Here is a 57671-nt window from a genome sequence, read left to right on the forward strand (position 1 = left end):
CGCCATGATCTGTACAGTCGATATAACAGTTACATCTGGCGTCATTAAAATGCGAAGCCACGATTTTTTAATTTCGGAAGGGGATGATCCTAGCGTTCGAAACAAGAGATGGAGATTTCGAAGAGTAGATCGAGAACGACATCGCGGGGCGCCTCCAAGAGCCGGGGGCGCCACGGTCCGGATCCCCCCGGACGCCACACCAGGGCTCAAACCCGTCCACGCGGCGGTCAGACAGAACAAAAGCGACAGGGAGCAGGTGCAAGGATGGTCGGTGCGGTGGCGGAAATGGATGGCGTCCTTCAGTCGAAGCTCTACGAGGCGATCGACGGCTTCGAGGCGACGGGCGCCGTCGGCGGGGTGAATCTGACGAATGCCCATGCCGGCGAATCCGCCGGCCTGTCGGCGGCGGCGCCGACCGGCGGCTTCGGGGCGGTCGAGCTCGGCGCGTCGGCCTTGCCGGGCCTGGGGATGGCGGGAAGCACCGCCTCCGAACCGGGCGAGATGTCCGGCGCCGGCGCGGCGGTGGGCGAGGCGCTGGATGGCGTGGCGGCGGGCGAGGGCGCGCTGGCTCTCGCGGCCGGCGCCCCGCGCGGCGCTCCGATCGAGGCGATCGCCGTCGAGGCGCCGAATGCCGGCACGGCCGCGACGCTTCATGTGCCGCAGGCGGTGGGCCAGAACGCGGCCGAAGCCGTCCGCGTCGCCAGCGCCGCGGCGCCGGACGGGGAGGGGACGGCCGCGGCCGGCACCCCGGTTCTCGCCGCCGGGCCGGACGCGGCAGGCCCTGGCCCCGCGCCGGCCCCCACCACGATCGAGACCGCGCCGCCCGCCGGCCTGCCCGCCGGTCTGCCCACCGGCCCGAGCACGAATTCCGGCCCCGACGCCGGCCCCGGCCTGCCGGTTCCCGCCAATGATCCCGGCCAGCCCGGCGGCCCGGCGCTGCCCGGCGGCCCCGCGCCCGTCGGCGAGCCGAGCGGTCCCGCCCCGCAGTCCGGCGAGCCCGCCGGCCAGCCGCAGCCGCAGCCGGGCCTTCCCGGCGGCGAGGGTCATCCGGGCACGCCCGCCGGCGGCGACACCGATCTCACGATCGATCTCGGCCTGCCGCATCCGGTCCTCGGCGTCGACGTCAATCTCGATCCGATCGAGGCGATCCTCGGCGATATCGACATCGACATCGATGCCGGGCTCGGCCTGCCGGGTCTCGGCCCGGTGCTCGGCGACACGCTGCACGACATCGTCACCGGCATCATCGATCCCGTCGGCAGCCCGCCCCATGGCGGCACCCCGCCGGCCGGTGGCGACACCGATCTCGTCCTCGACCTCGGCGCGATCCTGCCGGCGCTGGGTCCGCTCGTCGGCCATGTCGAGGTCAATCTCGATCCGATCGAGGCGATCGTCGGCGACATCGATATCGATATCGGCGCCGGGCTCGACCTCGCCCAGCCGGTCGCGGGCCTTATCGAGACGGTCGGAACCGTGGTCTCCGGCATCACCGATCCGCTCGGCGGCCTCATCGGCCCCGGCGCGGCGCCGGCCGGTGGCGACACCGACCTCGTCGTCGATCTCGGCGCCACGCTGCCGGTGCTGGGTCCGCTCGCCGGTCACGTCGAGGTCAATCTCGACCCGATCGAGGCGCTCCTCGGCGATATCGACATCGATCTCGGCGTCCATGCCGACCTGGCCCATGCCGCGACCGGCCTCCTCGACACCGTCCACGACACCGCCTCGACCGTCGCGACGCCGCTGACCGACCTCGCCGGCTCGCTCCTCGGCGCGGGCACACCCCCGTCGCAGAGCGGCGATACGGATCTCGTCGTCGATCTCGGGGCGGCCCTGCCGATCCTCGGCCCGCTCGTCGGCCATGTCGAAGTCAATCTCGATCCGGTCGAAGCCATCACCGGCGACATCGACATCAATCTCGGCGCGAGTGCCGATCTGGCTCAGGCGACTGCCGGCATCCTCGACGCCGCCTCGACCGTCACGGCGCCGCTCGCCGATCTCGGCGGCGCGCTGCTCGGCGCGGTCCACGACCTCGGCTTCACCGCCGCCGCGCCGCTGACGGATCTTGCCGGCTCGCTTCTCGGCTCCGGCGCCGCCCCGTCGCAGGGCGGCGACACCGATCTCGTCGTGGATCTCGGTGCCGCGCTGCCGATCCTCGGCCCGCTCGCCGGTCATGTCGAAGTCAATCTCGATCCGATCGAAGCCATCACCGGCGACATCGACATCGATCTCGGCGCGAATGCCGATCTGGCTCAGGCCACCACCGGCCTCCTCGGCACTGTTCATGAAACCGCCTCGACCGTCACGACGCCGCTCGCCGACCTTGGTGGCTCCTTGCTGAACATCAGCCACGATGCCGGCTCCACGGTCCCGCTCGCCGATCTCGGCGGCGCGCTCCTCGGTGCGGTCCACGACCTCGGCTCCACCGCCGCCGCGCCGTTGACCGATCTCGCCGGTTCGCTCCTCGGCTCCGGCCCGGCGCCGTCGCAGGGCGGCGATACGGACCTCGTGGTCGATCTCGGCTCGACGCTGCCGGGTCTCGGGCCGATCGCCGTCAATCTCGATCCCGTCGAAGCCATCACGGGCGACATCGATCTCGGCGTGAATGCCGATCTGGCTCAGGCCACAACCGGCCTCCTCGACACCCTCCACGACGTCGCCTCGACCGTCACGGCGCCGCTCGCCGATCTCGGCGGTTCGCTCCTCGGCGCGGTCCACGACCTCGGCTCCACGGCCGCCGCGCCGCTGGTGGACCTCGCCGGCTCGCTGCTCGGCTCCGCCCCGGCGCCGTCGCAGGGCGGCGATACGGACCTCGTGGTCGATCTCGGCTCGACGCTGCCGGGTCTCGGGCCGATCGCTGTCAATATCGATCCCGTCGAGGCCATCACCGGCGACATCGATCTTGGCGTGAATGCCGATCTAGCCCATGCCGCGACCGGCCTCCTCGACACCGTCCATGCCGTCGCTTCGACCGGCACGACGCCGCTCGCCGATCTCGGTGGCTCCCTGCTGAACATCGGCCACGACGCCGGCTCCACGGTCCCGCTCGCCGATCTCGGCGGCTCGCTCCTTGGCGCGGTCCACGACCTCGGGTCCACGGCCGCCGCGCCGCTGACGGACCTTGCCGGTTCGCTCCTCGGCTCGGGCACCACACCGTCGCAGGGCGGCGATACGGATCTCGTGGTCGATCTCGGCTCGACGCTGCCGGGTCTCGGGCCGATCGCCGTCAATCTCGATCCGATCGAGGCGCTGGTCGGCGACATCGATCTGAATATCGGCGCCCATGTCGATCTCGGCCCGATCGCCTCCGCCGCCACCGACGCGACGACGGCGCTCGCCTCCGCCGTCGCCAGCCCGGTGACGAGCCTCGCCGGCGCGCTCTTCGACACGACCTCCGCGCCGGCGGGGAGCGTCACCGATCTGTCGCATGTCACGAGCGGCCTCATCGACAGCCTCCATGCCGCGACCTCGACGGCGAGCGATCCGCTCGCCGGACTGGCGGACAGCCTGCTCGGCCTCGGCGGCTCCTCCTCCGCGGGCTCCAGCCCGGCCATCGCCCTGACCACCGCCCTGTCGACGAGCGTCCTGCCGACGACCGCCGTCACGGCCACGGTCGCCGATCCGGTGACGCTGTTCCACAGCCTCGACACGAGCCTCGCCACCGATCTCCATGCCGCCGCCTCGACGGCGACGAGCACCGCCTCCAGCGCGGCGACGAGCCTTCTCGCAGGCAGCGCCAGCGCGACGAGCGCGGTCCTCGGCGCCGTACTGATGAGCGACGCGACGAGCCATGCCGCGAGTTCCGTCGCGACGACCACCGCGACCCTGTCCAGCCTGGCGACATCCAGCGTCGCCGCCAGCACGGCCAGCCTTGCCGGCAGCACCGCCTCGGTCGCGCATCTGGCCTCGACCCTGTCGACGAAGTTCCTGGGAGGTCTCCATCACTAGTCTCGCGGATATGATGCCGGGGCCGCCCGCGCGGCCCTGGCGCAGCGAACTCGCCAGGCGGCCGGTCGGCACCCTTCTCGCCACGACGCTCGCCCTCAATCTCCTCGGCCTCGCCTTGCCGCTCGCCGCCTCCCAGGTCTTCGGCCGGATCGTGCCGAACCCGCAAAGCGCCACGCTGCCCTTCCTGGTGGCGGGCGTCGTCGGCCTCGGGGCGGTCGAGGCCTTTCTGCGCTATGTGCGCAATGTCGTCCTCATCCGCTCGGGCGCCAATTTCGCCGGGCCGCTGACGCATCGGCTCCTGTCGCATGTCGTCGCCAGCGAGCCGGAAGAGGGGGGTCTGTCGGGGGCCCGCAGCGTCGAGCATCTGGCCGCCATCCAGCACATGAAGGAGAAATATAACGGCCAGATCCTGGTCGGGCTGGTCGAGCTCCTGTTCCTGCCGGTCATCGTCGGCACGCTCTTCCTCATCTCCTGGACCGCCGGCGCCTTCGTCACGCTCTGCCTCGGCGTCTTCGCGGCGCTGACGCTGAAGGACGCGCTCGCCATGCGCCGCCTCGTCGACCGCATCTCGGCCGACAGCGAAGGGCGCTACGACTTTCTCTTCGCCATGCTGAGCGGCATCTCGGCGATCAAGGCGATGGGCGTCGAGGACGAGATCCTCCGGCGCTACGAGGCGCATCAGGGCCGCATCGCCGAAGGCAGCCACGAGCTCGCGCGGATCACCGGCCGCCTTCTCAACAGCGCGCCGGTGGCGAGCCAGATCCTCATCGCGGCGATGCTGGCGCTCGGCGCCGCCGCCGTCGCCGGCGGCGAGGCGACCATGGCCGGCGTCTCGGCGCTCGTCCTCCTCAGCGGCCGCGTCATGGCGCCGCTCCAGCGCGCCGTCTTCATCCTCGTCCAGATGCGCGAGATCCGCACCGCCGAGGCGCGGGTGGACAAGGTGCTGGCGCAGCCGGCGATCGCGACGCCGATCGCCGATCTCGCCGTCGAGAATACCGGCGCCGTCGCCGTCAGCCGCCTGTCCTGCTTCGAGGCCGACGGCACGCGCCTCTTCGAGAATGTCGACTTCTCGCTGGCCCCCGGCGAGATCGCCGCCGTGTCCGGCCCGTCCGAACGGGCCAATTCGATGTTCCTCCAGCTCCTCGCCGGCATCCACCGGCCGACCGGCGGCGAGGTCTGGCTGAACGGCACCCCGCCGACCTCCTATCCGACCGACCTTCTCAACCGCTGCGTCGCCTATGTGCCGGCGGAGGGCGTCCTCTTCCGCGGCACGATCCGCGACAACATCACCCGCTTCGGCGAGGTCTCGGTCGGCGAGGCGATGGAGGTCGCCGGGGTGCTGGAGATCGACCAGCTTCTCGACGAGCTGCCGAACGGTCTCGACACGGTGCTGACCGGGGCGGCGGGCGAGGCGATCCCGCCCGGCCTCTGCCAGCAGATCGCCATCCTGCGCGCCCTCGTCCTGCGCCCCCGGCTGATCCTCCTCGACAATGCCGATCGCGGCCTCGACCGCAGCGGCTATGCCAAGCTGCACCGCTTCATCGGCAAGGTGCATCGCCAGGCCTCCTTCGTCATCGTCTCGGACGACGCCAACCTCACCGGCAATGCCGAGCGCAAGCTGGTGCTCGGCGCCAACCGCCTGCGCGTCGTCGGCAGCCATCGCGCCGAGCCGCGCCAAGCCTATCGCGAGCTGACCCTATGACCGCTCTCGCCGAGATCTCCGGCCTGCCGGACCTGGCGCCCGTCGCGCCCGTGCCGCCGCCCTTCGCCGCGCGCGAGGCCGCCGTCGCCGGGGCCGAATGGCGCCTGCGCCTTTCGCGGGCCGTCGAGGACATGGCGGCGGCGCTCACCGGCCGGGGCGGCGCCGATGCCGCGCCGGGGCTGGAGCGCCTGTTCTCGGCCGCCTGCATCCTGTCCGGCACCGATCTGCCGCTCCGCCGCATCCTCGGCGCCGTGCCGGTGGCGGGGGAGGGGCTCGGCCCCGAGGGCATGATCGCTGCGCTTGCCCGCCTCGGCATCCGGGCCGAAAAGGTTCCGGCGGGCGCGCCCTTCGCGGCCGGGGAGCCGCCGCGCCTCGTCCTGCCGGCCAAAGGCGAGCCGCGTCTCCAGTTCCGCCATCCGGTCGGGCAGGGGATCGTGACGCTGCGGCCGGACGGCGCCCTCGCCGATTTGGCGGCGGAAGGGGAGGGCGGGCGGGCCCGCGCCTTCCGCCTCGTGCCGGAGGCCGAGGCCCATCCGCTGTCGAAGGCGCAGCGCGCCCATACCGGCCAGAGCTGGTTCCGGGCGCTGCTCGGCCTCTTCGCGCCGGCCGGCTTCGCGCTGCTCGTCACCGTCCTCCTCGCGGCGGCGGCGGCGGTGGCGCTGCCGCTCTTCACCATCGAGATCTATGCCAATGTCATCAGCCTCGGCTCGCTCGCGCCGCTGCCCTCGCTGATCGCCGGCATGGCTCTGCTCATCGCCTTCGAGACGGCGCTTCTGTCGCAGCGGGCGAAGATCCTCGCCTGGATGGCGAACCGGGTGGAATTCCTCGTCAGCGCCGCCTCCTTCGAGCGCATCCTGCGCATCCGGCCGGCTCTCTCCGAACGCGTCGCCGTCACCGATCAGGCGGCGCGGCTGCGCAGCTTCGAGAATATCCGCGAATTCATCACCGGCCCCGCCTTCGCGACCCTGCTCGAAGCCCCGGTCGGGCTCTTCGCGCTGGTCGCGATCGGCTGTCTCGGCGGCTGGCTGGTCGTGGTGCCGCTCGTCGGCGTGTTCCTGCATCTTTGCCTCTTCGCGGCGCTGCGCCGCCGGGCGCGGGTGCTGACCAGCATCGCCGCCGACGAATCCACCGAGATGCAGCGCGTGACCATCGAGACCTTCGAGAAGCGCGACGCCATCCGGCAGGCCGGCCTCCAGGCCGCCTGGAGCAGCCGCATGACGCGCGGCATCCGCCGCCAGCAGACGTCGCAGATGGCGCTGCGCCTCGTCGGCGCGCTCGGCGAGTCGCTGTCCGCCTTCATCCTCACCACCGCCTCGATCCTGCTCCTGGCCGGCGGCGCCCATGCGATCTGGGCCGGCACGCTCGGCTCGGGCGGGCTTCTCGCCACCATCATCCTCGGCACGCGCGTCCTGATCCCAACGCATATGCTCTGCCTGTCGGTCCAGCGCTTCGAGCAGCTCGGCGGCAGCCTGGCGCAGCTGAACGCCCTGATGGAGATCGCGCCGGAGCGGGAGGAGGAGGGCGAAACCGCGCCGCTGCGGCCCCTTCAGGGGGCGGTGAGCTTCCTCAATGTCGGGCTTCGTGCCACCGACACGCGGCCGGTCTTCGTCGGACTCAATCTCGACATCCAGCCCGGCGAGGTCGTCGCCGTCACCGGCAGCAACGGCACCGGCAAGACGACGCTGCTGAAACTCGTCCAGGGCCTCGGCGACCTGTCGCTCGGCGCGATCCGCATCGACGGCGTCGATCTGCGGCAATTGCCGCTGGAGGAGCTGCGCCGGCGCATCGGCTACGTGCCGCAGCATCCGCGTCTCTTTCCCGGCAGCCTGCGCGAGAACCTCCTCTTCGCCGATCCCTTCGCCGACGAGGCGCGCCAGCGCGCGGTTCTCGCCGAGACCGGCCTCTCCGCCCTCGTCGCTCGCCTGCCGCAGGGTCTCGACCATCCCTGCGGGCCGGACGAGGACCTGGGAATTTCTTCCGAGTTCCGCTTCAAGTTCGCGCTTTCTCAAGCAATTCTGGCCGATAGTCGCATCATTCTGGTGGACGAGATTCCCAACAGCCTGATGGACGGGGATGTCGGCCGGTTCTTCCGCCAGCTCGTCGGCGACAATCGCCGGCGCCGCACCGTGCTCTTCGTGTCGCACCGCTCGGACGATCTTCGACTGGCCGACAAGGTTATCCACTTGCGCTACGGCAATGTCCCCCACGTCTCGACCCCCGACACCCTCTCCGCGAGCCTCGCATGACCCTCGCTGAAGTCCTTCCGAAGCCCCGCGCCCGCCGCCGGGCGGCGCGCGCCGCCGCCCTGTCGCAGCCCGTCCTGGTGGCGGAGACCGCGCCGCAGCGCTTCCTGCGCTCCGTCGCGCTTCTCGCCGTTCTCGGCCTCTTCGGCGGCATCGGCTGGTCGGCGCTCGCCCGCGTCCACGAAGTGTCGCAGGCGAGCGGCACCATCGTGCCGGCCGGCTTCGAGCAGGTCGTGCAGCATTTCGAGGGCGGCATCGTGGAGAAGATCCTGGTGCGGCCGGGCGACCTCGTGGCGGCCGGCGCGCCGCTCTTCGTCCTGGACGACGCGACGACGAGCGAGGACGTCACCGTCGCCCGGGACCAGCGCCAGGGCCTTCTCGCCCGGATCGAGGCGCTGAAGGCCGAGACCGAGGCGCGCGACCCCGACTTCGCCGCCTTCGGCGCCGGGCCGGAGGTCGCCGCCGCGCGGCTCGCCTTCGACGAGCGGCGCGCGGCGCAGCGCAGCCAGAAGGCGCTGCTCCAGAGCCAGATCGACCAGGCCCGGCTTCAGGTCACCGCCTTCGACGCGCAGCTGAAGGGCCTCGAGGACGACCGCCGCTTCGCCGAGGAGAACCTCGCGCGGATCGGCCAGCTGATCGAGAAGGGCTATGCCACCGCCTCGCAGCAGGCGGAGCGGCGCAAGGCGCTTCAGGATGTCGAGAACGACATCCGCGTCACCGTCGAGAAGCGCGGCGCCGCGGCCGAGAAGGTCGGCGAGACCGAAGAGAAGCTGCAAAGCGTGCTGGCGGGCGCGAAATCCGAGGTCGCCGCGCAGTTGCAGGACCTTCTCGCCTCCCGCACCCTCGTCGACGGCGATGTCGGCAAGAAGGAGCGCCGGCAGGATCGCCTGACCGTCACCTCGCCGGTGCGCGGCATCGTCAAGGCGCTGGAGATCACGACGCTCGGCGGCATCGCCCGGCCCGGCCAGCCGCTCGCCACCATCGTGCCCCTCGGCGAGACGCTGCATGCCGAGACGCGCGTGCCCGTCGCGCAGATCGGCTATCTGAAGCTCGGCATGCCGGCGCATGTGAAGGTGACGGCCTTCGACTTCACCCGCTTCGGCTGGCTGGAGGGCCGCGTCGGCGAGATCTCGCCCTCGTCCTTCGCCGAGCCGGGCGAGGCGCCCTTCTATCGCGTCCGCATCGATCTCGCCGATGCGCGCCTGCCCTTCGCGCCGGAGGCGCGGGTCATTCCCGGCATGGCGGTCGCGGCCGACATCGTCACCGGCGATAAGACGGTTCTCGCCTATTTCCTCAGCCCCGTCCTGAAGGCGCTGGGCACCTCCTTCGGAGAGCGCTGAGATGTTCGCCACCAGCCCCGCCGCCCGCGCGCCGGCCGCGGCGCCCGACCGCCCGCGCGTCCTCCTCGTCGAGGACGACCGCAGCACGCTCGCCCTCATCGAAAGCCGGCTCGAAACGCTCGGCTACGCGGTGACCACCGCCAGCCACGGCGCCGAGGCCTTCGCCATGCTGCGCGAGAATCCGGGTCTCGCCGACATCGTGATGACCGACCGCACCATGCCCTTTCTCGACGGGCTCGGCCTGACGCGGCGCCTGAAGCGCGAACGCGACACGCGCCATCTCCCGGTCATCATCCTCACCGGCGCGTCCGAGACCGAGGATGTCAGCGCCGGGATCGAGGCGGGCGCCTTCTACTATCTGACCAAGCCCCCGGCCGAGCGCCTGCTCGCCTCCGTCCTTGGCGCGGCCATGCAGGAAGTCGCCCGCCAGGGCGCGCTCGCCGCCGCGTTGAAGAGCCATCACGCCGCCTTTCCGCTGCTTCAGGTGATGCGCTTCACGCTGCGCCAGCCGGCCGAGGTGGAGCCGGTGGCGAGCATGCTCGCCTCCATGCACGACGAGCCGAGCCGGACGATCCACGGCATTTTTGAGCTGGTGCAGAACGCGGTGGAGCACGGCGTGCTGCGCTTCGGCTTCGAGGCGAAGGCGCGGCTCCTGCGCGAGGGCCGCTGGGCCGAGGCGCTCGCCCGGCGCGCCGCCGATCCGGCCTATGCGGGCGGCTCGGTCGAGGCGACGGCCATGCGGCGCGAGGACGGCATCTATGTCAGCGTCAAGGACGACGGGCCGGGCTTCAACTGGAAGGCCTTCCTCGCCTCCGACCCGACGCGGTCGGGCGCGGCCTGCGGACGCGGCATCTCGCGCGCCGCGAATTTCTCCTTCGACAAGCTCTCCTTCGATCAGACCGGCAACCAGGCGGTGGGCTTCGTCGCCCGCCAGTCGCGGGTCGCGTGGTGAAGACGGAACCGGACGCCATGAAGATCTCGACCGACGGCTGGAAGACGGGCGCCCCGTCCTCGCTTCTCGCCCTGACCCTCATCCTGATGATCGCGATGATCGGCTGGTACGGCTTCAACACCGTGCAGCGCCATCGCGAGCAGTTCAACCAGGAGACCCAGCTCTACGGCCGCGCCGTCGGCTTCCAGACCGACCGCATCATGCTGCGCATGAAGGACGCGACGGCCTTCATCGCCAGCGGCGTCGCCGAGCGCATCACCGAGAAGATCAACTCGCCCTTCTTCCGCTCGCCCTATATCCGCGCCTTCGGCTATGTCGCGTCGAGCCAGCCGCTGGAGGAGGCGCGCGTCCTCGGCTCCGGCCGCATCCTCGACGCCAGCCACGGCACGGAATTCGCCCGGCTCCTGTCGCGGCTGCGCGCCGACGAGAGCTGGATCCTCACCTTCGGCGCCGGCGACTTCCCGAACCTCTTTCCCGCCGTCGCCGACAACGAGGTGGTGATGGCCGAGGCGCTGCGCACCTCGCCGGCCGGCGACGACTTCATCGTCGTCTATGCCGTGGTGGATCTCCGGTCCATCGTCGCCGACGCGGCGGAGGCCATGCAGCACGGACGGCTCGACCGCATCGCCTTCACCGGCGATACCGGCCCGATGGAATGGCGCTTCGCGGCCCCCTCGGCCATGCTCGGCTACGTGTTCCCCACCGCCAGGCGGCCGCTGACGATCGATCTGGCGCGCAACTTCAAGCTGAGCGCCGATCTGGAGGAGAGCCTGTCGGGTCTCAGCGACCTCTTCGTAATGATGGCCGGGCTCGGCCTCGTCACCCTCCTGTCGGCGGCCGTGGTCTTCCACCATCACCGCGTCGGCACCGAGGCCCGCGCCCGCCTGAGCCGCGCCCTCACCGAGGCGCGCCAGGCCAACGAGGCGAAATCCGTCTTCCTCGCCAATATGAGCCACGAGATCCGCACGCCGATGAACGGCGTGCTCGGCATGGCCGAGCTCCTGCGCCGCACCGAGCTGACGGAGACGCAGCGCCGCTATGCCGACCAGATCCGCGCCTCGGGCTGCGTGCTGCTGGCGATCCTCAACGACATCCTGGACCTGTCGAAGATCGAGAGCGGCCAGCTCGCCATCGATCCGGTGCGCACCCGCCTGCCGGGGCTGCTCACCGAGATCGTCTCCTTCTACGCCGTCTCCGCCCATAGCAAGAACATCGACATCCTGCTCGACATCGATCCGCGCCTGCCGGCGCAGGTCGAGGCGGACCCGACGCGCCTGCGCCAGATCCTCAGCAATCTCATCTCCAACGCCCTGAAATTCACCCGCGAGGGCGAGATCGTCGTCTCCGCCCGCCGGCGCGACGACGGCACGGATGCCGGCCGCTGCACCGTCGAATTCGCGGTGCGCGACACCGGCATCGGCATCTCGGCCGAGAATCTCGACAAGCTCTTCTGCCGCTTCAGCCAGGCGGAGGCGAGCACGACGCGGCTCTATGGCGGCTCCGGCCTCGGCCTCTCCATCTGCAAGGAGATCTGCGAGCTGATGGGCGGCACGATCGGCGTCGCCAGCCAGCCCGGACGCGGCTCGACCTTTAGCTTCCAGCTTGCGCTCGACGTGCTGGAGCCGGCGCCCGCCCATCCGGGCGGCACCCTGCGCGTCGCGCTCGTTTCCTCCTCGCCCTCGCTGCGCCAGATCCTGGAGGACGGCCTGCCGGCCTGCGGCATCGACTGCGAGAGCTTCGAGCCGACCGCCGACATCGCCGAGCGTCTCATCCATTCGGCCCAGATGTTCGGCGCCTTCGGCCTCGTCGTCGTGGACGAGGGCCGGCATATCGGCCAGGCGATGAAGGTGAAGCAGCTGGTGCGCGAGCATCCCGAGCTCGGCAACCTGCCGACCACCGTTCTCGGCAAGCAGCAGGTCGATCCGCGCTACAGCGAGTTCGACCAGGTGGTGATCAAGCCCTTCGGCTGCCGGGCGCTGGCCGACACGATGCTGCGCCTCGTCGGCAGCGACGAAGGGGAGGGGGCGGGCGACGCCGTGGCCGCGCAGGAGGGGCCGCATGTCCTGCCCTCGCATCACGGCAAGCGCGCGCTCCTCGTCGACGACAACAACGTCAACCTCCTCTTCGGCAGCGAGGTGCTGACCGGGCTCGGCTTCGAGGTCGTCATGGCGGGCGACGGGCCGAAGGCGATCGAGCAGGCGCGGGCGCAGCGCTTCGACGTGGTGCTGATGGACTGCCAGATGCCGGTGATGGACGGCTACGAGGCGACGCGGCTCCTGCGCGAGATGATGGCGGGCGGCGAGATGGCGGCGACGCCGATCGTCGCCGTCACCGCCAACGCGCTGAAGGGCGATCGCGAGCGCTGCCTCGCCGCCGGCATGGACGCCTTCATCACCAAGCCGGTGAGCATCCCGGATCTGGAGGCGACGCTGGAACTGGTGATGCAGGCCCCGGCGATGCGCGCCGCGGCCAAGCCCGCGCCCGCCGCGCCGAACCGCGCCCCGCCGGCCGCCGCCGCGCCCGTCGTCGCCGCCGCGCCGCCGGTTCCGGCGCGGCCCGAGCTTCGCGGGGTCGCGAGCGCGCCGGCCGCCCTCCGGCCGAAGGTGCCGCTGGTCGACGCCGTTCTGTTCCAGCAGACGCGCGCCGCCATGACGAAGTTCGAGGCGCTGGTCTCCTTCTACAAGACCGATACGGAACTCTATCTGCGCACGATCCGCGAGGCGCTGGCGACGGGCCGGATCGAGGAGACGGTGCTGCCCGCGCACACGATCAAGAGCTCCAGCCGGATCCTCGGCGCCCTCGGCCTGGCGCTCCTGGCGGAGGAGTTCGAGAAGCGGGTGCTCGCCGAAGGCAAGGCGTCGATGGACGAGCTGAACGCGCTCGCCATGCATATGGAGCGCCTGTTCAAGCTGACGCTCGCCGCGATCGACCAATTGTCGCAAAGCCAGCCCACCGCCCTTTCGGCCTGACCGGGCGGGCCCTTCCCGGCTGCGGGCAGAACCGCAGCCAGGCAAGAAAAGATCGTGTCGCCAAGGGCTTGGCCAAAAGCTCGCGGCAACCGGCGCTCTCTAGGCTCGGGGTCGGCGACAGGCTCCCGCGCGCGCGAAAGCGTGGCGCGGGGCCTTGCCGGGGCGGGCGGCCGTGGCCGCGCCGCGCCGAGGGCAGGGGCCGAAGGGACCCCGTCGCGGACGGATCTTCCGAGGAACGGGCGCCAATCCATGCCGCTGCATTACAGGCTGTCGCTGATCTTTGCCGGCTTCGCCACGGCGCTCGTCGTGGTGCTCGGCTGGTTCGTGCAGGACGTCGGGTCGCGCGCGCTGACCTCCTCGGTCATGAGCCAGCTGTCGCAGGCCGCCCATCAGATGAGCGGGCGGCTGGACACCCATATGTTCGAGCGCCAGAGCGAGATCATGCGGGCGGCGGCGGTGCCCGAACTCTTCCACAGCGATCGCACGGCCGCGCAGCGCACCTATCTGGAAGGGCTCCAGGCCGCCAATCCGACCTATGCCTGGATCGGCTTCGCCGGCACGGACGGCCATGTGATCGCCGCGACGGGCCAGCTCCTCGAAGGCGTCGACGTCTCGGCCCGGCCCTGGTTCCAGGCGGGCCTCGCCGCCCCGTCCGGCCTCGACGTGCACGAGGCGAAGCTTCTCCAGAAATATCTCGCCCCGCCCGGCGCGCCGCCACTGCGCTTCGTCGATGTCGTGGCGCCGGTGCGGGACGCCTCCGGCCAGCTCTTCGGCGTGATCGGCGGCCATCTCAGCTGGAGCTGGGCGGACGAGGTGCGCGCCGATGTGCTGGCGACGCTGTCGGAACTGGAGAATTCCGAACTCCTCGTCACCTCCTCGGCCGGCGTCGTCCTGCTCGGCCCCCCCGCCGAGATCGGCACGACCCTCGACCTCGCCTCGCCCGACTATGTGCAGGTCGTGTCCCGCGCCGTCGGCTACCGCTCCTTTCCGGGGCTCGGCTGGTCCGTCGTCGCGCGCCAGCCGGTGGCGGACGCCTTCGCGCCGATCACGCGCCTGACGCGGGCCATCGCCACGGCGGGCGTCATGCTCCTCATCGCCTCGGCCGTCGCCGGCTGGCTGATCGCCCTGCGGATCACCGACCCCTTGCGCGAGCTCGTCCACAAGGCGATGCGCGTCCAGGACGACGAGGACATCAGCAAGCTGCCCCGCTCCAAGGGCTATCCCGAGGTCGAGACGCTGTCGGCCGCGCTCTTCGCCGCCTTCCAGCGCCAGCGCCGCACCGCCGACGCGCTGCGCGCCACCAACGCGACGCTGGAGGAGCGGGTGGTCCAGCGCACGCGTCAGGTCGAGGAGGCGCTGAACCGCGCCGAGGAGGCGGCCCGGGCCAAGGGCGAGTTCCTCGCCACGATGAGCCACGAATTGCGCAGCCCGCTGAACGGCATCATGGGCTTCGCCGAGATCCTTCTCGACGAGGAGGACATGTCGCCCGCCGCCGAGCGGCGGCTGCTCCTCATCCGCAATGCCGGCCAGGGGCTGAAGATGATCATCGACGACGTGCTCGACGTCTCGAAGATCGAGGCCGGCAAACTCGAACTCGTCCGCCGGCCGTTCCGCCTCGACGCGCTCCTCGACGGCTGCGTCGGCCTTCTGGAGGCGCAGGCGATGGAGGCCGATGTCGCGCTCTCCTTCGACCGCGCCCCGAGCCTGCCCGATCTCGTGGAGGGCGACGAGGCGCGGCTGCGCCAGGTCATCCTGAACCTTCTCAGCAATGCCGTGAAATTCTCGCGCGGCGGCCAGGTCTCGCTCGCCGCCTATCGCCGCGAGGCCGACCCGGCCTCGATGGTGACGATCGCGGTCAGCGATACGGGCATCGGCATGTCGCGGGAGCAGCTCGACCGGCTGTTCAACCGCTTCACCCAGGCCGACAGCACGATCAGCCTGCAATATGGCGGCACCGGCCTCGGCCTCTCGATCGCGCAGGATCTCGTCCGGCTGATGGGCGGCCTCATCTGCGTCGAAAGCGCGCCGGGCCGGGGCTCGACCTTCCGCTTCACGGTGGAGCTGCCGGCGGCCGAAGGCCTGTCCGACTGCCGCAGCCTCGTGCCGCTGCCGGAACGGCGGACGGGGCGCATCCTCCTCGTCGAGGACATCGCCATCAACCGCGAGGTGGCGACCGTGCTCCTGGAGCGAGCCGGCCATTCGGTCGCGACGGTCGAGGACGGCTACGAGGCGCTGGCGGCGCTGGAACGGCACGAGTTCGACCTCGTGCTGATGGACATCCAGATGCCCGGTCTCGACGGCCGCCAGACGGCGCGTCTCATCCGCGAGAACGCGGCGCTGCCGAAGGACCTGCCGATCCTGGCGCTGACGGCCAATGTCCTGCCGGAGGAGGTGGCGAGCTTCGCGCCCGCCGGCATCGACGATTTCATCGCCAAGCCCATCGACCGCGAAACGCTCTATGCCAAGATCGGGCAATGGCTGGCGCGCGGCGCCGCGTGCCCGGCCGGCGGCGAGACGGAAGGCCGCCGCTTCGACCGCGCGACGTTCGAGGAGCTGGTCGAACTCCTGGGGCCGGTCCGGACCGCGACCTGCCTCCGGACGCTCCTCGGCGGCATCGCCGAACTGCAACTGGCCTTCGACACCGGCGCGGACCTCGCCGCGACGGCCCATAAGATCGTGTCGATGGCGGGAACGCTCGGCTTCTTCGAGCTGGGGCGGCTATGCGCGGTGCTCGAAGGCGAGGCAAAGCGCGGCGCGGATCTGACCGAGACGATCCAGGCGCTGGCCGCCGCGATCGCCCGATGTCTGGCGCTGGCGGCCCGCCTGCTGCCGCGACTGGAGGCGGGGCCGTCCCGCGAGGACGAGGCGCCGGAGGCCGTCGGCGCATCCTGACGGGCAGTGGGGAACCCAACCTAGAGGCAAGGGCGGTCCAGACAGGACGACATGCGCGGAGGACGGCATCGGGATCGGGCTGTCGGAGGCTTCAGACATCATCGGCCGCACCGGACGGGAACGTTCCTTCGATCATCGAAGCAACTTTAGAGTGCATCCTCAGCCCGCTACGTTTTTAATCCTTTGCTGACTATATTTCTGTAACTCGTTCCGATGAGATGGCGTGGCCAGCGAAGGTCACGCTCTCCTTTGCGGAGCATGTCATGTCGTTCAAGAATATGAAGGTCAATGCGAAGCTCGCCGTGGCCTTCGCTCCGATCCTCGTCGCGTCGGCCCTGACCTCGGGCATCGTCGGGAGCAAGATCTCGGAGATCGAGACGGCCGCCGGATGGGATGTGCATACGACCCGGGTCCTCTCGCAGGCCGACCGGGCGACACAGGGAATCATCGGGCAGAGCGCGGCGATGCGCGGCTTCGTCATCAGCCCGAAGGACGCGTTCTATAGCGATTTCAAGACCGCCCAGAAGGTCTTCGACGACGCGGTCGAGGAAATCCGCACCCTGACCGCCGACAACCCCTCGCAACAGGAGCGCGTCGCCCGGCTGAAGGCGGCCGGCGCGGAGTTCGTCGCGAAGGTGGCGGAGCCGGAGCGGCGCCTCGCGGGCGACCCCGCGACGCATGAGCAGGCGGTCGAGATCGCCGCCGCGGGCCTCGGCTCGCGCTATGCGAACGCGGTGAAATCGATCATCGCCGAGATCGCGGAGACCGAGAGCGTCCTCTTGACGGCGCGGCGCGCGGCCACCGCCCGTTCCTTCGCGTCGGCCTATTGGACGCTCGGCCTTGGCGCCGCCTTCGCCTTCGCCGTCGCCGCCGCGATGGGCTGGCTGCTGTCGCGCGGCGTCGCGCGGCCGATCACGCTGATGACGGAGGCCATGCGGCATCTCGCCAGCGGCAACAAGTCCATCTCCATCCCCGCCATGGGGCAGCGGGACGAGCTCGGCGAGATGGCGAGCGCCGTGGAAGGCTTCAGGCAGGCCGCCATCGAGAAGGAACGGCTCGAGAATATGACGGCGGGTGAACGCGAGGCGGCCGAGAAGGCCCGGCGGGATGCCGAACAGCGCGCCGCGATCGCCGCGAAGGACGCGTTCGTCGCGGCCGTCCGCCCGAGCTTCGAGCGGCTGTCCGGCGGCGATCTCACCGCCCGGATCGACCCGAACGCCAATGCCGATTACGTCGAGGTCTGCCACCTCTTCAACGACAGCGTCGGCAAGCTCGAAAGCACGATCGGCTCGGTCGTCTCGGCGGTCGCCTCGATGCGCACCGGGCTAGGCGAGATCACGGTGGCGGCGGGCGACCTGTCGCAGCGCACCGAGCAGCAGGCGGCGAGCCTGGAAGAGACGGTCGCGGCGCTCGGCGAGGTCACGCGCGGGGTGAACGGCACGGCGGAGGCGGCGGCGCGGGCGCAGGCGACGGCCGGCACCGCCCAGCAGGATGCCGAGAAGGGCGGGGCGATCGTCACCAAGGCGGTGGCGGCGATGAACGAGATCGAGCGGTCCTCGGCCGAGATCGGCAAGATCATCGGCGTGATCGACGAGATCGCCTTCCAGACGAACCTTCTCGCCCTGAATGCCGGTGTCGAGGCGGCGCGCGCCGGCGAGGCGGGACGCGGCTTCGCGGTGGTGGCGCAGGAAGTGCGCGGTCTGGCGCAGCGCTCGGCGGAAGCGGCGAAGGAGATCAAGGATCTCATCCATACGTCCGGCGTGCAGGTCGAACAGGGGGTGGAGCTCGTGTCCGCCTCGGGCCGCTCGCTGGAGGACATCGTCGCGGGCGTCGCGCAGATGACCGAGGTGGTCGGCCAGATCGCCCGTTCCGCGCGGGAACAAGCGGTCAGCCTGCGCGAAGTCTCCACCGCCGCCGACCAGATGGACAAGGTGACGCAGCAGAACGCGGCGATGGTGGAGGAGACGACGGCCGCCGCCAAGTCGCTCTCGGTGGAAACCGAGCAGCTCGCCGCGCTCGTGGACAAGTTCCAGACGGCTTCGGCGCGCATGACGAGTGCCGGACGGGCGCCGGTCCGTCCGGCTTCGGCAGCGATCGTGCAGATGCGCACCACCGGCACCGGCGGCGCGGCACCGAAGGCGATGCGCGCCGAGGATCAGTGGGCCGAATTCTGACCGGCGCTGAGGGGAACGGCCGCTGCCTCTAACACCGACGCGCTTATGCACTGATCCTGGGCGACGCCGCTTGAGCTTCGTCATCCCGGGCCCGACCCGGGATCCATGCCTCCCGCAGAGCCGCATGGATAAGGGTGGAGAAGAGTGTCCTTCCGCATCGCTCCAGGCTGGTCGCGACCGGCTTGGAATGGATCCCGGCTCGGGGGCCGGGATGACGAAGCGGTGAGGGGAGCGGATTTCCGTGAAGGCGCGATGATATAAAGCAGGCGAGCGCTGCGGAAGGCGCGCGCCATGCCGGGGAGCCAGCCGGCGATGACGATGCGGCAATGGGGTCGGCGAGCCTTGTCGCGCCTCGCGCCGGGGCGGCCGGTCGCGTTCCGGCCGGGGTCGGACGGGCGTAGTCGGGTGACGGGCATCGCCCGCCGGGGCGAGGGGGGCGGGCTCGGCGCCCCGGCGCTCAGTGGCTGTCCGGCAGGTTCAGGATATAGCCGGCGCCGCGCACCGATTTGATGCGGTGGCTCTCGCCGGTCGGCTCCAGCTTGCGGCGCAGGCGCGTCACCAGCACGTCCATGCTCCGGTCCTCGTATTGCCAGGCGCGGTGGAACACGGCCTGCATCAGATGTTCCCGGTCCAGCACCGCGCCGGCCCGCTGCGACAGTTCCTTCAGGAGCAGATATTCGGCGGCCGTGAGATTCAAAAGCTCGTCGCTTGGGCCGCGCAGGGCGCGGTTCTGCTCATCGAGCCGCCAATGGCCGAGCTGGGCGATGACCTTCTTCGCCGGCCCGGCCTCGGCCGGCGCCAACTCCGCCAGACGGCGAAGCAGGCTGCGGATCCGCGCCAGAAGCTCGCGCGGCGGATGCGGCTTGACGAGATAATCGTCGGCGCCGACCTCCAGGCCGACGATCCGGTCGGTCGGATCGTCATTGGCCGTCAGCATGATGATGCCGCAGCGCTGCGTCTCGCGCAGGAATTTGATCAGGCTGAAGCCGTCCTCGTCGGGCAGGTTCAGGTCCACGACGGCGACATCGACCGCGCGCTGCTGGCAGATTTCACGCAATGCCGCGCCGCTATCGGCCTGGGAGATCTCGAAGCCGGCGCGCGTCAGATATTCCGCGATCGCTTCGCGTTGCATCTCAACATCTTCGACGACGACGACATGCTTTCGGTCCATTCTGAAGGCTTCCTCCTCATGATCCCGTCCGAGTTTAACTCAACCATAGCCGGTGGAAAAACCATAAGATTTAGGTCATTCACATAGACGGGCGGCGCATCCGGCGTGGTCGCATAAACCGAATATCTTCCTAATATCATGCTTTCTCAGGAGAAAATCCCGTTAGATGGCGGTCCATCCGGGGCAAGGGCCCGGATCGCCGGGCGATCGCGCGCGATCCAGGGGCGAGTGGCGAGGGAGAAGCGAAGCCGAACGGCCGGATCGTTGCGGAAACCGGCCGCAATGTAACGCACGGCAACACTCCGTTTCATTTCGCAATATCCGTGTATATTTCTTGCAGATCGAACGGATATGACAGATCATCCGATTGACGTCATAACAAATCGATACGCTTCTACTGTCGTCTCCATCAAGCTTTAATCTTTCCGGTCGGAGTCCGGTGAGGGGCCGGAACCACAATCGCAGCCAGCAAGAATGCGAACGAAAGCGACTTTCCATGGCCGGCATCCTCTCCGTCGTCAGCTCCGCCAGCACGACCGGCACCACGCCTCGAACGACCAGCACCACGACCAGCAATCCCGTGACGGTGCTGACGAATTCGCTTCAGGCGACGGGCACGTCCTTCTCCTCGACCCTGACCTCGACCGGCAATGTCGCGCTGGCGACGCAGGCCGCCATCACGACGCTCGGCACCTCGCTTTCGGGCTCCTCCGCCGCCACGACGCCGACGGGTTCGACCCCGGCCCCCGGTTCGACCGCTCCCGCGCCGACCACGACGACCGCGCCTTCGACCTCGACCGCCACCAGCCCGGCCACCCCCGCGCCGGCGAGCTCGACCGCGTCCTCCTCGACGCCTGCGTCCTCCCCGGCGACGACGAGCCCTTCGACCCCCTCCGTCTCCGCCACGACCCCGAGCTCGGTCCCGACGAGCGAGCCGGCGCCCGCCGCCAGCCCGGCGCCCACGGTGACGACGAGCGCGCCCTCGACCGCATCCTCTTCGACGCCTGCGGCTTCCTCGACGGTGGCGAGCTCCTCGACCTCACCGGCCTCCACTCCAGCTCCGAACCCGGCCCCGACGAGCACCGCCGCGCCGGCTAGCAGCCCGGTGCCGGCCGCCACGGCGCCCGCCGCGAGTCCCGCTTCGGCGCCGACGCCCACCGTCGCCGCGCCGACGCCCGCCAACCCGTCCACGACGCCGGCCGCCGCCGCCCTGTCCGCGACGGCGCAGGAGAAGACGCGGACGGTGTCGGCCGCCGTCGAGGCGCTGATGACGCAGATCACGGCGCGGACGGCTCTCGCCGAGAAGACGGTGGCGGTGGAGGAGGACCGGCTGCGCCGCATGGCCGAGGCCGTGCGCGCGGAGATGAAGACCGACAGGCTCGTCGCCCAGCTCGGCGCGCGGGCCGAGGTCGATCCCGCCGCCGATCCGAAGGCGAGCGAGAAGGAGGCGGGCATCGCGTCGGAGCCCGGCCGGTCCGACAGCCTCGTCGGCCGCTCCTCCGGCAACGGGGCGGCCTTCGTCGCCTCAGCCTATCGCCGGAACGCCGCGTGAGATGAGCGCCGAATACGAAGCCTTGCCCCGGCACTGCCTGTTCGAGGTGGTGCGGGTCTATCGCGACAGCCTGGGCGGCTGGTCCGACAAGTGCTCCGCCGCCTTCGAGGCGATGGCCTATCTGAAGTCGATCTATGGCGAGGACGCCCGCGCCGAGACCGAGGTCGCGCTGCGCTATGCGCGGGCGACAGGCGACCATGCGATGATCGACGCCTTTCTCGTGATCATCGACTGCCTCACCCGCGATCCGGCGCATATGTCGCCGGCCGCCGGACGACCGCTGCATTCCTGACGCCGATCGGCGGCGGGACGGGGAGGGGAGGCCGCGCGGCCTCTTGTCGTCCCGGCTGCCTCTGCCCTTCGGCGCGTCTCATACTTCCGCGCCTTTGCCGACACTCGCTCACCTTGCCGCCTCGTCATCCCGGGCCCGACCCGGGATCCATTCCAAGCCGGTCGCGACCGGCCGGAAACGATGAGGAAGAACGCGGGATCTCCACCCTTATCCAAGCGGTTCCGGCGAGGCATGGATCCCGGGGCGGGCCCGGGATGACGACACTGAGACGGTGTCGCCAAGGATCAAGGCAGGAACGTACCGGACTCAGTCCCCGATCATCGCCTGGATGCGGCCCGACAGGATGGTCATGTCGAACGGCTTCGTCACGACCTGCATGCCGGGGTCGAGATGGCCGTGGCTGAGGACGGCGTTCTCGGCATAGCCGGTGACGAACATGATCTTCAGCCCGCCGCGCAACTCGCGCGCCGCGTCCGCCACCTGGCGGCCGTTCATGCCGTTCGGCAGGCCGACATCGGTGATCAGGAGATCGATCGGCACCGGCGAGCGCAGCACCTTCAGCGCCTCCGGCCCGTCGCCGGCCTCGATGGCGGTGAGGCCGAGATCCTCCACGGCATCGACCACCAGCATGCGCACCAGCGGCTCGTCATCGACCACGAGCACCGTCCTGCCGCGCGAGGAAAGGCGCGGCGGCGCCGGCTCCGCCACCATCTCCACCGGCGCATCGCCATGATGCCGCGGGAGATAGAGACAGATCATCGAGCCCTGGCCGACCTCCGAATAGATCCGCACCTGTCCGCCAGACTGGCGCGCGAAGCCGTAGATCATCGACAGGCCGAGCCCGGTGCCGAGGCCGATCGGCTTGGTGGTGAAGAAGGGATCGAAGGCCTTTTCGATCACGTCCGGCGTCATGCCGGTGCCGGTATCGGAGACGCACATCGCCACATACTGGCCGGGCGGCAGGTCGCGCTCGCGCCCCGCGCGGTCGTCCAGCCAGCGATTGCCGGTCTCGATGGTGATCCGGCCGCCGTCCGGCATCGCGTCGCGCGCATTGATGCAGAGATTGAGAAGGGCGTTCTCCAGCTGGTTCGGATCGACCAGCGTCGACCAGAGTCCGCCCTTCGCCACGGTTTCCAGCGTGATCCCGGGGCCGACCGTGCGGCGGATCAGGTCCTCCATGTCGGCGACGAGACGGTTCACGTCGGTCGGCTTCGGATCGAGCGTCTGGCGGCGGGAAAAGGCGAGAAGCCGGTGGGTGAGCGCGGCGGCGCGCTTGGCCGCGCCCTGGGCGGCGATCACATAGCGGTCGAGCTCGCCGATCCGTCCCTGGCGCAGGCGTGCCTGGATCATGTCGAGCGAGCCGGAAATGCCGGCGAGAAGATTGTTGAAGTCATGGGCGAGGCCGCCGGTGAGCTGGCCGACCGCCTCCATCTTCTGCGACTGGCGCAGCGCCTCCTCGGCCAGCATCAGCTCCGCCGTCTGGGCGGCGACGCGCTGTTCCAGCGTGTCGTTCAATTCGCGCAGCATGTCCGTCACGCGCGCGCGCTCGGCCTCCCCCGCCCGCCGCTCCTCGATATCGATGAGGACGCCCGGAAAGCTCAGCGGCGTGCCGTCCGGGGCGTGGTCCACCCGGCCGTTCGCCTCCAGCCAGTAATAGCGACCGTCGGCGCGGCGGGTGCGGTACTGATGCGCATAGGCGCCGCCCCGGGCGATGGCGGCCTCGATGGCGGCGCCGAGCCCCTCCCGGTCGTCGGGATGCACCGTCTCCACCACCTGCGCGAGGCTGAGGCCCTCGCGGCCGAGCGCCGGATCGAGGCCGAAGGCCTCGGCGAAGGCGGCGTCGACCGTGAAGCGGTCGCTCGGAATGTCCCAGAACCAGGTGCCGATGATCGCGCCGGCGGCGAGCGCCAGCTGCACGCGCTCGACATTCTGGCGGGCGAGCGCCTCGCTGGCGCGCAACGCCGCCTCGCCGGCCTTGCGCGCCGAGATGTCGCGGAAGAGGACGGAGACCTGCCGCAGGCTCGCCGGCTCGACCCGCGCCGCCGCCACCTCGATATGGCGGCCGGCGGTGACGAATTCGCGCTCGAAGCGGATCGGCCGGCCGCTGTCGAGGACGCCGCCATAAAGCTCGATCCAGGCCTCCGCCTCGCTTGGCGCCAGTTCGCGCAGGCGCTTGCCGACGATATCGGGAATGCCGGTATGGCGCTCGTAGCCGGAATTGGCCTCGACATGGACATAGTCGCTCGCGGGGCCATGCGGCCCGTCGATGAATTCGATGATGCAGAAGCCGTCGTCGATCGCTTCGAAGAGGGCACGGTAGCGGGCCTGGCTGCGGGCCAGCGCGTCGAGGGCGAGATGCGGATCCATGGCGCCGGGAACGCCGTCGAAAACCCTTTCCGCGGAATCGTTCGTCACTGGTTGAACTCTTGGTCGATGGCGTTCATGCAGTGCCTTCAACGCACTAACGACGAAAAGGCACCAAGGTCTCGCGGCGTTTTCTGCCCGAAAGCGCCGCACGGGGAAACCAGCCACGGCGAGCCATATCGTCGCTGCCGCATGTCAGGGGCGCGCCCGGACAGGGCGCACCCGCTCGCAAGTCGGGACGCTCGCCGGCTTCAGGGCCGCTGCCGCGCCACCCGCGCCGTCAGCTCGGAAAAGCTCGGGGTCTCGCCGGCGGCGGCGGCGCGGTTCGCCTGGCGCAGATAGCGCAACGGAAAGGCGATGGCCTCGAGATTGGCCGGGCTCAGCTCGGCCGGCCGCGACCGGTCGGTGGCGAGCGCGGTCTCGGCCGCCGCCAGGGCGGCGTCGATCTCGGCCTCGCTCAGCATCTCCTTCTGCCGCAGCGCCGACATCAGCGCCGCGACGGCGACATAGAGACCTTCGAGTTGCAGATTGGCGGTGTTCATGGGCGCGGGTCCTCCCTCCTCGCCATGGCGGGCGCGGCGCGCCCACGCTGCCCCCCTTCTAGCACATCCGGCACCGGGCGGCGCTCCGCTCCCCGCCGCCCTCGTCTTCGTCGCGACGCGCTTCTCCCGCAACACCTGCCCGAGACGGGCGACGCGGTTGAAACCTTTTCAATTCAATCACATAGACTACGGGCTGCATTCGCGGAACGGGGCCGGTTGTCCGCTGCCAACCCTGCCACCCCCCGCCAAAAGTCCGCCGCTAGTCCTCCCGCAGGCGAAGATCGTTGAGCCGGCGCTTCATCGTGCCGAAGCGGTCGGCGAAGCTCTCGTTCCGCCGCAGGGCGACGGCCGTCGACAGAATGTCGATGACGACGAGGGCGGCGATGCGCGAGATGGTCGGGGTGTAGATATTGGTGTTTTCCAGCGTCTCGACGACGATCGTCACGTCGCAATGGGCGGAGAGGGCGCTGGCCGCGCCGGTGAGCGCGATCACCTTCGCGCCGCCCTCGCGCGCCGCCTCGGCGATGTCGAGCAGCGATCGCGTGCGCCCGGTCTGCGAGATGATCACCGCGACGTCGCCGGCGCGCATCATCGAGGCCGACATCAGCTGCTGGTGGGAATCGAGCTGCGCGCCGCAGGGCACGCCGAAGAGCGGAAACTTCTGCTGCGCGTCGCGCGCGACGATGCCCGACGCGCCGAAGCCGAAGAACTCGATGGCGCGCGCCGCCTCCAGAAGGTCGATCGCCGCCGCGAGCGCCGCGCCGTCGAGATTGCGCCGCGCCCAGTCGAGGCTGGTGATCGTATAGTCGAAGACCTTCTCGACCACCTTTTCCGCCGTGTCGCTGCGCTGGAGGACGGAATGGGTCGCGGGCGTGCCGAGCGCCAGCCCGTGGGCGAGGCGCAGCTTGAAGTCCTGATAGCCGGTGCAGCCGAGCGCGTTGCAGAAGCGGATCACGGTCGGCTGGCTGACGCCGGCCTCCATGGCGGTGTCGGCGAGCGTCGCGCCGAGCACGCGCTGCGGATCGGACAGGACGAGATCGGCGACCTTCCGTTCGGAGCGGCGCAGCGCGTCATGCGTGTCGCGCACGATCTCCAGGATGTTGCGCTGGGGGGCCTGGACTTCGCTGCCATCCATTGCCGATGCGGCTCCGCTTCCTTGTAGTTAAACTACAATCCTCATGCCGACACCGCAAGCTTTCTGAGCACTTCCGTGGCCATTCCCAAGGATTTTGCTGCATGGCACCGGATATTGCGGCGCATCATTTTCACTTATGCGCTTTCATCGCACATCCGTGATGAATAGCGGCGCTTGACCCCGCTCCGATTCTGTACCTATGCTACATCAAGGGCGAGGGAGACGCCCGGATCGGCGGAGGAACCCATGAAGACGATTTCCCTTTCGGGATGCATGCTGGCTGTCGCCCTGACGATGGGCGGCATGGGCACGGCGGCGGCGGCCGACTGCAAGGTCGGTGTCGCGATGTATACGCTGAGCGCCCCCTATTTCGCCGCGCAGGAAGCGGCGGCGGTGGACCAGGCCAAGAAGGCCGGCTGCGAGGTTTCGACCGCCGACGGCCAGAACGACATGAACAAGCAGATCGCCGACGTGGAGGACATGGTCGCCAAGGGCGTCAAGCTGCTGATCCTCAATCCGCGCGATCCCGAAGGACTCGTCGCCGCCGCCAATGCCGCGACGGCCGCCGGCGTGAAGGTCGTAGTGATGGATTCCTCTATCAATACCGACGCCAATGTCGTGACGCAGGTCCGCTCCTCGAACGACCAGAACGGCTATCTCGTCGGCCAGTGGCTCGCCAAGCGCATGCAGGGCACGCCGATGAAGATCGCGCTCCTGTCCGGCTCGCAGGGCAACGAGGTCGGCCGCGACCGCCGGCTCGGCGTCTTCCGCGGCGTCGTCGAGGGCCAGCTCGTCAACGAGGGCAAGTCCAGCTTCGAGGTCGTCGGCCAGGGCTGGGGCAGCTGGGAGCAGGAAGGCGGCCTGAAGGCGATGGAAGACCTTCTCACCGCCCATCCCGACGTGAATGTCGTCCTGGCCGAGAACGATTCCATGGCGCTCGGCGGCATGAAGGCGCTGGAAGGCGTCGGCAAGACCGACGTTCTGGTGCTCGCCGCCGCCGACGGCCAGAAGGAGGCGCTCGCCGCCATCAAGGAGGGCAAGTACGGCGCGACGGGCCTCAACGATCCCGATCTCGTCGCCCGCACGGCGGTGGATATCGGCATGAAGGCGCTGAACGGCTCGCTGGAGCCCGGCTTCCCGAAGCTGAAGCTCACCGAGCCGGCCGTCATCACCAAGGAGAATGTCGACAAGTTCTACCGCCCCGACGCGGTGTTCTGATCGGCCCGGCATCCCGGCTTCGGCCGCCGCCTTCGCGCGGGGCGGCGGTTGAGAGGGTGGACCTCGCTGGCGCCGCGACGATCGAAGGCTTCGCCTTCGCACCCCCCTCTGCCTGCCGGCATCGCCCCCTCAAGGGAGGAGATCAGGCTAGTCGCAGGAGTTGGTGCCCGGCATCGCAGCGGCTGCAGGAAGTGCGAGGCCCCAAAGCTGCGTGATCTCCCCCCTTGAGGGGGAGATGGGCGGCAGCCCAGAGGGGGGTGGCGAGCGTCAGCGAGGTCCACCGTCTCCACCGCCGCGCCGCTCGAAAGCCGTCGCCGTCATCACGCCGCGCGAGCGGCGGCCTCGAATTCCGAAATGGGACGACCATGACCGAACTCGCCAGGCTTTCGGCCATCACCAAATCCTTCGGCGGCGTCCATGCCTTGCGGGGGGTGGATTTCGCGGTGCGGGCCGGCGAGGTCCATTCGCTGCTCGGCGAGAACGGCGCCGGCAAGTCGACGCTGATGCGCGTTCTCGGCGGCGAGATGCAGCCGACCACCGGCACGATCCAGATCGGCGGCGAGACCGTCGAGTTCCGCGATCCGCGCGCGGCGCGGGCGCGCGGCATCGCCGTCATCCACCAGGAGCTGGCGCTCGCCCCCGATCTCTCGGTGGCCGAGAACATCTTTCTCGGCGAGCTACCGGGCGTCATTTCCTGGCCCGCCCTCAAGAAGCGGGCGCGGGCGCTGCTCCAGCGGCTCGGCTTCGACATCGATCCCGGCCGCACCGTCGGCAGCCTCGCCGTCGCCCATCAGCAGGTGGTGGAGATCGCCAAGGCGCTGGCCCGCGAGGTTCGGATCATCGTCTTCGACGAGCCGACGGCGGTGCTCTCCGCCCAGGATGCCGAACGCCTGCACCGGATCATCGCCGATCTGCGCGGCCATGGCGTCGGCATCGTCTATATCTCGCACCGGCTCGACGAGGTCTTCCGCATCTCCGACCGCATGACCGTCCTGAAGGACGGACAGCTCGTCGGCACCGTCGAGGCGCGGGACGTCACCATCGACACGGTCATCCGCATGATGGTCGGCCGGCCGCTGGCGGCGCTGTTTCCGGAGCGGGGCGCGCGCGCCCTCGGCGAGACGCTGCTGGAGGTGAAGGATCTGCGCGCCGGCAGCCGGGTGCGCGGCGTGTCCTTCGCGGTGCGCGCCGGCGAGGTGGTCGGGCTCGGCGGCCTCGTCGGCTCCGGCCGCACGGAGGTCGCGCGCCTCATCTTCGGCGCCGACGCGCTGGAGCGCGGCGAGATCCGCGTGCGCGGCAAGCCGATGCGCTTCTCCTCGCCGCGCGACGCGGTGAAGGCCGGCATCGGCCTCGTGCCGGAGGACCGCAAGCACGAGGGCGTCGTCCTCGACAATCCGATCAAGGTGAACGCCACCATGGCGCGGCTCTCGGCCGTGACCGGCGCGCTCGGCATCTTGAGGCGGCGGCGCGAGTCGCGGCTGGTCGAGGATCTCGGCCGCTCGCTGCGCCTCAAGGCCTCCAGCGTCGACGCGCCCGTCTCCAGCCTGTCCGGCGGCAACCAGCAGAAGGTCGTGCTCGCCAAGTGGTTTCACGCCGGCGGCGACGTCATCATTCTCGACGAGCCGACGCGCGGCGTCGATGTCGGGGCGAAGACGGAGATCTACGCCCTCGTCAACGGCCTCGCGGCCGAGGGCAAGGCGGTGCTCGTCATCTCCTCCGAACATCAGGAACTCTTCGGCCTCTGCGACCGCGTCCTCGTGATGGGCGAGGGCGAGCTGCGCGGCGAACTGCCGCCCGAGCGCTTCGACGAGGCCAATCTCCTGTCGCTGGCCATGGTCCGCCCGGCCGCTTCCGCACTCCCGAACGAGACACGCCCATGACCACCGTCGCCGAGGCGCCCCAGCGGCCCGCGCCGAAATTCGATCTCGCCAACGCGCTCCAGCATTTCGCGACGCTCGCCATCTTCCTGGTGCTCGTCGTCGTCGCCAGCGTCTGGTCGGACAGCTTCCTGACGCGGGTGAACATCCTCAACGTCCTGCGCCAGGTCGCCTCCGGCGCCGGCATCATGGCGGTCGGCATGCTCTTCGTCATCCTGACGCGCGGCATCGACCTCTCGGTCGGCTCCGTCGCGGCGCTCGGCTCGGTGCTCACCGCCTATTTCATCCATTTCTCCGGCTACGGCACGGCGACGACCATCCTCCTCGTCATCCTCTGCGGCATGGCCTGCGGCCTCACCACCGGCTTCTTCGTCGCCTATCTGCGCCTGCCGTCCTTCGTCATGTCGCTGGCGATGCTCGCCATCGCGCGCGGCCTGTCGCTGATCATCTCGGAAGGCCGGCCGATCCCGCTCGGCACGGAAGGCTCGGCCTTCGCCGATTTCGGCTCGGGCTTCGCCTTCGGCCTGCCGCTGCCGGTCTGGCTGATGTTCGCGGTCTTCCTCATCGGCGGCCTCGTCCTCAACTTCACCCGCTTCGGCCGCATCGTGAAGGCGATCGGCTCGAACGAGGAGGCGGTGCGCCTCTCGGGCATCGCGGTGCCGCGCTACATCCTCACCGTCTATGTCGTGTCGGGCGCGCTCGCCGCCATCGCCGGCATCATCTCCACCTGCCGCACCGGCGTCGGCTCGGCGCAGGTCGGCGTCGGGGCGGAGCTGAACGTCATCGCGGCCGTGGTGATCGGCGGCGCCAGCCTGATGGGCGGGCGCGGCGGCGTGATCAACACGCTGCTCGGCGCGCTGGTGATGGGCATCATCGCCAACATCATGAATCTCGGCGGCGTGCCCGGCTACCACCAGCAAGTCTATATGGGCATCATCATCCTCGTCGCGATGCTGCTGCAATATGGCACGGGCCGGCTGAAGCACTGACGGGGCGCCCGCCCCGCGCGCGGGATCATCCCTCTCCACCGCCGCGCCATTCGAAGGCTTCCGCCTTCGCACCCCCCTCTGCCTGCCGGCATCTCCCCCTCAAGGGGGGAGATCAGGCCAATCGCGGCCGTTGGTTGTTTGCGAACCGGGCCGCACCGATTTTCGATGGGAGACCCCTGATGGACGACGTGATCGCAACCTTCCGCCCGGACCTCTTCGCCGGGCGCCAAGTGCTGGTATCCGGCGGCACGACCGGCATCGGCCTCGCGATGGCCAAGGGCTTCGCCCGGCTCGGCGCGGAGGTCGTGGCGACCGGCTCGACGGCGGCGCGGCTGGAATCGGCCAAGGCCGATCGCGAGGCGGACAAGATCCGCTTCGAGAAGCTCGACGTGAAGGACCGCGCCGCGATCGACGCCTTCGTCGGCGGTCTCGCGCGGCTCGACGTCCTCGTCAACGCGGCGGGCATCGCCCGGCCGGACGCGGAATACGAGGAGGAGACCTATCTCGAGGTCATCGACGTCAATCTCAACAGCGCGATGCGCCTCGCCATGGCGGCCTATCCGCTGCTGAAGGCGAGCCGGGGCGCGATCGTCAACACGGCCTCGATGCTCAGCTATCTGGCGGATGCGCGCGTGCCGGCCTATGGCGCCTCGAAGACCGGCATCGTCGGCCTCACCCGCGCGCTCGCCCATCGCTTCGGCCCGGACGGCATCCGCGTCAACGCCATCGCGCCCGGCTATCACAAGACCGACATGACCAAGGATCTCTGGACCCATGACGAGCACGGGCCGAAGATCGCCGACAAGGCGGCGCTGAAGCGCTGGGGCTCGGTGGACGACCTCGTCGGCACCGCCCTGTTCCTCGCCTCCCCCGCCGCCGCCTTCGTCACCGCCACGACGCTGCCGGTCGACGGCGGCTATGTGGTCAGCGGGTTCTGACGGCTCGCGTTTCCCTCGCCGCATGGCTCGAAGGCTGACGCCTTCGCACCCTCCGCCTGCCGGCATCTCCCCCTCAAGGGGGGAGATCAGGCCAGTCGCAGAGTTCGTTGTCCTTTGCCGATGAGGACACCAGCCCCGCTTCACCATTGACAGCCCCATCGGCGCAGCTTAATCACATTTGTGAAGATACATTCCATTTGTGAATGCCGGCCGGCCCTGGCGCCCAGACTTGTCCCGCCCTCCGGCCCCCTTCGTTTCCGATCGAGGAAAGACCGAGACCCATGCGCGCAGCCGTCATGTACACGCCGGGCGACATCCGCCTGGAGGACGTTCCGAAGCCGGTCGCCGGGCCGGGCGAGGTTCTGCTGAAGGTCTCGGCGGTCGGCGTCTGCGGCTCCGATCTGCCGCGCATGCTGATCAAGGGCGCCCATAAGATGCCGATCATCTGCGGGCATGAGTTCTCCGGCCATATCGAGGCGCTGGGCGAGGGGGTCGAGGGCTTTCGCGAGGGCGAGCTGATGGCCGTCGCGCCGCTGATCCCGATGGAGGATTGCGACCAGTCGCTGACCGGCAATTTCTCGCGCGCCCGCAACTACGACTATTTCGGCAGCCGTCGCGACGGCGCCTATGCCGAATATGTGGCGGTGCCGACCGGCAATCTTTTGCGGGCGCCGGAGACGGCGGACCCGCGCGCCGTGGCGATGACGGACCCGGCCTCGATCGCGCTCCACGCGATCTGGAAGGCCAAGCCCACGATGGGCGATCGCGGCGGCGTCATCGGCTGCGGGCCGATCGGCCTCTTCGCCATCCAGTGGATGAAGCTGATGGGCTGCACCGAGATCGTCGCGATCGACGTCTCGGAGCGCAAGCTCGAACAGGCCCGCCAGGCGGGTGCGACCTATACCTATCTGGCCGGCGAGACCGTGCCGGCGGAGCAGGCCTGCGACCTCATCATCGAGGCGGCCGGCCATCCCTCCTCGATCAACGCCGCGGCACGCATGGCGGCGCCGGGCGGCCATGTCGTCTTCATCGGCATTCCGGTCGGCGACGTGTCCCTGGAGAACAAGACTTTCCAGCATTTCCTGCGCCAGGAAGTGTCGCTGCACGGCTCGTGGAACTCCTTCGGCGCGCCCTTCCCGGGCAAGCAGTGGCGGGTGACGCTCGACGCGCTGGTCACTGGCAAGCTCGAATGGGAATTCATGATCAGCCACGAACTGCCGCTGGAGGGCCTGCCGGCGATGTTCGAGACGCTGAAGGGGAAGAACGACTTCTTCTCCAAGATCATGTTCCGGCCGTAAGGCGGGGGCGGGGAGGGCGTCGCCATGGCCTTGCTGCTCGGCCTCGACTTCGGCACCGGCGGCGTGCGCGTCGGGCTCTTCGATCTCGAAGCGCGCCGCATGCTGGGCGAGCGCGAGGCGGACTATCCGACCCGCCATCCGCGCCCGGGCTGGGCCGAACAGTCGCCGGCCGACTGGTGGGAGGCGCTCGGCAAGGCGAGCCGCGCCCTTCTCCGCGATCTCGGCCAGCCGGAGGTCGCCGGCATCTGCGCCGCCACCACCGCCTCCACCGTCGTCGCCTGCCGGCGCGACGGCACGCCGCTTCGCCCGGCGCTGCTCTGGATGGACTGCCGCGCGGCGGCCGAATCCGACCGCACCGCGCGCTCGCGCCATCCGGTCCTCGCCTATTCCGGCGGCAGCGACGCCGCCGAATGGCTAGTGCCGAAGGCCATGTGGCTGGCAGCCCACGAGCCGGCGCTCTATGCCGAAACGCAAGTCTTCTGCGAATGCCTGGACTGGGTGAACTTCAGGCTCACCGGGCGCTGGGCCGGCTCGCGCATGAACGCCACCTGCAAGTGGAACTGGGACAGCGTTACCGGCCGCTTCCACGACGCTCTCTTCGCCGAGCTCGGCGTGCCGGATCTCGCGGCCAAGCTGCCGGACGCCATCCTGCCGGTCGGCGCGCCCGTCGCCGCGCTTTCCGGGGAAGCCGCCGCCCATCTCGGCCTCGCCAACCGGCCGATCGTCGCGCAAGGCGGCATCGACGCGCATATCGGCATGGTCGGCGCGAACACGCTGGAGCCGGGCGAGGTCCTGATGATCGGCGGCACCTCCGTCGTCCACCTGTTCCAGCTCGACGCCGAGCGGCCGGTCACCGGCTTCTGGGGACCCTATCCGCACGCGCTGGAAGACGGGCGCTGGCTGGTCGAGGCGGGGCAGGTCTCGGCCGGCTCGGTCCTCTCCTGGTTCTCGCGCGAGATCTTCGCGCTCGACGGCGCCGGCCATGACGAACTCTGCGCGGCGGCGGCGAAGATCCCGGTCGGCGGCAGCGGCCTCCTCGCGCTCGACTATTTCATGGGCAACCGCACGCCCTATCGCGATCCGCACCTGCGCGGCGCCGTGCTCGGCCTGTCGCTCGGCCACGACCGGGCGGCGCTCTACCACGCGGCGGTGGAGGGCGTGGCGCTCGCCTCGGCCAATGTCCTGAAGCGGATGGACGAGCTCGGCATCGCCTGCCGCCGCATCGTCACCTCCGGCGGCTATTCGCGCAATCCGCTCTGGCTGAAGGCGACGGTGGACGCGCTCGGCCGGGCGGTGGAACTGCCCTCGCGCACCAATCTCACCATCGTCGGCGCCTGCGGCTGCGCCGCGACCGGCGCCGGGCTGGTGCCCGATCTCCAGGCGGCGGCGCGGGCCGTCGCCGCGCCGGGCGAAACGGTGGAGCCCGATCTTGCCGCCCATGCCCGTTATCGGGAATTGCTGGGGGACTATCTGGAGGCGACCGAGCTTCTGGCGCCCCTCTCGCGCCGGCTCGCCGCCCGGCAAACGCGAGACACGAATTCATGAGCGAAGCCGCCGACCGCGACGTCCAGTTCCGCACGATCTCGGGCGAACAGCGCGAGATCCTGATGATCCAGGTCGCCAAGCGCTATTACGATCTCGGCATGACCATGGGCGATCTCGCCAAGGAGCTGGGCCTGACGCGCTGGCAGGCGAGCCGGCTCCTGACCGAGGCGCGCGAGACCGGCATCGTGCGGATCGAGATCGTGCCGCGCACCTCGCGCCTGCCGGCGCTGGAAAGCCGGCTCCAGCAGCGGTTCGGCCTGAAGGAGGCGCTGGTCGTGCCGTCGAACGGCGAGACCGACGAGACGCTGCTGCTGAACGCCGTCGCGCGGGCCGCCGCCCAGCTCATCGCCGGGCTCGGCCGCGTGCCGCTGATCGGCGTTTCCTGGGGCCGCACGATGAGCGCCGTCGCCGCCCACCTGCCGCCCTTCTGGAACGAGGGGGTGGAGGTCGTGCTCCTCAACGGCGCGATGAACATCCGCAGCCCCTCGGTGCGCACCAACAACACGGCCGAACTCTTCGCCCGTTCCGCCAACGGCACGGCGACGCTGCTGCCCGTGCCGGCGATCCTCGGCCATGCCGCGACGCGCGCCGCGCTGGAACAGGACCCGACCATCGCCAGCGTTCTCGATCTCGGCCGGCGCGCGCCGGTCATCTGCTTCGGCATGGGCACGATCAGCCCGGATTCGGTGCTGGTCCAGTCGGGCTATGTCACGGAAGCCGAGACGGCGGCGCTGCGGCGGAAGGGCGCCGTCGGCGACATTCTCAGCCGCTATATCGACGCCGAGGGGCGGATCGTCGACCCGGAGGTCGACGCGCGCACCATCGCCCTCGACCTGAAGCTCTGCCGCGAGCGCGAGCTGTCGATCGGCGTCGGCGCCGGCCGGTCGAAACATGCCGTCGCGCGCGCCTGCCTGCGCGCCGGCTATCTCAACTGCCTCGTCACCGACGAGGACACCGCCCTGTTTCTTCTGGAGGAGCGCGAGGATGGATAGGATCGAGGAGCCTGCCGCGCGCGGCGCCGCCAAGGATGCGGGAAAGGGGGCGGCGAAGGGCCGGTCCCTCAGCGTCGTGCCGCCCGCCGAGGCCGCGCCGGCGACGAGCCCCGCCGCGAGCCCGCCGCCGCATCACCGCAATCCCGGCACCGAACTGAAGCCCGACTGGTTCGAGACGATCCAGGTCAATCTCTCGGCGGTGGAGCGGCGGGCGGCGACGCTCGGCACGCGGCGCTCCGTCAAGAAGGAATACCAGGCCGCCTGGCTGGTGAAGGCGCTGCAATGCATCGATCTCACGACGCTTGCCGGCGACGACACGCCCGGCCGCGTGCGCCGGCTCTGCGCCAAGGCGCGGCGCCCCTTGCGCGAGGACATCGTCGAGGCGCTCGGCCTCGCCGACGCGCCGCCGACGGTCGGCGCGGTCTGCGTCTATCCGACCATGGTCGGCCCGGCGGTGAAGGCGCTGGAAGGCTCCGGCATTCCCGTGGCCTCGGTCGCGACCGGCTTTCCCGCCGGGCTGACGCCGCTGCCGCAGCGCCTCGCCGAGATCCGCTACGCGGTGGAGGAGGGCGCCGGCGAGATCGACATCGTCATCAACCGCGCCCAGGTGCTGACCCAGGACTGGACGCGCCTCTATGACGAGGTGCGCGCGATGCGCGAGGCCTGCGGCCCGGCCCATCTGAAGGCGATTCTCGGCACCGGCGACCTGAAGACGCTGCGCAATGTCTACAAGGCCTCGATGGTGGCGATGATGGCGGGCTCGGACTTCATCAAGACCTCGACCGGCAAGGAGGACGTGAACGCGACGCTGCCGGTCAGCCTCACCATGGTGCGGGCGCTGCGCGACTATGGCGAGCGGACGGGCGAGACGATCGGCTTCAAGCCGGCCGGCGGGCTGAAGACCGCCAAGGACGCCCTGTCCTGGCTGATCCTGATGAAGGAGGAGCTCGGCCGGCGCTGGCTGGAGCCGGATCTCTTCCGCATCGGCGCGAGCTCGATGCTCGCCGATATCGAGCGCCAGCTCGAACATTACGCGACGGGCCGCTACGCCGCCGCCGCCCATCACGCGCTCGCCTGAAGGAGCGAAGCCCATGCCCAGCGTCAGAGACGTTCTGAACACGATGGACTACGGTCCCGCCCCGGAAGCCGAGACCCATGTCGCCGACTGGCTGAAGGCCCATGCGCAAGGCTTCGGCCATTTCATCGGCGGCGCCTTCGTGCCGTCCACAGGCGGCGGGCGCTTTCCCGTCGACAACCCGGCGCGCGGCACGCGGATCGCGGAGGTGGCGGCCGGAACGCCGGCCGACATCGATGCCGCCGTCGCGGCGGCGCGCCGGGCGCAGGCGCCCTGGGCGGCGCTGTCCGGCCACGAGCGCGCCCGCCATCTCTATGCGCTCGCCCGCACCATCCAGAAGCGCGAGCGCTTCCTCGCCGTCCTCGAGACGCTCGACAACGGCAAGCCGATCCGCGAGAGCCGCGACATCGACGTGCCGCTGGTCGCCCGCCATTTCTACCACCATGCCGGCTGGGCCGAGATGCTGGAGAGCGAGTTTCCGGCCTATGCGCCGGTCGGCGTCTGCGGCCAGATCATTCCCTGGAACTTCCCGCTGCTGATGCTCGCCTGGAAGATCGCGCCGGCGCTCGCCGCCGGCAACACGATCGTGCTGAAGCCGGCCGAGTTCACGCCGCTCACCGCGCTGGCCTTCGCCGAGATCTGCCGCGAGACCGGCCTGCCGGAGGGCGTCGTCAACATCGTCACCGGCGACGGCGAGACGGGCGCCGCGCTGGTCGCCCATCCGGGCGTCGACAAGATCGCCTTCACCGGCTCGACCGAGGTCGGCCGCCTCATCCGCCGCGCGACGGCGGGCTCGGGCAAGAAGCTGTCGCTCGAACTCGGCGGCAAGTCGCCCTTCATCGTCTTCGAGGATGCCGATCTCGACGGCGCGGTGGAAGGCGTCGTGGACGCCATCTGGTTCAATGGCGGCCAGGTCTGCTGCGCCGGCTCGCGCCTGCTCGTGCAGGAGGGCATTCACGAGCGTTTCCTCGCCAAGCTGAAGCGCCGCATGGCCGGCCTCGTCACCGGCGAGCCGATGGACAAGTCGGTCGATGTCGGGGCGATCGTCGCGCCGGTCCAGCTCCGGCGCATCCGCGAGCTCGTCGCCAAGGGCGAGGCGGAAGGCGGCGTCCTGCATCAGGCCGGGGGCAAGCTGCCCGAGACGGGCTCCTTCTTCCCGCCGACGCTCATCACCGAGGTCGAGCCGGCCTCGACCGTGGCGGAGGTCGAGATCTTCGGGCCGGTCGCGGTGGCGATGACCTTCCGCACGCCGGCCGAGGCGGTGCAGATCGCCAATCACAGCCGCTACGGCCTTGCCGCCTCGATCTGGACGGAGAACGTCAATCTCGCCCTCGACACGGCGGCGCGGATGAAGGCCGGCGTCGTCTGGATCAACTCCACCAATCTCTTCGATGCCGGCGCCGGCTTCGGCGGCTATCGCGAAAGCGGCTTCGGCCGCGAGGGCGGGCGCGAGGGCCTCTACGAATATCTGGTGCCCGCCTGGCGAAAGGCGCAGGCGTCGGCTTCGGGCGAGGCGCGGGTGGCACCGCCGCTCGTCGCGGTGCCGGAGGCGGGGGCGAGCCTCGGCGCCGTGCCGACCATCGACCGCACGGCGAAGCTCTATATCGGCGGCAGGCAGGCGCGGCCGGATTCCGGCTACGGCTATACGGTGCGCGCGCCGGGCGGCGCGGCGCTCGGCCAGGCCGGGCTCGGCAACCGCAAGGACATCCGCAATGCCGTGGAAGCGGCGGCGGGCGCTGGCGGCTGGGGCGGGGCGAGCGCGCATAACCGGGCGCAGGTCCTCTACTACATCGCCGAGAACCTCGCCGCCCGCGCCGCCGAATTCGAGTCGCGCCTCGTCACATTCGGCCAGGAGCCGGACGCGGCGCGGCGCGAGGTGGAGGCGGCGCTGCGCCGGACCTTCTTCTATGCCGCGCAGGCCGACAAATACGACGGCCGCGTCCATGCGACGAAGACGCGCCACGTGACGCTGGCGATGCCCGAGCCCTTCGGCGCGATGGGCATTCTCTGCCCGGACGACGCGCCGCTTCTCGGCCTCGTCTCGCTGGTCATGCCGGCGATCGCCATGGGCAACCGGGTGGTCGTCGTGCCGAGCGAAAGCGCGCCCCTCGCCGCCACCGACCTCTATCAGGTGCTCGACACGTCCGACCTGCCGGGCGGCGTCGTCAATATCGTCACCGGCCCGCGGGCTGAGTTGGCGAAGACGCTGGCCGAGCATCACGATGTCGCGGCGCTCTGGTATTTCGGCGAGCCCGCCGGCCTCGCCGGGGTGGAGGCGGCCTCCGCCGGCAACCTGAAGCCCGTCTGGTCGCATGGCGGCGCCCGCATCGACTGGTTCTCGCCCGTCGAGGGCCAGGGCGCCGAATATCTGCGCAACGCCACGCAGGTGAAGAACATCTGGGTGCCCTATGGCGAGTAATACTGGCTCGCTGATGCGCTGATCCTTGGCGCCTCCGCCTCAGCATCGTCAGCATCGTCATCCCGGGTCCGACCCGGGATGACGATGCGGCGAGGTGAGCGATCGAGGTCGGACGATCGCCGCGTCGCCACAGGATGCGAACCGAGATTTCGGGACGCCCCGCCGCCTTGTGAAAGCTAAATGAAAGTTAAGCCCGCTAGCTTGCCTTCAAGAGGTCGGCCGGGATGGGCATGGAGGTGCGCCACCGATCTCGCTTTCTCAGGGAGGATGCCTTCATGCGTTTCGGGCGCGGATTTCTGCACGCCGTTTCCTTGCCGGTCCTGGCCGCGGCCGGCCTTTTCGCGACCACCGCGCTCGGCAGCGCGGCCGAGAAGATCACCATCATGGTCGGCGGCTACGAGAAGCAGATCTATCTGCCGGCGAAGCTCGCCGAGAGCCTCGGCTATTTCAAGGACGAGGGGATCGAGGTCGAGCTCCTAAACGAAGCGGCGGGCGTCGATGCCGAGAACCAGCTTCTGGCCGGCGCGGTGCAGGGCGTCGTCGGCTTCTACGACCATTGCGTCGACCTTCAGGCCAAGGGCAAGTTCGTCCAGTCCGTCGTCCAGTTCAGCCAGGCGCCGGGCGAGGTCGAGCTCGTCTCCACCAAGCATCCCGACGTGAAGTCCTTCGCCGATCTGAAGGGCAAGAGCGTCGGCGTGACGGGCCTCGGCTCCTCCACCAATTTCCTCACGCTCTTCATGGCGTCCAAGGCCGGCCTGAAGGGCGGCGAGGTCACGACGGTGCCGGTCGGCGCCGGCGGCACCTTCATCGCCGCGATGCAGCAGGACCAGATCCAGGCCGGCATGACGACCGAGCCGACCATCTCCCGCATGCTGAAGACCGGCGAGGCGACGGTCCTCATCGATCTGCGCACCCCGGACGCCACCCGCGCGGCGCTGGGCGGCCTCTATCCGGCGGCCTCCCTCTATATGGAGGCCTCCTTCGTGGAGGCGCATAAGGACGAGGTGCAGAAGCTCGCCAATGCCTTCGTCAAGACGCTGAAATACATCCACGCCCATTCGGCCGAGGAGATCGCCGACCAGCTGCCGAAGAGCTTCTATGTCGGCGACAAGGACGGCTACGTGAAGGCGCTGGAGGCCGGCAAGCCCATGTTCACGCAGGACGGCGTGATGCCGGAGGACGGGCCGAAGACGGTGCTCGCGGTGCTCTCCGAGTTCTCCAAGAACGTCAAGGGCAAGCAGATCGACCTGTCGAAGACCTATACGACGGAATTCGTGAAGAACGCCAAGTAATCGGAAGCGAGGCGCCCGCCGCGCGGCGGGCGCGCCTTCCCCGATCGGACGCTTCATCTGCGCGCCAAGGGCGCCGCCGAAAGGATCCCCCATGTCCTTCGATCAGGGCGCGACGCCCGCCATCGAACTCGTCAACGTCACCCGCCGCTTCGTCTCGCCGACCGGCAAGACCCTGACGGCGCTTCGCAACTTCACCATGACCGTCGAGCGCGGCGAATTCGTCGCCGTGGTCGGCCCGACCGGCTGCGGCAAGTCGACGACGCTGAACCTCGTCACCGGCCTCGCCCGGCCGAGCGCCGGCGAGGTCCGCCTGATGGGCGGCCCGGTGAAGGGCATCGACCCGCGCGTCGGCTTCGCCTTCCAGAAGGACGCGCTGTTTCCCTGGAAGAACGTCATCGACAACGTGATGGCCGGCCCGCTCTTCCGCCGGAAGTCGAAGGCTGTGGCCGAGGCCGCCGCCAAGGACTGGCTCGCCCGCGTCGGCCTGACGAAGTTCCTGCATCACTATCCGCACCAGCTTTCCGGCGGCATGCGCAAGCGCGTCTCGCTCGCTCAGACCTTCATCAACGAGCCGGAAATCCTCCTGATGGACGAGCCCTTCTCGGCGCTGGACGTGCAGACCCGCACAGTGATGCACGAGGAGCTTCTGAAGCTCTGGGCCGAGCGCCAAGCCTCCGTCGTCTTCGTCACCCACGATCTGGAGGAGGCGGTGGCGCTGGCCGATAAGGTCTATGTGCTGACCGCCGGCCCGGCGACGGTGAAGTCGGTCTACCGGATCGACCTGCCGCGCCCGCGCGTCGTCTCGGAGATCCGCTACGAGCCGCGCTTCATCGACTATTGCAAGACCATCTGGGAGGACCTGCGCCAGGAGGTCGAGACCAGCTATCGCCGCGCCAGCGAAGCTGCCTGAGAAGAGGAGGACGCGACATGACCGACGTCACGATGGAAGCGGCGGCCCCCGCCTTCCGCCCCGGCACCAGCGACAAGGAGATCGAGGCGGCGGCGCTCAAATCGATCAAGCGCCGCAAGCAGCTCGTCCTGTTCTGGCAGATCACGATCCTCGTCGCCGCGCTCGGCCTCTGGGAGCTCTCGTCCGATCTGAACTGGATCGACCCGTTCTTCTACGCGAGCCCGAGCGCCGTCGCCGAACGGCTCTACGACTGGGCGCTCAACGGCACGACCGAGGGCTCGCTCTGGTACAATCTCGGCGTCACCATGCAGGAGGCGCTGATCGGCTTCTTCACCGGCTCCTTCGCCGGCGTGGTGGTCGGCATCGGCCTCGGCCGCAACCAGATGCTGTCCGACATCTTCTCGGTCTATATCAAGGCGATCAACTCGATCCCGCGCGTCGTGCTGGCGCCGATCTTCATCATGATCATGGGCCTCGGCCTCGCCTCCAAGGTGGCGCTCGCCTTCGTCATGGTGTTCTTCGTCGTCTTCGCCAATGCCTTCCAGGGCGTGCGCGAGGCCGATCGCGACATGATCGCCAATGCCCGCATCCTCGGCGCCTCGGACTGGCAGGTGACGCGCACCGTCGTCGTGCCCTCGGCGATGAGCTGGATCTTCGCCAGCCTCCACGTCTCCTTCGGCTTCGCGATCATCGGCGCCATCGTCGGCGAGTTCGTCGGCGCCCGCTTCGGCATCGGCCAGCTGATCTCGATCGCCAAGGGCACGTTCGACGCCGCCGGCATGTTCGCCGCCATCGTCCTCGTGATGGTCGTGACGCTGGCCGCCGAGGCGGTGATGACCATGATCGAGAACCGCCTCGCCAAATGGCGCCCGCAGCAGAGCCTCGACACGCACTGATCGCACGGGGCCAAGGCCCCGCCGCCCTCCCTTCGGAAAGCCGGACGCCCGCGCGGAGCTCTTCTCGCGGGCGTTTCTTCTGACTCGGCACTCATCGACATCCGGATTATCCCGGCCAAGGTGACGGACTGGTCGATGACGAAGGGCTTACCTGTCGAAGGACATTTCGTGATCCGAGTCTTCAGGCCGAAACGGCCGCGCTCAACCTGATCGCCTCGTCAAGGAGGGAGATCGCAGCTCGATGGTCTCGCTTCCCGAGTTTTCGTCGCCATGACCGACGCTGCCGCCGGAGACTGGCTCGATCTCCTCATGGGAGAGATCAGGCCGCGTTATGGTCCGCCGCCGCCGGCAGCCGCACCGTCACGTCCAGGCCGCCGTCGCCGGACGTGCCGAGCGTGACCGTGCCGCCGGCGCCCGTCACCACCTCGCGCACGATGGCGAGGCCGAGGCCGCTGCCCTCCGCCTTCGTGCCCATGATGCGGTAGAAGCGCTCGAAGACCTGCTCGCGCTCCTCCGGCGGAATGCCGGGGCCGCTGTCGCCGACGGCGACCGTCACCTCCGCGCCGGCCCGCCGCACGGCGACCGTGACGCGGCCGGGGGCGGGGGTGTAGCGCAGCGCGTTGTCGACGAGATTGACCACCATCTCCTTCAGCATCGTGCCGTCGCCGGTAACGGGCGCCGGCCCGTCCTCGTCGAGCCCGAGATCGATGCCGCGCCGCAGCGCCTCCTCGACATGGGCTTCCAGCACCTGCCGGGCGACGGCGCTCATGTCGATGCGGTCGGCGCGGGGCGCGCGGCTGCCGGGCTCGGCGCGGGTGAGGGTGAGGAGTTGCTCGGCGAGCCGCGTCACCTGCCGCGTCGAGCGGATGAGCGCCTGGAGCGCCTCGCCGCGCCGCTGCGGATCGGTCTCGCGCACGGCGAAGCTCGCCTGCGTCGACAGGAGCGTCAGGGGCGTGCGCAGCTGGTGGGCGGCATTGGCGACGAAGCGGCTCTGCGCCGCCATCTGCCGCCGGACGCGCGTCATGTAATCGTTGAGCGCCTGAACGAGCGGGCGCAGCTCGGTCTGCACCAGGGCGGGGTCGAAGGGTTCGAGCTCGTCGCGGCGGCGCGCCCGCACCGCGTCGCGCAGGCGCAGGACCGGCGCGAGGCCGCGCTGGAGGCCGAGCACCGTGACGAGCCCGGCGACGAGGACGAGCAGCCCCTGATCCGCGACATTGGCGAGCCAGAGCGAGCCGCGCATCGCGCTCCAGCCGAGGCGCGTGACGGCGACGGTGACGCCGATCTCCCCGTCCGGCCCGAGCCCCACCACCGGATGGATCAGCATCAGCCGCCGGATGGCGGCGCCGCGAAACGCGCCGTCCTCGCCGACCGCCACCCGCGCCGGCTCGCCGAGATCGGCATAGCCGGCGACGAGATTGCCCCAGGCCGTCGTCACCCGGAAATAGACCTTGTCGCGGTGGCCGGTGTCGAAGATCTCCAGCGCCGCCGGCGGGATGTCGACCTGCACCGCGCCGCCCGGATCGACGCGCACCGCCTCGGCGATGACGCGGGCCGAGCCGAGCAGCAGATTGTCCGTGACGAGATCGGCCGTCTCGGTGGCCCGCACCAGGCCGGAATAGAGGTTGAAGCCGATCACCAGGACGAGCGTCGCCATGACCGAGGCGACGAGCTGGGCGCGCAGGCTGCGGCGCAGGCGCCCGAACAGGCCAAGACCGGCCACCGGCTCAGCCGGCCCGCAGCATGTAGCCGAGGCCGCGCAGCGTCGCGATCTGCACCGCGCCGCCTTCCAGCTTCCTGCGCACGCGATGGACATAGATCTCGATCGCGGAAGGATCGGGCTCGGCGTCGAGGCCGAAGACGCTCTGCGACAGGGCGGCCTTCGACACGGTGCTGCCGGCCTTCAGCATCAGGAATTCCAGGACGGAATGTTCGCGCGGCGTCAGCGACAGGATCTCGCCCTTCAGCGAGAACTGGCGCGTCACCGTGTCGAGCGTCAGGTCGCCGAGCGCGATCTCGGGATTGGCGAGATCGTGGCCGCGCCGGATGAGGGCGCGCAGCCGCGCTTCCAGCTCCGGCAGCTCGAAGGGCTTGGCGAGATAGTCGTCGGCGCCGGAATCGAGACCGGCGACACGGCCCTCCAGCGAGGCATTGGCGGTGAGGATCAGCACCGGCACCTTGCGGCCGGCGCGGCGGATGCGCTTCAAGAGCGTCATGCCGTCGAGCTTGGGCAGCGACAGGTCGAGAATGACGGCGGCATAGTCGGCGACGGCCAGGAAGTCCTCCGCCTCCTCGCCGTCATGGACGGTGTCGACCGAATATTGCGCCTGGGTCAGCGCCCGGGCGAGCCAGGTCGCCAGGTCATGATTGTCCTCCACGATCAGCAACCGCATGCCGCCCGAACTCCCGCGCCGCGCCATCATAGGGGTGGCGGCCGGGCCTGCAAACGCCTCGATCGCGCCGGGAGGGGAGATCGAAACGTCTCGCCCCGCCCGTCGCCGCCGGCCTCGCGGGCGAGGGGTGCAAGCCCCGCCCAAATTGCCTAGCCTGCGCGACAGAGTCGCCGCGAGCGCGACCGAGGACCGTCTGGCACCGAGAATGGGCAAAAACTTTCTTGTCGTCGATCCCGAGAAGGATTTCAGCGTCATCAGGGGGCTCGCCTCGCCCGCCCGGATCGCGATCCTCAAGCTTCTCCGGCACAAGGGAGCGCTGAACGTCAACGAGATCGCGGGTCTTCTGGCGATTCCCCAGTCCAGCGTCTCGATGAACGTCCAGGCGCTGCAGGACGCGGGCCTGATCGGCGTCGAGATCGTCAAGGCCCGCAAGGGCAATCAGAAGGTCTGCCATTCGCTCTATGACGAGGTGGTGATCGTCCTGAAGAGTGACGAGAGGCCGGCGGAGGCGGGCACGATCGAGGTCGCCATGCCGCTCGGGCTCTATACGGGCTGCGACGTCTCGGCGCCCTGCGGGCTCGGCTCGGCGGAGGGCATCATCGGCCTCCTCGACGTGCCGAGCACCTTTCTCGACCCCGCCCGGATGAAGGCGGGGCTGCTCTGGTTCACACGCGGCCATGTCGAATACCAGTTTCCGAACAATGCCCGGCTCGCCGATGCGACGATCCGGGAGATCGAGTTCACGCTCGAACTGAGCTCCGAGGTTCCGGGCACCAGCGCCGACTGGCCGTCCGACATCACGCTCGCGGTCAACGGCGTCGAGATCCTCACCTGGACCTCGCCCGGCGATTTCGGCGACCGGCGCGGAACCTTCACGCCCGACTGGTGGAAGCTGAAGGGCTCGCAATATGGCGAGTTGAAGAGCTTCCGCGTGACGAGGGAGGGCACGTTCGTCGACGGGCGGCGCGTCTCCGACGTCGCCATTTCGGCGCTCGACCTCGAACGGCACCATTCGATCCGCCTGCGGATCGGCGTGCGGCCGGATGCGGACCATCCCGGCGGCATCAACATCTTCGGCCGGGGCTTCGGCAATCACGACCAGGACATCGTGCTGCGCCTGAGGACGGCCTGACGGCTGGCCCGCCGAACCATTCCCGGCTAAATATTTCGCTTGACCCCGGCGCCGGCCTCCGCTCAACATAGGAAAACTGATATGTATCAAGTTATCTGATATAAAAGAGCCGCATGCGCGCGTCGGTCGTCCTTCATCGCCAGTCCACGATCGCCCGGATCGACCCGCGCCTCTACGGCTCCTTCCTCGAACATCTCGGGCGGGCGATCTATACCGGGATCTACGAGCCGGCCCATCCAAGCGCCGACGCCGACGGCATGCGCCGCGACGTGATCGAGCTGGTGCGGGAATTGCGGGTGCCGCTCGTCCGCTATCCCGGCGGCAATTTCGTCTCGGCCTATGACTGGGAGGACGGGATCGGCCCGAAGGAGGCGCGGCCCGTCCGCCTCGACCTCGCCTGGCACACCTCGGAGAGCAACCAGGTCGGGCTGCACGAATTCGCCGACTGGTGCGCCTCGGTCGGCGCCGAGATGATGATGGCCGTCAATCTCGGCTCGCGCGGCCTGGAGGCGGCGCGCGATCTCCTCGAATATGCCAATCATCCGGGCGGCAGCGCCTGGAGCGACCGGCGCCGCGCCAATGGCCGGGAGGCGCCCTTCGACATCCGCCTCTGGTGCCTCGGCAACGAGATGGACGGCACCTGGCAGATCGGCCACAAGACCGCCGATGAATATGGGCGCCTCGCCTACGAGACGGCAAAGGCGATGCGCGCCTTCGACAAGCGGCTGGAGCTCGTGGTCTGCGGCTCGTCGAGCTCGCACATGGCGACCTATCCGCAATGGGAGGCGACGGTCCTCGACCATACCTATGACGAGATCGACTATATCTCGCTCCATATGTATTTCGAGAACCCGGCGAAGGACACGGCGAACTATCTCGCCCGCAGCCTGGAGCTCGACGGCTATATCCGCACCGTCGCCGGCATCATCGACTTCGTGAAGGCCAAGAAGCGCTCGCGCAAGGACGTCTACATCTCCTTCGACGAGTGGAACGTCTGGTATCACTCGCGCGAGCGCGACCGGGCGATCCTCGAAGGCAATGCCGGCTGGCCGGAGGCGCCGCCGCTGCTCGAGGACGACTACACCTTCGAGGACGTGCTCCAGGTCGGCTGCATCATCAACACCTTCATCAACCGGTCGGACGTGGTGAAGATCGCCTGCCTCGCGCAGCTGGTGAACGTCATCGCGCCGATCATGACGGTGCCGGGCGGCCCGGCCTGGCGCCAGACGATCTTCTATCCCTTCCACTTCGCCTCCGTCTTCGGCCGGGGCGAGGCGCTGCGCCTCCTGGTCGACTGCCCGACCTACGAGGCCGAGGGCGTCGGCGCGGTGCCCTATCTCGACATCGCGGCGGTGGCCGATGCCGAAAGCGGCCATGTCACCCTCTTCATCGTCAACCGCCACCTGACGGAGGCGCTGGATCTCGACGTGGACCTCCTGGGCTGCGGCGCGATGGCGGTGGAGGACGACCGCGTGATCGCCCATCCCGATCTGGAGGCGCGCAACACCGCGAAATGCCCGGACGCCGTCACCCCTGTCGCCGGCCAGGGCGCCGAGGTCGCGGCCGGGCGGCTTCGCGCGGCGATCGCGCCGCTCAGCTACCGCATGATCCGCCTGCGGGCCGTCCGCTAGACGCCGCGAACCGCCGGAGGGCCCGCCGCATGTTTCTTCCCCGCCATGGCATCGTCTTTCCCGGCGAAGGGGCACGGCAGCGGCGCAGCGCCCTGCGGAGGCCGGCGTGAGCGCGGCGATCGAGATCGCGAAGGTCGCCAAGCGCTATGGCGACAGGACGATCCTCGAAGACATCTCGCTCGACATCAGGGCCAACGAGTTCGTCGTCTTTCTAGGCCCGTCCGGCTGCGGGAAATCCACTCTCCTGCGCATGATCGCCGGCCTCGAAAGCGTCGATGCCGGCACGATCTCGATCAATGGCGAGCGCATCGACCCGCTGCCGCCGGGCCGGCGGGGCATCGCCATGGTGTTCCAGTCCTATGCCCTCTATCCGCAGATGACGGTCGCCGAGAACATGGCCTTCGGCCTGCGCAATATCGGCGTCGCGCCGCATGTCGTGTCGGCCCGCATCGCCGAGGCGGCGCGTATCCTGGAGATCGACCATCTGCTGGCGCGCAAGCCCGGCCAGCTGTCGGGCGGCCAGCGCCAGCGCGTCGCCATCGGCCGGGCGATCGTCAAGGAGCCGAAGGCCTTCCTGTTCGACGAGCCGCTGTCCAATCTCGACGCGGCGCTGCGCGTGCGCACGCGCGTCGAGCTGGCGCAGCTGCGCCACCGCGTGAAGGCGACCATGATCCTCGTGACGCATGACCAGATCGAGGCGATGACGCTCGCCGACCGGATCGTGGTGATGAGCCCGCGCGGAATCGAGCAGATCGGCGCGCCGATGGAGATCTACACGCGCCCGGCCAGCCGCTTCGTCGCGACCTTCGTCGGCGCGCCGACCATGAATCTCCTGCCCGTGCGGCTCGGCGAGCGGGACGGCTTCGTGCGCGCCGGCCTGCCGGACGGCGCGACGCTCCAGACCGCGATCCGCGCCGGCGGCCTGCCGGCCGGAAACTATGTCCTCGGCATCCGCGCCGAGGCCGTCCGCCCATGCGCGGCGACCGCCACGGCCACGACGACCGGCCGGGTCGAGGTGGTGGAGCGCCTCGGCGACCGCACCCTCCTCTATACCCGCCTCGTCGACGGCACGCCGATCGTCGCGGAGGATGCCGGCGGCAGCCGGGTCGCGATCGGCGAGGCGGTGGCGCTGGCGCTCGACGGGGCGCGGGCGCATCTCTTCGACGAAACGGGCCGCGCCCATCACGGCGAGGGGGCGGGCGATGTCTGAGCGCCCCGGCATCCGGCGCCGGGCGCCGGTCGACGCGCCGCTCTGGCGCAACGCCCTCTTCGTGGCGCCCTATCTCCTCGTCTTCGCGGGGCTTCTCGTCGCGCCGCTTCTCTGGAGCTTCTGGATCAGCCTGCACCGGGCGAATGCCTTCGCGCTCGGCCGCTTCGTCGGCTTCGACAACTATTTTCGCCTCTTCAACGACCGCATCTTCCTCCAGGCGATCGGCAACACGCTCTATTTCGTCCTTCTCACCGTGCCGGCCCTCGCCGTCGCGGGCCTCCTCCTGGCGCTCGCCCTCAACCGCCGGACGCGGCTCGCCGCCGTGCTGCGCGGCGTGTTCTTCGCCTCCTCCGTCCTGTCCGTCACCATCGTCACCCTCGTCTGGCGCATGGTCTTCATGCCGCGCTTCGGCCTCCTCGACATGATCTGCGGCTGGTTCGGCCGGACAGTGCCGCCCTTCCTGTCCGATCCGCATCTCGCGATGCTTGCCGTGGCGATCGCCACGATCTGGTGGTCGCTCGGCCTGCCGATGATGCTGTTCCTCGCCGCGCTCCAGCAGATCCCGGACGATCTCTTCGAAGCCGCCGCGCTCGACAATGCGAGCCGCTGGCAGAGCTTCCGCCGGATCACCTTCCCGGCGATCCGCCGCAGCGTCGTCCTCGTCGCGGTCATCCAGATCGTCTTCCAGTTCCAGCTCTTCGGCCAGGCGCGGCTGCTGACGAATGGCGGCCCGAACAACGTCACGACGCCGATCGTCCTCTACATCTACGACGCGGCCTTCCGGAAATGGGATCTGGGGCTCGGGGCGGCAGCCTCGCAGCTGCTCTTCGTCCTGATCCTTCTCGCGGCCATGGCGCAGCTTCTCCTCGCCCGCCGCAAGGGAGACGCCGCGTGAGCCGCCGGCCGATAAGGCGCGGCGGCGCCGGACCGGCGGCGACCGACCGGCTGATCCTCGGCGCGACGCTCGTTCTCGCGCTCCTGATGCTGGCGCCGCTTCTCTGGGTGGCGGCCCTCTCCTTCAAGGACAATGGCGAGCTGATGGTCAGCATGGACCGGGTGTTCCACGCGCCCTACACGCTGCGCAACTATGCCAGCATCCTCGCCACGTCCTCGGTCTTCCGCTGGATCGCGAACAGCCTGATCGTGGCGGGCGGCACCACGCTCGGCACGCTGATCCTCTCCTCGCTCGCCGGCTACGGCTTCGCCCGGCTCGACTTTCCGGGCCGCGACGCGCTCTTCGTCATCGTCCTCGCCGGGCTCGCCGTTCCCGAACAGGCGGTGCTCATCGCACGCCACCAGATCTTCGGCTGGCTGAACTTCCACAACACCTATCACGGGCTGATCCTGCCCGGCCTGTCCGCGCCCTTCGGCGTGTTCCTGATGACGCAATATTTTCGGGCCATCCCGAAGGAGCTGGACGAGGCGGCGCTGCTCGACAATGCCGGCCGGTTCAAGATCTTCTGGAAGGTTCTTCTGCCGCTGACGCTGCCGGCGCAGGCGACGCTCGGCATCTTCACCTTCCTCAACAGCTGGAACGACTATTCCTGGCCGCTGATCTCAGCCACCAGCAAGGAGATGTTCACGCTCACCATGGGCATCGCCTCGACGCAGACCAATTTCGCGCAGTCGGACGGCGTCGGCTACCTGATGGCGCAGGCCGTCTTCGCCGGGGCGCCGATCCTCGTCGTCTATCTCTTCTTCCAGAAATACATCGTCACCGCCGTGTCCGGCGCCGCCGTCCGCTAGGGACGCCGCGCCTTCTCCCGCCTCGAACCGAAGCCCGCCCGGGCTTGCCTGACCGGAGACTGAAGCCATGCGAAACGCCGTCCGACGCCCGATCCTCGCGGTCGCCTCCGTCCTCGCCATGCTGATCGGCGCCAGCCCGGCGCTCGCCGTCACCGAGGTGAAGCTTCAGCATTTCTTCGGCGCCTGCGAGGCCGAGTTCGGCACCAATACCGACATCCGCAAGGCGACGGGCGAATGCGGCATCCTCACCTCGCTGATCAACGAGTTCAATGCCGAAAATCCCGACACCCATGTCTCGGTCACGACCGTCGAATGGCCGGGCTACGACCAGCTGACCGCGCAATTCGCGGCCGGCGACCCGCCGGACATCATCTCCATTCATCTCTCGGCGATCTCAGACTATCAGTCGAACGGGCTGCTCCTGCCGCTCGACGCGATGCTGGCCGACAAGGGCATCCATGCCGAGGACTTCACGCCGGCGGCGCGGGAGGGCGTGACGAAGGAGGGCCAGCTCTACGGCCTGCCGATGGACAATTGGACCATCCTCTTCCACGTCAATCTCGATCTCTTCCGGCAGGCGGGGCTCCTGAACCCCGACGGCACGCCGAAGCTGCCGACGAGCGTGGACGAACTCCTCGAACAGGCCCGGCTTTTCAAGGAGAAGACCGGCAAGCCCTATTTCGTCCAGCCGCTGGTCAACAACAATGCGAGCTTCGCAGCCTTCTTCTACACCTTCCTCTTCCAGCAGAATGCCAGCCTCTTCGCCGATCCGGGGAAAGCCGGGGTCGACACGCCCGAGGCCCGGAAGGTCGCCGAGATGTACAAGGCGATCTACGACCAGGGCGACACGCTGAAGGATCTCGACTACGCGGCCAGCGTCAACGCCTTCCTGGCGGGCGATGCGGGCGTCAATCTCAACGGAACCTGGGTCATCGGCGACTACACCGCCGCGTCGCGGACCGCCGGGACGGCGCTGAACAAGGGCGGCTACGCGGTCTATCCCTTTCCCCAGCTCTTCCCCGGCCGGAAGGCGCAATATGCCAACGGCCATGCCTGGGCCGTGTCCCGCAAGGACCGCTCGGCGGAGGAAAGCGCCGCGATCGCGAAATTCCTGAGCTTCTTCGAGAAGAACGACTTCGAATGGGCGCGCACCGGCCATCTGCCGGCCGTCCGGGCGGTGCTCGACCAGCCGGAATTCCAGTCGCTGCCGCATCGCGACACGCTGGCCCCGATCGCCGCGCTCGGCACGGCGCTGCCGTCCACCGTCCAGCGCCAGTTCGCCATCCAGGACATCGTCGGCCAGGAACTCGGCGCCGCCGTCACCGGCCAGAAGGAGATCGGCGCCGCGCTGTCCGACATGGAGGCCCGCATCGACGAGATGCTGGCGAATCTCTGAGCCGCCGAGCGTTCCCGGAGCAAGGATCACCGGACCGTCGCCGGTCAGAAGGACGACGGTCGCGGCGGGCTCGCCGTCCGAGTGCCATCTTCGGGCGGCTGTCCGCCGCCCGGCCCGCCGGGCGGCCCCTCGACCTCGAAGCGTGTCAGGCCGGCTCGCCCCGCGCCACGAGGCCGCACCATTCGGCGACGAACAGCGCCAGGACGAGGGTGGTCTCGCTCATGCTGGCGAGATCGGTCCGCTCGCCGCTGGTATGGGAGCCGCTGCCGCACGAGCCGTAACAGAGCGCCGGCATGTTGTAATAGAGCCCGTATTGCCGGATGTCGGACGTCGCCTGGAGGACCATCGGCTCCAGTTCGTGGCCGAGCACCGTGCGATGGGCACGGGCCAGGGCCGCCTCGGCCTCCGAGCCTTCCTCCAGCACATAGCCCTCGGCCTGGAAGCCGATCCATTCGACCCCCGGCGCCGCACTGCCATGCGCCGCCGCGTCGGCCTCGACCGCCGCCACGATCCGCCCGCGCACATCTGCGAGGTCCGTTCCGGGCAGGACGCCCATGCGGCAGTCGAGATCGCACCAGGAGGGGACCATGCCGATCCAGTCCCCGCCGGCGATCTTGCCGACCGAGAGCTTGATCGGCCGCTCGATGTCGCCGTACCAGGGCGAGGCGTGGGCGATGCCGTTATAGTGTGCCGCCACCGCCTCCAACGCGCCGATCATCCGATAGGCGGCGAGGATGGCGCTCTCGCCCTTCTGAGTTTCGAGGACGTGCGCGGCGCGGCCCTTGATCCGCACGCGGAACCAGACCGAGCCGAGCTGCGCGCGCACGATGCGGTTGTCGGTCACTTCCGGGATCAGGCAGGCATCGGCCTTGTAGCCGCGCACCAGCGTCGAGAGGGCGCCGTTGCCGGTGCATTCCTCCTCGCTCACCGTCTCGACATGGACCCGCCCGCCCGGGACGAATCCGGCCTCGGCCAGCGCGTCGAGGGCGAAGACCATCGCCGCGACGCCGACCTTCATGTCGTTGACGCCGCGCCCGGTTATGAAGCCGTCCGCCACGCGCGGCTCGAAGGGATCGTGCTCCCACTGGTCGAGCGGTCCGGCCGGCACGACGTCGATATGGCCCTGGAGAATGAGGCTGCGGCCCTCGGCGCCGGCGGGCGGCGTCGCGACGACCTGCCAGAGCCGGTCCTCGTCGGCGCCGACCGTCGGCGAATGGCCGGGCAGGCCCGCCATCGGCACCTCGGCGAGCCGGTAGCGATCGATCGCCCAGCCGCGCCGGGCGAACTCCTCCGCCAGCCAGCGCTGGCAGGCCTCGTCCCGGCCGCGCGTGCTGGCGAAGCGCGCCAACTGGCGCAGCCATTCGATCTGGCGCGGGGCCGCGTCGCGGATGATCGCCTGAAGGCGCGTCCTCAGCGCCGCGCCGTCCGGGCCGGGTGTCGGTCGAGGCATGGTCGAGTCCGTCGAAAGGGGGAGGGAGGGCGGCACCGGCGCGGCGCCGCCCGGAAGCGTCGGGCGCGATCCGGCGCTCAGGTCTCGAAGCCGTAGATCTCGCGGGCGCGCTCGGGGGTCAGATAGCCGTCCTTCAGGTCCTCGGCGACCGCTTCGCGGCTGCGCTCGCGCGGATCGCCGTAGCCACCGCCATTGCCGGTGACGACGCGGATGACGTCGCCCGCGTTCACGGCGACATTGGTCGCGAAGGACAGGCGCTCGCGCGTGCCGTCCTTGCGGCGCAGCTCGACATAGTTGGTCGAGCCGTCGCGCCCGCCGGCGACGCCCCAGGGCGGGATGCGCGAGCGCGTATAGCCGACCGACAGGAAGTTGTCGTCCGCGCGCACCCGGTAATGGACGTCGATGCCCTTGCCGCCGCGCCATTGCCCCTCGCCGCCCGGCTCGGCATTCAGCGCCGCCTGATCGACGCTGAGGCCGTAGCGCGCCTCCGCCACCTCGGCCGGGCAGTTGAAGGTCTCGCCGTGGAAGCCGGAGAACTGGCCGCTCGGCCCGTCGCGTCCCTCCCAGGCACCCCAGCCGCCGAGCTGCGGCTCGACGATCGTGTAGTGCCGCCCGGTCTCGGGATGCGGGCCGCCCACCACCGTGCCGCAGATCGAAGCGAAATTGCCCGCCGGCACCACGCCGGGAAACCACGAGGCGAAGGCGCGCAGCAGCATGTCGAAGGCACGGATCTCCACCTCGGAATAATAGCCGAGGGCGCCCGGCGCCTCGACATGGAAGATGGTGCCCGGCCGGGTCACCACCTGGAGAGGCCGGAAGAAGCCGCCATTGCCGGGCGCGTCCGGGTCGGTGAAGGCCTTGAAGGCGAGCTGCACCGCGATCTCGGTGCCTTCCCGGCTGGAATTGGAGGAGCCCTTCTGCCGGGGATTGTCGCTGAGATCGACGACGAAGGCGTCCTCGCGGATCGTCATCGTCACGCGATGCATGGCGCCGCTGTCCTGCTCCTCCTCGAAGGTGAAGCTGCCCTTCGGCAAGGCCTGCAAGGCGGCGCGCGCCCGGCGCTCGCCGAGCCGCATATAGTCCTCCATCGCCGCCTCGAACGTGTCGGCGCCGTATTTGGCGACGAGTTCGAGCACCCGCTTCTCGCCGATCTTCAGGCCGGAGATTCCGGCCCAGAGATCGCCGCGCAGGAAGTCGGGCAGCCGCGTGTTGACTTCGAGGATGTCGAACACGGCGCGGTTCGGCCGCCCCTCCTCGAAGAGCTTCACCGCCGGGATGCGCACGCCTTCCTGGAAGATCTCCGTCGCCTCCGAGGACATCGAGCCGGGCACGCTGCCGCCGACATCGTTCCAATGCGCGATGTTGGCGACGAAGGCCACCAGCCGCTCGCCGTCGAAGACGGGCGCGACCAGCACCATGTCGTTGAGATGCGTGACGCCGCCGAAATAGGGATCGTTCGAGGCGAAGACGTCGCCCGGCCGCACCTCGGCGAGCGCGAATTTCTTCAGGATGCCGCGCACCGCCTTGTCCAGCACGCCGATGAAGGCGGGAATGCCGGCGCCGGATGCCGCGATCTGGCCATGGCGGTCGAGGATCGAGGTCGAGAGGTCGAGCACCTCGTAGATGATCGCGCTCATCGAGGTCTTGCGCTGCGCGACGAACATCTCGTCGGCGACGGCCTCCAGCGCGTTCTGGATGATGTCGAAGGTGACCGGGTCGAAGTCCTTCGTGGCGATGGTCATGGCTCAGCCCCGGATCTCGATATGGGTATTGCCGAAATCGTCGATCGACACGCGGTTGCCCGGATGGACGACGATGGTCGTGCCGGGGTCCTCGATGATCGCCGGCCCCGCGAAGCGCATGCCGGGCTCGAACTTCGTCGCGTCGTAGATCGTCGCCTCGTGGATGCCGTCGGTGGCGTAGTCGACGGTCCGCCGGCCCTTCACCGCGCCGTCGAGCGACGCGCCCGTGACCGAGAGCCGGGCGAGCTCCAGCTTGCCGACCTCGCTGGAGGCGATGAGATGCAGGCCGATGATCTCCACTTCGGCCGCGAGGCGATAGGTATATTCGCGCTCGTAGATCCCGTGGAAGGCCGCCACCATGCCGGCGATCTCGTCGGGACCGATCCGGGTCGGCTCGATCGGCACCTCGACGGCGAATTCCTGGTTGCGGTAGCGGCAGCGCACCAGGGGCCGCAGCGCCACGCGCTCGCGTGCCACGCCTTCGCGCGCGAACTCGGCGCGGGCCTGCTCGGCGATGGTCTGGAACAGCGCGTCGAGCCCGGCATGGTCGTCGGCGTCGAGAAGGCGCGTCGCGAAATAGTCGCGCCTGAGGTCGCTCATCATCATGCCCCAGGCGGAGAAGACCGGGGCGCCGCGCGGGATCACCACCTTACGCACGCCGAGCTCCTGGCCGAGCGCCACGCCATGCATCGGCCCGCCGCCGCCGAAGACGACGAGCGTGAAGTCGCGCGGATCGTAGCCGCGATTGACGGAAACGAGCTTCAGCGCGTTCACCATGTTGGAATTGGCGATCCGCACGATGCCGCGCGCCACCTCCGCCGGCTCGGTGCCGAGCTTTGCCGCGAGCTCGGCCAGCGTCGCCCGCACCGCCGCCATGTCGGCCTCGACGGCGCCTCCGCAGAAATAGTCCGGGTTGATGCGGCCGAGCGCCAGATTGGCGTCGGTCGTGGTGGCGTTCGTGCCGCCCCGGCCATAGGCGGCGGGGCCGGGCATCGCACCCGCCGATCGCGGCCCGACATGCAGCTTGCCGAAGGCATCCACCGAGGCGATCGAGCCGCCGCCATTGCCGATTTCGACGAGATCGACCACCGGCACCATGATCGGATAGCCGGCCGAGCGGCGGTTGCGCTCGATCCAGTAATCCGTCTTGATCTTCACCTGACCGCCCTCGATCAGCGAGCATTTCGCCGTCGTGCCGCCGATGTCGAGGGCGAGCACGTCCGGCTCGCCGATGATGCGGCCGAGTTCGGCCGCGCCCCAGAAGCCGGAGGCGGGGCCCGATTCCACCATGGTGATCGGCACGGCCTTGGCGGCTTCGACCGAGTCGACGCCGCAATTCGACTGCATCACGAAGAGATTGCCGCGATAGCCCTTGTCCGAGAGGCCGGCGCGCAGCCTCTCCAGATACTGCTCGGCCTTCGGCTGGACATAGGCGGAGAGGACCGTCGTGTTGGTCCGCTCGTATTCGCGCCATTCGCGGGTGATCTGGTGCGAGGCGACGGCGCTCGCCTCCGGCCAGAGCTGCCGGACGGCGGCGAGGACCGCTTCCTCATGCGCGGGATTGGCATAGGCGTGGAGGAGGCAGATCGCCACCGCCTCGACGCCCGCCGCCCGGAAGTCGTCGAGGATCGCGGGCAGGCCGGCGAGGTCGAGCGGCACGGTCTCCGCGCCACGATAGTCCATCCGCCCCGGTACCTCGCGCCGCAGGTGGCGGCGCACGAAGGGCTCGGGCTTCACATACATGAGGTTGAAGAAGTCCGGCCGGTTGCCGCGCCCGATCTCCAGGACGTCGCGGAAGCCCTCGGTGGTGATGAGGCCGACACGCGCGCCCTTGCGTTCGGTCAGGGCGTTGATGACGACGGTCGTGCCATGCGCGAAGAAGTCCACCTGGCCGATATCGACCCCCGCCTTCTCGAGGACGTCGAGGACGCCCTTCTCGAAATTCGGCGGCGTCGTGTCCGATTTCTCGGTGCGGATGGTCTGCCGGCCGGTCGCGGGGTCCGTCTCGAAATAGACGAGGTCGGTGAACGTGCCGCCGACATCGGTGGAAACGCGCGTGACCTTCTCGGTCATGAGGAAATTCTCCGTCGAAGCCATGTCGTTCACCGGCGCGAGCCGGAGGCGGCGAGCGCCACCGCGATCACGATGATCACGCCCGTCGTCAGGTCCTTGAAGAAGGGATTGACGTTGAGGATGTTGAAGCCATTGCCGATCAGCGCCATCAGAAGCACGCCGGACACCGAGCGCCAGATCGCGCCGGCGCCGCCCATGATCGAGGTGCCGCCGAGGATCACCGCCGCGATGGCCTCCAGTTCGAGCCCGGCGCCGCCCTGCGGCGCGGCCATGGAGATGCGCGAGACGGTAATGACGCCGGCGAGCCCGGCCGCCGCGCCGGAAATGGCGAAGGTCGCGATCTTCACCAGATGGGTGCGGATGCCGGACAGGATCGCCGCCTCCTCGTTGCCGCCGACCGCGAAGACGCGCCGGCCGAAGGTCGTGCGGTTGAGGAGCAGCATCATCAGCGCCATGACGGCGAGGAAGACGAGCACCGCGACATTGACCATGCCGACGCGCTCGCGGCCGAGCCAGGAGAACTCGGCGATGCGCACCGGGATGAGCGCGCCCCCGGTGATGAGGATCGCGATGCCGCGATAGACGAGGCTCGTCGCCAGCGTCACCAGGAACGAATGGACGTTGAAGGTGGTGATGATCGCGCCGTTCACCAGCCCGAGCGCCAGGCCGATCAGCGGCCCGGCGAAGACGGCGAGCACCGGATCGACATTGATCGCGATCCAGCCCGCCGAGACGGAGGCGACGCCAAAGATCGCGCCCGTCGAGAGATCGAAGCCGCCGCCGATGATCACGAGGGTGAGGGCGCAGGCGATGATGGCGAGCGGCGCGCTCTGGTTGACGATGTTGAGAAGGTTGCGCGGCGTGAGAAAACTGTCGGAGGCGAAGCTGAGGCCGATCAGCAGCGCCGCGATGATGATGAGGACGCCGTAGTCCCGCGCGAAGCGGCCGACGAGGGCGCGGTCGAGCCGGAGGCCGCCGACGGGCGGCGGCGTGGTCGCGTGGCTTCGGGTCATGGCAGCGTCGCTCCCTGCGATGCGGATTGACGGTTCTGTTCCTGGAAGATGCGGTGGAGCGCGGCCTCGACGGTAAGCGACCGGCAGTCCGCCTCGGCGAAGATGCGCCCGTCGCTCATCAGGTAGCCGCGATGGGACAGGTTGATGACCTCTTCCAGCTCGGACGAGATCAGGACGACGCCGGTGCCGGCCGCCGCCATCTCGACGATGAATTCGTGGATGCGGCGACGCGCGCCGATATCGACGCCCCGGCTCGGCTCGTCGAGGATCAGCACCCTCGGCCGGGCGGCCGCCCATTTGGAGAGCAGCACCTTCTGCTGGTTGCCGCCCGAATAGAGGGCGACCGCGCCGTCGACCTTGGCGGGGACGATGCCGAAATGCTCGATCATGGCGCGCACGCGCGCCTTCTCGCGCCCCGGCTGGAGAAGGCCGAAGCGGCTGACGGCGCCGAGCGTCGCGAGGCTGACATTCGGCCGCGTCGTCTGGGTGAGGACGAGGCCCTGCCGGCGCCGATCCTCCGGCACGAGGGCGATGCCAGCCCGCACCGCCTGCGGCACGCCGAGACCGCGCGTTTCCACCCCGTCGATCAGATAGGTGCCGGCCGTGATCGCGTCCGCCCCGAACATGGCGCGGGCGATCTCGGTGCGTCCCGAGCCGACGAGGCCGATGAGGCCGACGATCTCGCCCGGCCGCAGCACCAGCGACACGTCGCGGAGGCCGGTCGCGGTGGCGACGCCGCGCCATTCGGCGACGGGCGCGACGCCGGGCGCCGGCATCGGCGGCAGGGCGGGCCAGCCGATCGTCGCCGCGCGGCCGAGCATCGAATCGACGAGGCTCTGCTTCGTCTCGCCGGCCACCGGCGAGGTCCGCACCACGCGGCCGTCGCGCATCACCGTCACGCGGTCGCAATTGGCGAGAATATGGTCGAGGAAGTGGCTGACATAGATCACCGTCACGCCGCCGCCCTTCAGGCGGGCGATGAGCTGGTGCAGCCGCTCGGCCTCGTCCTCCGTCAGCGACGAGGTCGGCTCGTCCATAATGATGACGCGGGCGTCGCGGGCGACGGCGCGCATGATCTCCACCTTCTGCCGCTCGGCGATCCGAAGATCGGCGACGCGCGCGCGCGGATCGAGATGGAAGCCGCAGGTGGCTTCGATCGCCGCGAA

40 protein-coding genes (1 of these 40 running past the window's edge) are annotated in these 57671 nt (G+C 69.6%); 28 read left to right on the forward strand and 12 right to left on the reverse strand.

Annotation, left to right across the window (positions count from 1 at the left end; genetic code table 11):
• The first annotated feature begins 264 nt into the window (after positions 1-264).
• From IEY14_RS16735 to IEY14_RS16770, 8 genes are all read left to right on the forward strand, one after another.
• The gene (locus IEY14_RS16735) at positions 265-3945 is read left to right on the forward strand and encodes a hypothetical protein (protein WP_188910503.1); all 3681 of its coding nucleotides are present in this window, start codon (positions 265-267) and stop codon (positions 3943-3945) included.
• A gap of 13 nt (positions 3946-3958) precedes the next feature.
• A complete protein-coding gene (locus tag IEY14_RS16740; RefSeq protein ID WP_188910505.1) occupies positions 3959-5647 on the forward strand; it encodes an ATP-binding cassette domain-containing protein in 1689 nt (562 codons plus the stop codon).
• The gene (locus IEY14_RS16745; RefSeq protein ID WP_188910507.1) at positions 5644-7893 is read left to right on the forward strand and encodes a peptidase domain-containing ABC transporter; all 2250 of its coding nucleotides are present in this window, start codon (positions 5644-5646) and stop codon (positions 7891-7893) included. Before IEY14_RS16740 ends, IEY14_RS16745 begins: the two co-directional genes overlap by 4 nt.
• Complete coding sequence (locus IEY14_RS16750; RefSeq protein WP_188910509.1) at positions 7890-9230, forward strand: HlyD family type I secretion periplasmic adaptor subunit; 1341 nt, start codon at positions 7890-7892, stop codon at positions 9228-9230. The genes IEY14_RS16745 and IEY14_RS16750 overlap by 4 nt, the downstream gene beginning before the upstream one ends.
• A gap of 1 nt (position 9231) precedes the next feature.
• The gene (locus tag IEY14_RS16755) at positions 9232-10182 is read left to right on the forward strand and encodes a response regulator (protein ID WP_188910511.1); all 951 of its coding nucleotides are present in this window, start codon (positions 9232-9234) and stop codon (positions 10180-10182) included.
• 17 nt (positions 10183-10199) lie between these two features.
• Positions 10200-13151 (forward strand): hybrid sensor histidine kinase/response regulator, encoded by a 2952-nt coding sequence (locus IEY14_RS16760; RefSeq protein WP_188910513.1) that lies wholly within the window; start codon positions 10200-10202, stop codon positions 13149-13151.
• 249 nt (positions 13152-13400) lie between these two features.
• Positions 13401-16043, forward strand: coding sequence for an ATP-binding protein (locus tag IEY14_RS16765; protein ID WP_188910515.1), 2643 nt, complete (start codon positions 13401-13403; stop codon positions 16041-16043).
• A gap of 263 nt (positions 16044-16306) precedes the next feature.
• Positions 16307-18217: a methyl-accepting chemotaxis protein gene (locus tag IEY14_RS16770; RefSeq protein WP_188910517.1), complete on the forward strand. Its 1911-nt coding sequence runs from the start codon at positions 16307-16309 to the stop codon at positions 18215-18217.
• Between the two features lie 457 nt (positions 18218-18674).
• On the opposite strand, the gene IEY14_RS16775 is transcribed toward IEY14_RS16770, so the two are convergent.
• The gene (locus IEY14_RS16775; RefSeq protein ID WP_280515051.1) at positions 18675-19388 is read right to left on the reverse strand and encodes a response regulator transcription factor; all 714 of its coding nucleotides are present in this window, start codon (positions 19386-19388) and stop codon (positions 18675-18677) included.
• Between the two features lie 603 nt (positions 19389-19991).
• Entirely contained in the window at positions 19992-20669 is a 678-nt protein-coding gene (locus IEY14_RS16780; RefSeq protein WP_188910521.1) for a hypothetical protein, read from the reverse strand.
• Here IEY14_RS16780 and IEY14_RS16785 point away from each other — a divergent pair.
• Positions 20656-20940 carry a hypothetical protein gene (locus IEY14_RS16785; RefSeq protein ID WP_188910524.1) on the forward strand — a complete coding sequence of 95 codons (285 nt, stop codon included), beginning with the start codon at positions 20656-20658 and terminating at the stop codon, positions 20938-20940. The two genes, IEY14_RS16780 and IEY14_RS16785, sit on opposite strands and share 14 nt — an antisense overlap.
• A 1-nt stretch (position 20941) precedes the next feature.
• Positions 20942-21232, forward strand: a complete 291-nt coding sequence (locus IEY14_RS16790) for a hypothetical protein (protein ID WP_188910526.1) — start codon at positions 20942-20944, stop codon at positions 21230-21232.
• A 306-nt stretch (positions 21233-21538) separates the two neighbouring features.
• On the opposite strand, the gene IEY14_RS16795 is transcribed toward IEY14_RS16790, so the two are convergent.
• The 3 genes from IEY14_RS16795 to IEY14_RS16805 all read right to left on the reverse strand — a co-directional run bounded on the left by IEY14_RS16795 (position 21539) and on the right by IEY14_RS16805 (position 25273).
• The gene (locus tag IEY14_RS16795) at positions 21539-23599 is read right to left on the reverse strand and encodes an ATP-binding protein (protein ID WP_188910807.1); all 2061 of its coding nucleotides are present in this window, start codon (positions 23597-23599) and stop codon (positions 21539-21541) included.
• A gap of 248 nt (positions 23600-23847) precedes the next feature.
• Positions 23848-24138: a hypothetical protein gene (locus IEY14_RS16800; protein ID WP_188910528.1), complete on the reverse strand. Its 291-nt coding sequence runs from the start codon at positions 24136-24138 to the stop codon at positions 23848-23850.
• Between the two features lie 259 nt (positions 24139-24397).
• The gene (locus tag IEY14_RS16805; protein ID WP_188910530.1) at positions 24398-25273 is read right to left on the reverse strand and encodes an SIS domain-containing protein; all 876 of its coding nucleotides are present in this window, start codon (positions 25271-25273) and stop codon (positions 24398-24400) included.
• Positions 25274-25519: 246 nt separating this feature from the next.
• Between IEY14_RS16805 and IEY14_RS16810 the strand changes: the two genes are divergently transcribed.
• From IEY14_RS16810 to IEY14_RS16865, 12 genes are all read left to right on the forward strand, one after another.
• The gene (locus tag IEY14_RS16810; RefSeq protein ID WP_188910532.1) at positions 25520-26491 is read left to right on the forward strand and encodes a sugar ABC transporter substrate-binding protein; all 972 of its coding nucleotides are present in this window, start codon (positions 25520-25522) and stop codon (positions 26489-26491) included.
• 365 nt (positions 26492-26856) lie between these two features.
• Positions 26857-28371 carry a sugar ABC transporter ATP-binding protein gene (locus tag IEY14_RS16815; protein ID WP_188910534.1) on the forward strand — a complete coding sequence of 505 codons (1515 nt, stop codon included), beginning with the start codon at positions 26857-26859 and terminating at the stop codon, positions 28369-28371.
• Entirely contained in the window at positions 28368-29357 is a 990-nt protein-coding gene (locus IEY14_RS16820; protein WP_188910536.1) for an ABC transporter permease, read from the forward strand. Before IEY14_RS16815 ends, IEY14_RS16820 begins: the two co-directional genes overlap by 4 nt.
• Before the next feature lie 179 nt (positions 29358-29536).
• A complete protein-coding gene (locus IEY14_RS16825; RefSeq protein WP_188910538.1) occupies positions 29537-30295 on the forward strand; it encodes an SDR family NAD(P)-dependent oxidoreductase in 759 nt (252 codons plus the stop codon).
• A gap of 281 nt (positions 30296-30576) precedes the next feature.
• Positions 30577-31593 (forward strand): galactitol-1-phosphate 5-dehydrogenase, encoded by a 1017-nt coding sequence (locus tag IEY14_RS16830; RefSeq protein ID WP_188910540.1) that lies wholly within the window; start codon positions 30577-30579, stop codon positions 31591-31593.
• Between the two features lie 24 nt (positions 31594-31617).
• Entirely contained in the window at positions 31618-33138 is a 1521-nt protein-coding gene (locus tag IEY14_RS16835) for an FGGY-family carbohydrate kinase (RefSeq protein ID WP_188910542.1), read from the forward strand.
• Complete coding sequence (locus tag IEY14_RS16840) at positions 33135-34130, forward strand: sugar-binding transcriptional regulator (RefSeq protein ID WP_188910544.1); 996 nt, start codon at positions 33135-33137, stop codon at positions 34128-34130. Before IEY14_RS16835 ends, IEY14_RS16840 begins: the two co-directional genes overlap by 4 nt.
• On the forward strand, positions 34123-35208 hold the full coding sequence (gene deoC / locus IEY14_RS16845; protein ID WP_188910546.1) for a deoxyribose-phosphate aldolase: 1086 nt from the start codon (positions 34123-34125) through the stop codon (positions 35206-35208). The genes IEY14_RS16840 and deoC overlap by 8 nt, the downstream gene beginning before the upstream one ends.
• Before the next feature lie 13 nt (positions 35209-35221).
• On the forward strand, positions 35222-37624 hold the full coding sequence (locus tag IEY14_RS16850; protein ID WP_188910549.1) for an aldehyde dehydrogenase family protein: 2403 nt from the start codon (positions 35222-35224) through the stop codon (positions 37622-37624).
• A gap of 275 nt (positions 37625-37899) precedes the next feature.
• A complete protein-coding gene (locus IEY14_RS16855) occupies positions 37900-38916 on the forward strand; it encodes an ABC transporter substrate-binding protein (RefSeq protein ID WP_188910551.1) in 1017 nt (338 codons plus the stop codon).
• A gap of 91 nt (positions 38917-39007) precedes the next feature.
• The gene (locus IEY14_RS16860) at positions 39008-39826 is read left to right on the forward strand and encodes an ABC transporter ATP-binding protein (RefSeq protein ID WP_188910554.1); all 819 of its coding nucleotides are present in this window, start codon (positions 39008-39010) and stop codon (positions 39824-39826) included.
• Between the two features lie 17 nt (positions 39827-39843).
• Positions 39844-40722: an ABC transporter permease gene (locus IEY14_RS16865; RefSeq protein ID WP_188910555.1), complete on the forward strand. Its 879-nt coding sequence runs from the start codon at positions 39844-39846 to the stop codon at positions 40720-40722.
• Between the two features lie 319 nt (positions 40723-41041).
• Here IEY14_RS16865 and IEY14_RS16870 read toward each other — a convergent pair whose 3' ends face one another.
• The gene (locus tag IEY14_RS16870; RefSeq protein ID WP_244639546.1) at positions 41042-42376 is read right to left on the reverse strand and encodes a sensor histidine kinase; all 1335 of its coding nucleotides are present in this window, start codon (positions 42374-42376) and stop codon (positions 41042-41044) included.
• Between the two features lie 70 nt (positions 42377-42446).
• Entirely contained in the window at positions 42447-43112 is a 666-nt protein-coding gene (locus tag IEY14_RS16875; RefSeq protein WP_188910557.1) for a response regulator, read from the reverse strand.
• A 205-nt stretch (positions 43113-43317) separates the two neighbouring features.
• On the opposite strand from IEY14_RS16875, the gene IEY14_RS16880 reads away from it, so the two are divergent.
• From IEY14_RS16880 to IEY14_RS16905, 6 genes are all read left to right on the forward strand, one after another.
• Positions 43318-44244, forward strand: a complete 927-nt coding sequence (locus IEY14_RS16880; protein ID WP_188910558.1) for an ArsR/SmtB family transcription factor — start codon at positions 43318-43320, stop codon at positions 44242-44244.
• A gap of 113 nt (positions 44245-44357) precedes the next feature.
• Positions 44358-45875 (forward strand): arabinosylfuranosidase ArfA, encoded by a 1518-nt coding sequence (gene arfA, locus IEY14_RS16885; RefSeq protein ID WP_188910559.1) that lies wholly within the window; start codon positions 44358-44360, stop codon positions 45873-45875.
• A 106-nt stretch (positions 45876-45981) separates the two neighbouring features.
• Positions 45982-47085, forward strand: a complete 1104-nt coding sequence (locus IEY14_RS16890; RefSeq protein ID WP_188910560.1) for an ABC transporter ATP-binding protein — start codon at positions 45982-45984, stop codon at positions 47083-47085.
• Positions 47078-47980 (forward strand): carbohydrate ABC transporter permease, encoded by a 903-nt coding sequence (locus IEY14_RS16895; protein ID WP_188910562.1) that lies wholly within the window; start codon positions 47078-47080, stop codon positions 47978-47980. Before IEY14_RS16890 ends, IEY14_RS16895 begins: the two co-directional genes overlap by 8 nt.
• The gene (locus IEY14_RS16900) at positions 47977-48831 is read left to right on the forward strand and encodes a carbohydrate ABC transporter permease (protein ID WP_244639530.1); all 855 of its coding nucleotides are present in this window, start codon (positions 47977-47979) and stop codon (positions 48829-48831) included. The genes IEY14_RS16895 and IEY14_RS16900 overlap by 4 nt, the downstream gene beginning before the upstream one ends.
• 67 nt (positions 48832-48898) lie before the next feature.
• Entirely contained in the window at positions 48899-50227 is a 1329-nt protein-coding gene (locus IEY14_RS16905) for an extracellular solute-binding protein (RefSeq protein WP_188910564.1), read from the forward strand.
• Between the two features lie 145 nt (positions 50228-50372).
• Here the strand turns inward: IEY14_RS16905 and IEY14_RS16910 are convergent, their stop codons facing one another.
• From IEY14_RS16910 to IEY14_RS16930, 5 genes are all read right to left on the reverse strand, one after another.
• A complete protein-coding gene (locus IEY14_RS16910) occupies positions 50373-51677 on the reverse strand; it encodes an ArgE/DapE family deacylase (protein ID WP_188910567.1) in 1305 nt (434 codons plus the stop codon).
• A 77-nt stretch (positions 51678-51754) separates the two neighbouring features.
• Positions 51755-53419, reverse strand: a complete 1665-nt coding sequence (locus tag IEY14_RS16915) for a hydantoinase B/oxoprolinase family protein (RefSeq protein ID WP_188910569.1) — start codon at positions 53417-53419, stop codon at positions 51755-51757.
• A gap of 3 nt (positions 53420-53422) precedes the next feature.
• Positions 53423-55492, reverse strand: a complete 2070-nt coding sequence (locus IEY14_RS16920) for a hydantoinase/oxoprolinase family protein (RefSeq protein WP_188910570.1) — start codon at positions 55490-55492, stop codon at positions 53423-53425.
• Between the two features lie 29 nt (positions 55493-55521).
• Positions 55522-56505 (reverse strand): ABC transporter permease, encoded by a 984-nt coding sequence (locus IEY14_RS16925; protein ID WP_188910572.1) that lies wholly within the window; start codon positions 56503-56505, stop codon positions 55522-55524.
• Positions 56502-57671, reverse strand: the 3' portion of a protein-coding gene (locus IEY14_RS16930; protein WP_188910574.1) for a sugar ABC transporter ATP-binding protein. 366 nt of this gene lie beyond the right edge of the window; only the last 1170 of its 1536 coding nucleotides appear in the window; its start codon lies beyond the right edge, outside the window — the gene reads right to left on this strand; its stop codon occupies positions 56502-56504. The genes IEY14_RS16925 and IEY14_RS16930 overlap by 4 nt, the downstream gene beginning before the upstream one ends.

The organism is Aureimonas endophytica (genome assembly GCF_014642635.1).
In the GTDB taxonomy this organism is placed as follows: domain Bacteria; phylum Pseudomonadota; class Alphaproteobacteria; order Rhizobiales; family Rhizobiaceae; genus Plantimonas; species Plantimonas endophytica.

Excerpts from the sequence above, each read along its gene's own strand:
- IEY14_RS16735 (WP_188910503.1), top strand. The coding sequence starts at position 265 with ATGGTCGGTGCGGTGGCGGAAATGGATGGCGTCCTTCAGTCGAAGCTC.
- IEY14_RS16740 (WP_188910505.1), top strand. The coding sequence starts at position 3,959 with ATGCCGGGGCCGCCCGCGCGGCCCTGGCGCAGCGAACTCGCCAGGCGG.
- IEY14_RS16745 (WP_188910507.1), top strand. The coding sequence starts at position 5,644 with ATGACCGCTCTCGCCGAGATCTCCGGCCTGCCGGACCTGGCGCCCGTC.
- IEY14_RS16750 (WP_188910509.1), top strand. The coding sequence starts at position 7,890 with ATGACCCTCGCTGAAGTCCTTCCGAAGCCCCGCGCCCGCCGCCGGGCG.
- IEY14_RS16755 (WP_188910511.1), top strand. The coding sequence starts at position 9,232 with ATGTTCGCCACCAGCCCCGCCGCCCGCGCGCCGGCCGCGGCGCCCGAC.
- IEY14_RS16760 (WP_188910513.1), top strand. The coding sequence starts at position 10,200 with ATGAAGATCTCGACCGACGGCTGGAAGACGGGCGCCCCGTCCTCGCTT.
- IEY14_RS16765 (WP_188910515.1), top strand. The coding sequence starts at position 13,401 with ATGCCGCTGCATTACAGGCTGTCGCTGATCTTTGCCGGCTTCGCCACG.
- IEY14_RS16770 (WP_188910517.1), top strand. The coding sequence starts at position 16,307 with ATGTCGTTCAAGAATATGAAGGTCAATGCGAAGCTCGCCGTGGCCTTC.
- IEY14_RS16775 (WP_280515051.1), bottom strand. The coding sequence starts at position 19,388 with ATGGACCGAAAGCATGTCGTCGTCGTCGAAGATGTTGAGATGCAACGC.
- IEY14_RS16785 (WP_188910524.1), top strand. The coding sequence starts at position 20,656 with ATGACGCAGATCACGGCGCGGACGGCTCTCGCCGAGAAGACGGTGGCG.
- IEY14_RS16790 (WP_188910526.1), top strand. The coding sequence starts at position 20,942 with ATGAGCGCCGAATACGAAGCCTTGCCCCGGCACTGCCTGTTCGAGGTG.
- IEY14_RS16795 (WP_188910807.1), bottom strand. The coding sequence starts at position 23,599 with ATGGATCCGCATCTCGCCCTCGACGCGCTGGCCCGCAGCCAGGCCCGC.
- IEY14_RS16800 (WP_188910528.1), bottom strand. The coding sequence starts at position 24,138 with ATGAACACCGCCAATCTGCAACTCGAAGGTCTCTATGTCGCCGTCGCG.
- IEY14_RS16805 (WP_188910530.1), bottom strand. The coding sequence starts at position 25,273 with ATGGATGGCAGCGAAGTCCAGGCCCCCCAGCGCAACATCCTGGAGATC.
- IEY14_RS16810 (WP_188910532.1), top strand. The coding sequence starts at position 25,520 with ATGAAGACGATTTCCCTTTCGGGATGCATGCTGGCTGTCGCCCTGACG.
- IEY14_RS16815 (WP_188910534.1), top strand. The coding sequence starts at position 26,857 with ATGACCGAACTCGCCAGGCTTTCGGCCATCACCAAATCCTTCGGCGGC.
- IEY14_RS16820 (WP_188910536.1), top strand. The coding sequence starts at position 28,368 with ATGACCACCGTCGCCGAGGCGCCCCAGCGGCCCGCGCCGAAATTCGAT.
- IEY14_RS16825 (WP_188910538.1), top strand. The coding sequence starts at position 29,537 with ATGGACGACGTGATCGCAACCTTCCGCCCGGACCTCTTCGCCGGGCGC.
- IEY14_RS16830 (WP_188910540.1), top strand. The coding sequence starts at position 30,577 with ATGCGCGCAGCCGTCATGTACACGCCGGGCGACATCCGCCTGGAGGAC.
- IEY14_RS16835 (WP_188910542.1), top strand. The coding sequence starts at position 31,618 with ATGGCCTTGCTGCTCGGCCTCGACTTCGGCACCGGCGGCGTGCGCGTC.
- IEY14_RS16840 (WP_188910544.1), top strand. The coding sequence starts at position 33,135 with ATGAGCGAAGCCGCCGACCGCGACGTCCAGTTCCGCACGATCTCGGGC.
- deoC (WP_188910546.1), top strand. The coding sequence starts at position 34,123 with ATGGATAGGATCGAGGAGCCTGCCGCGCGCGGCGCCGCCAAGGATGCG.
- IEY14_RS16850 (WP_188910549.1), top strand. The coding sequence starts at position 35,222 with ATGCCCAGCGTCAGAGACGTTCTGAACACGATGGACTACGGTCCCGCC.
- IEY14_RS16855 (WP_188910551.1), top strand. The coding sequence starts at position 37,900 with ATGCGTTTCGGGCGCGGATTTCTGCACGCCGTTTCCTTGCCGGTCCTG.
- IEY14_RS16860 (WP_188910554.1), top strand. The coding sequence starts at position 39,008 with ATGTCCTTCGATCAGGGCGCGACGCCCGCCATCGAACTCGTCAACGTC.
- IEY14_RS16865 (WP_188910555.1), top strand. The coding sequence starts at position 39,844 with ATGACCGACGTCACGATGGAAGCGGCGGCCCCCGCCTTCCGCCCCGGC.
- IEY14_RS16870 (WP_244639546.1), bottom strand. The coding sequence starts at position 42,376 with ATGGCGACGCTCGTCCTGGTGATCGGCTTCAACCTCTATTCCGGCCTG.
- IEY14_RS16875 (WP_188910557.1), bottom strand. The coding sequence starts at position 43,112 with ATGCGGTTGCTGATCGTGGAGGACAATCATGACCTGGCGACCTGGCTC.
- IEY14_RS16880 (WP_188910558.1), top strand. The coding sequence starts at position 43,318 with ATGGGCAAAAACTTTCTTGTCGTCGATCCCGAGAAGGATTTCAGCGTC.
- arfA (WP_188910559.1), top strand. The coding sequence starts at position 44,358 with ATGCGCGCGTCGGTCGTCCTTCATCGCCAGTCCACGATCGCCCGGATC.
- IEY14_RS16895 (WP_188910562.1), top strand. The coding sequence starts at position 47,078 with ATGTCTGAGCGCCCCGGCATCCGGCGCCGGGCGCCGGTCGACGCGCCG.
- IEY14_RS16905 (WP_188910564.1), top strand. The coding sequence starts at position 48,899 with ATGCGAAACGCCGTCCGACGCCCGATCCTCGCGGTCGCCTCCGTCCTC.
- IEY14_RS16910 (WP_188910567.1), bottom strand. The coding sequence starts at position 51,677 with ATGCCTCGACCGACACCCGGCCCGGACGGCGCGGCGCTGAGGACGCGC.
- IEY14_RS16915 (WP_188910569.1), bottom strand. The coding sequence starts at position 53,419 with ATGACCATCGCCACGAAGGACTTCGACCCGGTCACCTTCGACATCATC.
- IEY14_RS16920 (WP_188910570.1), bottom strand. The coding sequence starts at position 55,492 with ATGACCGAGAAGGTCACGCGCGTTTCCACCGATGTCGGCGGCACGTTC.
- IEY14_RS16925 (WP_188910572.1), bottom strand. The coding sequence starts at position 56,505 with ATGACCCGAAGCCACGCGACCACGCCGCCGCCCGTCGGCGGCCTCCGG.